Origin of the sequence: Pseudomonas sp. CNPSo 3701 (assembly GCF_028674975.1) — a bacterium.
GTDB lineage: Bacteria > Pseudomonadota > Gammaproteobacteria > Pseudomonadales > Pseudomonadaceae > Aquipseudomonas > Aquipseudomonas straminea.
Map to the genome: position 1 here is coordinate 1 of NZ_JAQZSI010000002.1, position 55,646 is coordinate 55,646.

Here is a 55,646-nt window from a genome sequence, read left to right on the forward strand (position 1 = left end):
CCTGGCCATCGCCAACGACACCGAGTTCGGCCTGGGCGCCGGCGTGTGGACGCGCGACATCAACCGCGCCTACCGCATGGGCCGCGGTATCAAGGCCGGCCGCGTCTGGACCAACTGCTACCACCTGTACCCGGCGCATGCTGCCTTTGGCGGCTATAAAAAGTCCGGGGTCGGACGCGAAACCCACAAGATGATGCTCGACCACTATCAGCAGACCAAGAACCTGCTGGTGAGCTACGACATCAACCCGCTGGGCTTCTTCTGATCGTTTAGTGGCTGCTCAACAAAAACGCGGCCTCGGCCGCGTTTTTGTTTTCTAGTTGCCGGCACCCCGTTGCAGGGCGCTCTGCAGTGGCAGGTCCCAAGGCGGCGTGGGGCCAAAGCGGTTTTTCAGAAACTCCAGCAGCAGACGGCTGCGCGAATCCGTATCGCGCTCCAGGCGCAGTGCGTAGATGCCGCTGGGCTCGGGCGCCGGCAGGCCGTTATCGCAGAACAGCGCCACCAGGTCGCCACGCACCAGGTACTCGCTGACCAGCCAGGTCGGAAGGTGCGCTACGCCCAAGCCGGCCAGTACGCTGAATACCAGCGTCTCGGCATTGTTGGCGGTCATGCGCAGGCGACGAGGGCGGTAGACCGCCAGCTTGCCTGCGTTCTCGAAGCGCCAGGCGTAAGCGGGTGCCAGGCCGTCCCAGTCAAGGCCATCGTGCTCTAGCAGCTCGGCAGGGGTTCGCGGCACGCCGCGGCGCTCCAGGTACGCCGGGCTGGCACAGACCACTCGCACCATCGGCGACAGCGGCGTTGCCACCAGGCGGGTATCGGCGAGCGGCCCGATGCGCAGCACCAGATCCACTTCGCCCAAGTGAGCACCGTGCAGATCAATAAAGCTGTCGATCAGCCGTAGCTGCACGTCCAGCCCCGGGTAGGCAGTGAGAAAGTCGGCAATTGCTGGCGCCAGGTGGCGACGACCGAACGGCGCCGGTGAGTCGATGCGTATTAGTCCCTCCGGCGCGCTGCTCAGCGATACCGCCTCGGCGCGGGCCAGATGCAGTTCGGCGAGAATCCGCCGCGCTCGTTCGGCGAACGCCAGGCCCGCCGGCGTGGCGCGCACCGCATGAGTGCTGCGGCTGAACAGGGCGCAGTCCAGCGAGCGCTCCAGGGCGTCGATACGCCGCGACACCGCCGACGGCGTGAGTGGATGCAGCCGGGCGGCGGCGGAAAAGCTGCCACTTTCCAGCACGTCGAGAAACAGGCTGAGTTGGTCAGTCAGGGCATCGGGATTCATGGCAGGCTCGCTATGCGCAAATCGCACAGCCATTATGCCGGGCTATGCGTTACCTATCTAGGCAGCCGCAGGTAGCATGCGCTCACCTTGTTTATTGAGATGAATGATGGATCTGCTAGCGTTTGCCCTCAATATTCTGCTTGGCCTGTCGCTCGGCACTCTCGGCGGGCTGTTCGGTATTGGCGGCGGCCTGATCGCGATTCCGGCATTGGGTGTACTGTTCGGTCTCGATCAGCAGCTTGCCCAAGGCACGGCGCTGGTCATGGTGGTGCCCAACGTGCTGTTAGCGCTGTGGCGCTATCACCAGCGCAACCGTATCGACCTGCGCCACGCCCTGGCCCTGGCGCTGACGAGCTTCGTGTTCGCGTTGTTCGGCGCCAGCTGGGCGGTCAATCTAGACCCCGAGTCAATGCGCCTGGCGTTCGTGGCGTTCCTGGTCGCATTGGCGTTCTACAACCTGCTGCGCATGGTTCTGCGCCCGCCGGCTGCGTCAGGCCAGTTGCGTCATCCGTGGCCTTGGTTGACCGTGTTGGGCAGCGGCTCGGGCCTTCTGGGCGGCTTGTTCGGCGTCGGTGGTGCGGTGATCGCTACGCCGATTCTGACCAGCGTATTCGGTACTTCCCAGGTTGTCGCCCAGGGGCTTGCCCTGGCGTTGGCTGCGCCCAGCACCGGAGTGACCTTGGCCACCTACGCGCTGCATGATCATGTGCAATGGGCGCTGGCCATTCCGCTGGCCATCGGCGGGTTGCTCAGCATCAGCTGGGGTGTACGCCTGGCCCACGCCTTGCCCGAGCGCATGCTGCGCGTGTTGTTTACCGCCTTCCTGCTGGTGTGCGCGCTGATGCTCGGACTGAAGACCTGACACCCGACGAGTCTCGTCCGGGCCGCCGCCCATCGCGGCGGCATTGCGCTACAATGCGCGCCGAATTTGGTCCGCTCGAGAATTGCCCATGTCCGTTTGTCAGACACCCATCATCGTCGCCCTGGATTTTCCGACCCGTGAGGCGGCACTTGCGCTGGCCGATCAGCTCGATCCGAAACTGTGCCGGGTCAAGGTGGGCAAGGAGCTGTTCACCAGCTGCGCATCGGACATCGTCACCACGCTACGTGAGCGCGGCTTCGAGGTGTTTCTCGACCTGAAATTCCACGATATCCCCAATACCACCGCCATGGCCGTGAAGGCCGCCGCGGAGATGGGCGTGTGGATGGTCAACGTGCATTGCTCCGGCGGCCTGCGCATGATGAGCGCCTGCCGTGAGGTGTTGAACGCCTTCAACGGCCCGGTACCGCTGCTGATCGGCGTGACCGTGCTGACCAGCATGGAGCGCGAGGACCTGGCCGGTATCGGTCTGGACATCGAGCCCCAGGAGCAGGTGCTGCGCCTGGCCGCGCTGGCGCAGAAAGCTGGCATGGACGGCCTGGTCTGTTCTGCCCTCGAAGCACCGGCTCTCAAGGCCGCTCAACCTGGTTTGCAGCTGGTGACGCCCGGCATTCGCCCAGCCGGCAGCGCTCAGGACGATCAGCGCCGTATCCTCACCCCGCGCCAGGCCTTGGACGCCGGCTCCGACTACCTGGTGATCGGCCGTCCGATCAGTCAGGCCGCGGATCCGGCCGCCGCCCTGGCCAAGCTGGTCGCCGAGCTGGGTTGATCAGCCCTTAATTTTCGTGCGGCGCTCGCTGCCGCACCCGTTGCATTGCAGGTAACGCCTCATGAATTCCGTGGAACATTCGCCGCTGGGCAAGAGCAGCGAGTATATCGCCACTTATTCGCCCGAACTGCTGTTTCCCATTCCTCGTGCGACCAAGTGGGCCGAACTGGGCCTGAGCGCCGATACGCTGCCGTATAGCGGCGTGGATTACTGGAACTGCTTCGAGCTGTCCTGGCTGCTGCCATCCGGCAAACCGGTCGTGGCCATCGGCGAGTTCGCGATTCCCGCCGATTCGCCGAACATCATCGAGTCCAAGTCCTTCAAGCTGTACCTGAACTCGCTGAACCAGTCGGTGTTCGCCAGCGTGGCCGAATTGGTCGCTGTGCTGGAGAAAGACCTGTCGGCTACTGCGGGCAAGCCGGTGAGTGTGCGTGTGCGCAGCCTGGAAGAAGCCGCGCGCGAAGGGCTGAGCGCCTTGCCGGGCCTGTGTATCGACGAGCTGGACGTAAGCATCAGCAACTACGCCGCGCCGCAGCCCGAGCTGCTGCGCTGCGATCCGGCGCGCGTCGTCGAACAGAGCCTGCACAGCCACCTACTCAAATCCAACTGCCCGGTCACCGGCCAGCCGGACTGGGGTAGTGTGGTGGTCGAGTATCGTGGGGCAAAATTGGATCCGGCCAGCCTTTTGGCTTACTTGGTGAGCTTTCGCCAGCATGCGGATTTCCACGAACAGTGCGTGGAGAGGATCTTTCTGGATCTGCACAAGCTGCTGCAGCCGGAGTACCTGACGGTGTATGCGCGTTATGTGCGCCGCGGTGGCCTGGATATCAATCCGTATCGCACGACGTTGACGGCGCTGTCGACGAATCGGCGTCTGGTCCGGCAATAGGCGTTATCTGCCTGAATGGAAAGGCAAAAAACCAGCCGTAGGGCTGGTTTTTTCGTTTCTGGCGTCGGGTTCAGATACCCATGTTGGCCAGGGTCTGCATGATGTTGCGCAGGCTGCCGGCGAGCGTTGGGTGGCTGACTTCGAAACGCTCCACCGCCAGGTTGACGCCATCGACCAGCGAGGCATCGGGGGTGGACACCGGTTGTGCGGCGAGCTGCAGTTCGATGTCGCGGGCGAGCAGTTCCAGCGATTCGCGGTCCTCCTCGCTTTCCGGCGGATGTTCGACTAGTTGCTTGCGCAGCTCTTCCAGTTGCTGCTGCAGATGGTTCGCAGGCATGGGGCTCTCCCTTTCTTGATAGGCAAGACAATTGACCGTACGGCGCGACGAAAGGTCAGTACTTCGTATCCAGCCTAGCTCGATCGAAAGGTGCCGGGTCAGGGCTTTTCGCCCTTGCTGCGGCGAATCTGCAGGTGCTCGAGGCAGGCTGGCAGGTCGGTAAGCTGGTCGATCACCGAGTGCGCGCCGATGCGGTAAAGGGCCAGCGTTGCCTCGGCGCGCAAGCGGTCGCGTTGCGTGCCGTCAAGCAGTTGCCAGTCTGCCAGGGTATGGCCGGCCAGTGAGCCGCAGGCGGCCAGGCCGACCGTCCACAAGCCGGCATTCAGCCCTGCTTGTACCAGACGCGGCTCGCCGCTGACGAGCACGCAGCCTTCCAGGCGCTCGATCTGCAGCGCTGCGAGGGCCTGCCAGCAGGCATCCGGTGCCGGCCAGGTGCGCTGGGTGCAAGTCGGGGAGGCCGCCAGCCAGTCGGGCAGGCGGACGGCCAGTTTCTCGGTCAGGCTTGACGGCAGCTCGTCCAGCCAGGCGCAGGGCACTTGCTGTTCATGCAGGCTGCGCAGGGTGCTGAGTGCACCTGGTGTCGGCTCGGCGCAGATATCCATCTCCAGGCTACCGATCGGCTGCCGCGCAGGGTTGCCACCTTCACGCACCAGTGCCAGGTGTCGTTGGGCATTTAGCGACGCGCTGCGGGCGCCGAAGTCCACCAGGCAGCCGGACAGGCCGAATAGGATGGCCGTGAAGGGAGAAGTGGCGGCGCAGAACGCGGGCTGAGGCATGGGTGTCATTCCCTGGCGGTAATCGTGCCCACCATGGCAAGCCAATGTGACGGTGGCATGACAAGCCATTCCCCAGACATGCGGTAGCGTGAAGCGCGTCCCAGGCGCCACGGCGCTCTGCCTATTGCCTGCAGACGGCTTTATACTACGACGCTGCCGCCTGACAGGCTGCGCCCATAGCCTAGGAGAAACATGATGCGTTTGATTGGACCCGATTGGATCGCGAGCCTTGGTCGGATGCTGGCCTGCGCCGGTCTGATGGCGCTGCCGTTGGCAGGCCAGGCGGCAACGGAAGACCCTTGGGAGTCAGTCAATCGTCCCATCTTCCGCTTCAATGATGCTGTCGACACCTACGCCCTCAAACCCTTGGCTCAGGGTTATCGCAAGGTGACGCCGCAATTCGTCGAAACCGGGGTGCACAATGTGTTCCGCAACCTGTGGGAGGTCGGCAACCTGGCCAACAACCTGCTGCAGGGCAAGGTGCACGATGCGGGCGTTGATACCAGCCGCTTCCTGTTCAACACAACCCTTGGCGGTCTGGGCTTTTTCGACGTGGCTACTCGCATGGGCCTGCAGCGCAGCGACGAAGACTTCGGCCAGACCCTGGGCGTATGGGGCGTGGAAAGCGGCCCGTATCTGGTGCTGCCGCTGCTCGGTCCTAGCTCGCTGCGCGATGCACCGGCCAAAATTCCGGATAGCTTCCTGACGGTGTATCCCTATATCGACCATGTGCCGACGCGCAATGTGGTGCGCGGCGTCAATGTAGTCGATACCCGCGCCAGCCTGCTGGATGCCGAGCGCATGGTCAGCGGCGACAAGTACATCTTCATCCGCAACGCCTACCTGCAGAACCGCGAATTCCGCGTGCGTGACGGCGAGGTGGAGGATGATTTCTAGAAAACAGCTAGGTCGCTGTTAGTAGGACGAGGGTCGAACGGCCCGAGAGAAGCGTGATGGAGGTGGGCTCCATCACGTTACTGAATGTTTCAGTTCATCGAGGTCACGGCCAGTCCCAGCACTTGCCGGCCATCTTCCAGATCGGTTACGCGCACGACTTCCGCTTCGGTTTCCAGCCCCTTGAGTGAATCGTGAGTGGACGGAACCAGCACGCTTACCTTGTCGCCCACCTTCGCCTTGCACTGCGCTTCGAGCTGCATGCCGGTGCTCGAGAGGTCCCGGCACAGTGCCGGAACCGACTGGCCGTCGTGAGTCAGCGTCACCTGGGTTTCCAGGCGCATGCGAATGTAATCGCGCTTTTCCGTGTAATCACGATCATTCTGGCTCATCAAGCTATCCTCATTGAAGGTCGGGCTTTTGTTGCAGTTCTTATAACCCTCGGCCATTTAAGGTGTAAAGCCGCTCAGGGGCAACAGCGCCTGTTGAATCGCGCTGAGGATGGGAGTACCGTCTGCGCCTTGACGCGAACCGTGTACCCGCGCAGGTTGTTGGCTGCGTTTACGCTAACCATCCCCGGCGCAGTTTGCCTGGACACCCCATGCACAAAACCAGTGCCACGTTGCTGCTGATCGATGACGACGAAGTCGTGCGCGCCAGCATTGCAGCCTACTTGGAAGACAGCGGCTTCAACATCCTGCTGGCCAGTAACGGCTTGCAAGGTCTCGAAGTGTTCGAACGCGAGCGGCCCGATCTGGTGGTTTGCGACCTACGCATGCCGCAGGTCGATGGTCTCGAACTGATCCGCCGTATCAGCGCGCTGGAGTATTCCGCGCCAATCATCGTGGTCTCCGGCGCCGGCGTGATGACCGATGTGGTCGAGGCCCTGCGCCTCGGTGCTGCCGACTACCTGATCAAGCCGCTGGAAGATCTGGCGGTGCTCGAGCACTCGGTGCGTCGTGCGCTGGATCGAGTGCACCTGCGCCAGGAGAACGAGCGCTACCGCGAAAAGCTGGAAACCGCCAACCGCGAGCTGCAGGCCAGCCTGCACTTGTTGCAGGAAGACCAGAACGCTGGCCGCCAGGTGCAGATGAACATGCTACCGGTCACGCCGTGGGAAGACGAGGGGCTGTCGTTCGCTCACCAGATCATCCCGTCGCTCTATCTCTCCGGTGACTTCGTCGACTACTTCCGGGTCGACGAGCGCCGCGTGGCTTTCTACCTGGCGGACGTATCCGGCCATGGCGCGTCGTCGGCCTTCGTCACCGTACTGCTCAAGTTCATGACCACGCGCCTGCTCTACGAGTCTCGGCGCAACGGCATGCTGCCCGAGTTCAAACCTTCGGACGTGCTCAGCCACATCAACCGTGGCCTGATCAACTGCAAGCTGGGCAAGCACGTGACCATGCTCGGCGGCGTTATCGATGAAGAATCCAACCGCTTGACCTACAGCATCGGTGGCCACTTGCCGCTGCCGGTGATGTACACCGGTGACAAGGCCTATTACCTGGAGGGTCGTGGCCTGCCGGTTGGCCTGTTCAAGGAGGCCGACTACAACGACCTTGAAATCGAGCTTCCCGAATCATTCAGTCTGACGTTGTTGTCCGACGGCATCCTCGACTTGCTCGACGGTGACAACCTTCAGGAAAAAGAAGCCCTGCTGCCCAAGCTGGTCAGCGAGGCAGGTGGAACCCTGGATGGGTTGCGTAGCGTGTTTGGACTGGCCAATCTGGCGGAGATGCCGGATGATATCGCCTTGCTGGTGTTAAGCAGGAACCTTGCATGAATCCTGGGATAAGCCCCGGTAGAATCCAGTTTGCCGAACAGGATGGCACCTTCGTCCTGAAGTTCATCGGCGAAGTGCGCCTGACCCTGTGTTCGGCCCTGGACGCCACAATCGAGAAGATCTTCACGGCGCTGAATTTCTCCGCCATCGTCATCGACCTGACGGAAACCCGCAGCATCGACAGCACCACCTTGGGGCTGCTGGCCAAACTCTCGATTCTGTCGCGCCAGAAGGTCGGTCTGTTGCCAACGGTGGTGACCACTCACGCCGACATCACCCGACTGCTGCAGTCCATGGGCTTCGATCAGGTGTTCAACATCATCGACCAGCCCTACGAGTGTCCGGATTGCCTGTCCGACCTGCCATCGCAGGATCAGTCGGAAGACGTAGTACGTGCTCATGTGCTGGAAGCGCATCGCATCCTGATGGGCCTGAACGAGTCGAACCGTGCGGCCTTTCATGACCTGGTCAGCGCACTAGAACAGCACCCCTGAAGCCCGGCCATAAAAAACGGGGCGCCGATAATATCGGCGCCCCGTTTTTCGTTGTGCAGGCTCAGCTGTTGGCAGTGAGCAGCTTTTCCAGTTTCTCCTGATCGCGAGCGAACCCGCGGATGCCCTCGGCGAGCTTTTCGGTGGCCATGGCGTCTTCGTTCATGTCCCAGCGGAACTGGCTCTCGCTGATCCGCGCTTCGCTCTGCCCGGATACTGCGGTATTGAGCTTGCGTTCCAGCGGGCCATTGTCGTCGGCCAGTTGCTGCAACAGCTCGGGGCTGATGGTCAGGCGGTCGCAGCCGGCCAGTTGTTCGATCTGACCGACGTTGCGGAAGCTCGCGCCCATTACCACGGTCTTGTGGCCCTGGGCCTTGAAGTAGTCGTAGATGCGCGTTACCGACTGTACGCCGGGGTCTTCGCTGCCTACGTAGTCACGGCCTTCGGCCTTCTTGTACCAGTCGTAGATGCGGCCCACGAACGGCGAGATCAAGAACGCGCCGGCATCGGCGCAGGCGCGCGCCTGGGCGAACGAGAACAGCAGGGTCAGGTTGGTCTGTACGCCGGACTTTTCCAGCTGCTCGGCGGCACGAATGCCTTCCCAGGTCGAGGCGATCTTGATCAGGATACGCTCGCGGCTTACGCCGGCTTCTTCGTATAGCTCAACCAAGCGTTTGGCGCGGCTCAGAGTGGCCTGGGTGTCAAAGGACAGACGGGCATCCACTTCGGTGGAAATACGGCCGGGAATCACCTGAAGGATTTCCCGACCCACGGTCACGCCAAAGCGGTCGCTGGCCAGGTCGACGTCGCCCTTGCTCGCCGCCACCGCCTGCTTGAGCAGCTCGGCGTAGCGGGGAAGTGCGGCGGCCTTGAGCAGTAGCGAGGGGTTGGTGGTGGCGTCCACCGGCTTGAGACGGGCGATGGCGTCGATGTCGCCGGTGTCGGCAACCACGGTGGTGAACTGCTTGAGTTGATCCAGCTTGGAGGTCATGGCACGGCCTTGTCGATTCGGGTGCCAAGACCTTACCTGAGCCTCAGTTGGCGCTCAACTGCTGGCAAGGCCGCCGAGCGGCCATAGATGCTCAACGGCCCTGCAGGATGTCGGCCGCCTGGTCGAAAATGGCCAGTGGCTGATCGCTCTTGTGGATGTCCGCCGACAGCAACTGACGGAAGCGCCGAGCGCCCGGGAAGCCTTGAGCCAGGCCGAGCATATGGCGTGTGACGTGGTGCATCAGGCCACCGGCGGCCATGTGCTGCTCGATATAGGAGCGCATCGCGAGCATCGCCGTATGGCGGCTGACCGGCACACGCTCGCTGCCGAATAGTTGCTGGTCGACCTCTGCCAGCAGGTAAGGGTTGTGGTACGCCTCACGGCCGAGCATCACGCCGTCAAAGGTCTGCAGGTGCTCCTGACAGGCGTCGAGGGTCTTGATGCCGCCGTTGAGGATCAGCTCCAGATTCGGGAAGTCCTGCTTGAGCTGGGCGGCGATGTCATAGCGCAGCGGCGGAATTTCACGGTTTTCCTTGGGAGACAGTCCCGACAGGATGGCGATGCGCGCATGCACGGTGAAGCTGCCACACCCGGCATCGCGGACCTGGCTGACGAAATCGCAAAGCTGCTCGTAGCTGTCGCGCCCATCGATGCCGATGCGGTGCTTGACGGTCACGGGAATGCTCACCGCATCACGCATGGCCTTGACGCAATCGGCCACCAGCGCCGGATGGCCCATCAGGCAGGCGCCGATCATGTTGTTCTGCACCCGGTCACTGGGGCAGCCAACGTTGAGGTTCACTTCGTCGTAACCGGCCTGCTCGGCAAGCCGCGCACAGGCGGCCAGCTCCGCCGGGTTGCTGCCGCCCAGTTGCAGCGCCACGGGGTGTTCGCTCCGGTCGTAATGTAGAAAACGTGCGGTGTCGCCATGCAGCAGCGCCCCGGTGGTGACCATTTCCGTGTACAGCAGCGCATGCTGCGACAGCTGGCGCAGGAAATAGCGGCAATGATGGTCAGTCCAGTCCATCATGGGCGCCACGGAGAAGCGACGGGAGAGGGCTGGGCGTGCGGCGGCGGAGGCGGTTTGCAAGGGCATCTCGGGAATAGGGGGTAATGATTCTGGCGGTCTGCTACATGGCCGGAAGTGAAATCGTCAAGTAAGGTAAACAGGTTGATGCACCTAGGCCGGGGCATAGGTGTCGGGCGCGCAGTTTATCAGGAAAGCGATGCGGAGCAGCGTTGAACGACCAGCAGCCTGGCCGGGTCGTAAGTAGCGAAATACCGGTGCCGCGATGACGACACTGGCTCAGGGCGGGACAGTCGGCAGGATATGGCGATGATCAATCAGGGGTTTTGGGGTATCGGTATAACCCAGTGGATCTATGTACTGGTGTTGGTGGCGTTGGGGGCGCGCATTCTCTACAAGTTCTTCACCTCCGCCAGTCGCAAGCCAAGTAAGAAAAATGACTCTGGCGACTCGGGCGGTTCCAGCAGCACCATGATTGATAACGACCACCGCGGCGGCAACTTTTGCGGAAATGATGGCGGTGTAAGCGATTGTGGGGGCGGTGATGGCGGTGGGGATGGAGGCGGCGGGGGCGACTGATCGGGGCCTGTCACTCGATGAGTCAACGTGGGTTTAAACGTGTTTCATAAGGCAGAGCCACCTCACGATGGTGCAGCGAACCCACCCCCACACGTTGTATTTTCCAAATCCTTGGCTAGACCCAAACCTTGAGTCTTCTGGCACAGCTTCTGCTTTGTCAGCTGGCCACGCCTTGCCGCAGCGCTCGCGCGTTGCACGTCAGCGTCTCGCACCTACCAAGGATCGACCATGAACAAGCTGCTGTTCGCCAGTCTCAGCCTCATCGCCTGCACCACCGTCCAAGCCAATGACAAACAGGTGCATTTCTACAACTGGTCCGACTACATGGGCCCGGACACCCTGAAGAACTTCGAGAAGGAAACCGGTATCGCCGTGGCCTACGATGTCTTCGAAACCAACGAGATGCTGGAAGCCAAGCTATTGTCCGGACACTCCGGATACGATCTTGTGGTGCCGTCCAGCCAGTTTCTGTCCAAGCAGATTCGCGCCCAGGTGTATCAGCCGCTGGAGCGCGGCAAGCTGCCCAACTGGTCGCATCTGGATCCGCGTCTGATGCAGCGCCTCGAGGCCGCCGACCCTGGAAACAAATACGCGGTGCCGTATATGTGGGGGACGGTCGGTATTGGCTACAACGCCGAGAAGGTCAGGGCGGTGCTGGGCGATGGCGCGCCGGTTGATTCCTGGGGACTGGTGTTCAACGCCGATAATCTGGCCAAGCTGAAAGGCTGTGGCGTGGCCTTTCTCGATGCGCCGGTGAAGATTATTCCTCAGGCGCTGCATTATCTGGGCCTCGACCCCAATAGCCATGAGCCCGACGATTACACCAAGGCCTCGGCGCTGCTTCAGAAACTGGCGCCGTCGGTGACCTACTTTCACTCTTCGCGCTATATCTCGGACTTGGCCAACGGTGATATCTGCGTGGCGGTCGGCTATTCGGGTGACGTGATGCAGGCCCAGAGTCGCGCCAAGGACGCCGGCAAGTCAGTCGACATTCGCTACGTGATTCCGAAGGAGGGCGCCAACCTGTGGTTCGACATGTTCGCCATTCCCCGCGATGCCCGTAACCCCGATGGCGCCCATGCGCTGATCAATTACCTGCTGCGCCCGGATGTCATCGCGCCAGTCAGTGATTACGTGGGCTACGCCAACCCGAACAAGGATGCCACCGCGCTGCTCGACCAAAGCGTGCGCGACAACCCAGGCATCTACCCGGCCGATGACGTGATCGCCAAGCTGTACGTGTCTGCCGACCTTCCGGCGCCGATCCAGCGGATCATCACCCGCGAATGGACGCGCATCAAAACCGGGCGCTGACAGGCCGCTATTGCCCCGATATTTGGCGGTTTGTCGACCGTGCCGGATCGCTGGTGGCAACACCGAAGTCGTCTGCGACGAGGCTTTGGGGCTGGTATCCGGGCGGATCATCTGTGTAGGATTGCGCCCGGGTGTTAACCGCATGGTGCGGCGATACAGGTTAAAATGCGCAGGTCGGGCCGCCGCGCGGAGCTCGTTCGCCGATGAAAACGCCCCCGTCGTTTCAGCAGATTCCCCGTGCCCAGCATTTGGCCCAGCAGGGGTTCGCCGCCTTTCGTGATCTTCTGCACCGTGAGTCTTTCAGCGGTGTGGTGCTGCTGCTGGCCACCGCTGTCGCCCTGATCTGGGCCAATTCCTCCTACGCCCACAGCTATCACGCCCTCTGGCATGCGCCTGTGTCGTTCGGCATTGGCAGCCTGGCCATTTCCCAACCCCTGCATTTCTGGATCAACGACGGCCTGATGACCTTGTTCTTCCTGGTCGTCGGCATGGAGATTCGCCGCGAGATGCACGAAGGCGCGTTGGTAGATCTGCGCCAGGCATCGCTGCCCATCGCCGCGGCGTGTGGCGGGGTGATCGTCCCGGCGCTGATCTACGCCTCGTTCAACCACGGTGGGCCAGGAGCTGGTGGCTGGGCGATTCCGGCGGCAACCGATATCGCCTTTGCGGTTGGCCTGCTGGCGTTGCTAGGCAAGGGCATCCCCTCGAGCGTGCGGATCTTTCTGCTGACGCTGGCGGTTATCGACGATGTGATCGCGGTGATCCTGATCGCCGTGTTCTATTCCGATGGCCTCAATTACAGCGGCTTTTTACTGGCGGGCGTTGGCGGCCTGGCGGTGCTCGGTCTGCAGCGCATCGGCGTCGGCTCGGCCTACGCCTATGTATTGCCAGGATTGCTGATATGGGGCGGACTGCTGCTGACCGGCGCGCATCCGACCCTGGCCGGTGTGATCCTGGGTCTGATGACGCCCGTGGCCGCGCTGCCCAGCCATGAGTTGCCGCGCGATGCGGTTGGCCGTATTGCCCGCGAGCTGGAGGGCGCGACGGCCGGTGCGGCGGCGCATTCCTTGCGTGAGCTGCGTATCGCCCAGCGTGAGCTGATGCCGCCGGTGGTGCGGGTCCAGCTGGCGCTGCATCCCTGGGTCACCTTTGGCCTGATGCCGCTGTTCGCCCTGGCCAACGCCGGTGTCAGTCTCGGCGCCACCGACCTATCCCAGGGGGCATCGTACTGGGTGTTCACGGGGCTGGCCGTGGCCCTGCTGGTGGGCAAGCCGGTTGGCATTCTGAGCTTCAGCTGGCTGGTGGTCAGGCTTGGCCTGTGCCGGCGGCCGGCGGATCTGTCCTGGTCGGCCATCGCGCTGGTCGGCCTGTTGGCCGGGATCGGCTTCACCATGTCGATCTTCATCGCCAACCTGGGGTTCGCCGATAGCGACCTGCTGGCCGCCGCGAAACTGGGCGTGCTGCTGGGGTCTTGCGCTTCGGCCTTGCTGGGACTGACCTGGGGCATGCTGTACCTGCGGCAGTTGCGCGGCACTCCGTTGACGGCTACCGCCTGACGCCCGGTGCTGGATCCAGGCGCCCGGTAATGCGATGTTGCCGGGCGCCAAGGCGGTTGCTTCTCACGCGGAAAAATGGTTTTTTCACGCTGCGCTTTTGGGTAGAGTGCGTGCCTCTTTGGGGAGTAGCCTGCTGCCGAGTTCGCCTGGCAGCGTTCGTATCAACATTCTCGGCAGCAGCCGTGGTACGAGCACCGTTTGGTTGGTGAGACCAATGACAGATACGTGCCTAAGGTCGGGGCGCGTGTATCCGTCATTGACTCATAGCCCGACCGAGACGTAACCGTGAGCTTCCTATCCCTCGTTCTCCTGGCTTTCGCCATGTCCACCGATGCCTTCGCCGCGGCTGTTGGCAAGGGTGCTTCGCTGCATAAACCCCGTTTTCTCGACGCGCTGCGTACCGGGCTGATCTTTGGCGTGATCGAAGCTATTACGCCGGTCATCGGCTGGTTCATCGGCCAGGCGGCCGCCAGTTTTGCCGAAGAATGGGACCACTGGATCGCCTTCACGCTCTTGCTGCTGCTCGGCGTGCATATGATCTACGCAGGCTTGCGACCCGAGGCTGATGAGGAAGAGGAAAAGCCCAAGTCCCATTCGTTCTGGCTGCTGGCCGCTACGGCGTTCGCTACCAGCATCGATGCGCTGGCGGTGGGCGTCGGCCTGGCCTTCGTCGACGTGAACATCTGGGTGGCGGCACTGGCTATCGGCCTGGCGACCATGACCATGGTCACCATCGGTGTGATGCTCGGCCGTCTGATTGGTACCGCCATCGGCCAAAAGGCCGAGATCCTCGGCGGCCTGGTGCTGATTGGTGTGGGCGCGGCGATTCTCTACGAGCACACCATGTGATGCTTCGCGCCCGCTGCTGCTGCAGTACGTTCTTCAGGTTTTTGCGGACGCAGGGATAGGGCGGGTGCGAGTAATCAGCGGAACGTCATCGTGAAAAACGATACATATAGATGAATTCAGCCATGTTTCTGAATATTTCGACAGCCGCTGCGCTTGTATAATTGCCGGTTAACCGCCCGCCGGGCTCTTCTAAAACGACTTCTTGGATTATTCGATGGCAAACGATAGATCGCCACCTTCGGCTGTCGCGCGACTTTGGCTCGCGGCGCTCGGCCTCGTCATTCTGGCAACCAGCCTGTTTTTCAGCGTTTACGGGTACCGCCTGGTCGCGCTTGGCGGCAGTGCCTACTTCCTGATCGCCGGTGTGGTGATGCTGGTCGCTGGCTTACAGATCGTGCGTGCTCGGGCTTCTGGCGGTGTGCTGTTCGCAGCGGTGTTCGTCGGTTCCCTGGCCTGGTCCCTGTGGGACGCCGGCCTGGATTTCTGGCCGCTGATCTCGCGGTTGATGGTGCTGACCGGCTTCATGATCTGCGTGGCGTTGTCCTATCCGCTGCTGCAGCGCGGTAGCGGCCGGACCGCCAGGCCTGCGCCGGCCTTCGTGGCGGCCGGTGTGTTGTTACTGGGTTTCGGCGCCGCGGTATGGGGCATGTTCCAGCCCCATCCGGTGGTGGCCGCCAGTGGCAATGCGCCGGTGGCGACGCCGGCGAGCGAGGCGCAGCAAAACTGGGAGCACTACGGCAACACGCCAGGCGGCTCGCGTTTCGTCGCGCTGGACCAGATCACCCCCGATAACGTCAAGAATCTGCAGGTCGCCTGGACCTATCGCACCGGTGACGTCCCGGAAAGCCCGACCGGCAATGGCGCCGAAGACCAGCAAACGCCGCTGCAGGTCGGTGACCGCGTATTCCTGTGCACCCCGCACAACAACGTGATCGCCCTAGAAGCGGCTACCGGCAAGGAAATCTGGAACCGGCAGATCAATGCCCAGCAGAAGAAGTGGATGCGCTGCCGCGGCCTCGCGTACTTCGATGCCACGCGGCCGATCGCCCAGCCCACGCAGCCGAATTCCACGCCCATCAAGGTGGCCAGCGTAGCGGCCGGCGCCGCCTGCCAGCAGCGCATTCTGATGAACAGCATCGAGTCCGAGCTGATCGCCCTGGACGCCAACACCGGCGAGTTCTGCTCCGACTTCGGCGTACAGGGTCGTGTCGACCTCAAGGCCGGTTTGGGCAAGGGTGCCGATGCGGGCCAGTATTCACTGACCTCGGCGCCGACCCTGGCCGGCACGACCGTGGTGGTTGGCGGCCGTGTAGCCGACAACGTCAGCACGGATATGCCGGGCGGCGTGATGCGCGGCTTCGACGTGATCACCGGTGAGATGCGCTGGGCCTTCGACCCGGGCAAGCCGGAAGATCGCGAAGGGCCAGCGGTGGGCGACACCTATACCCGTTCCACGCCAAATGTCTGGGCGCCGATGTCCTACGATCCGGATTCCAACACGGTGTTCATGCCGGTCGGCAGCGCCGCCATCGACCTGTGGAGCCTCAAGCACACCGCGCTGGACCGCAAGTACGGTGCCTCTATGCTGGCGCTGGACGCCACCACCGGTGACGAGAAGTGGGTCTATCAGGTCGTGCACAACGACCTCTGGGACTTCGACGTGCCGATGCAGCCGAGCTTCATCGACTTCACCCAGCCCGACGGCAGCAAGGTTCCGGCCCTGGTGTTCGGCACCAAGGCCGGCCAGCTGTTCGTGCTCGACCGCCTGACCGGCAAGCCGCTGACCGAAGTGCAGGAGCGTCCGGTGCAGCCGGGGCAGATCGAGGGTGAGCGTTATTCGCCGACCCAGCCGGTTTCCGTCGGTATGCCGCAGATCGGTGCGGATACTCTGACCGAGTCCGACATGTGGGGCGCCACGCCGTTCGACCAGCTGATGTGCCGCATCAAGTTCAAGTCGATGCGCTATGACGGTCTGTTCACGCCGCCGGGTACCGACCCGTCGCTGAATCTGCCAGGCTCGCTGGGCGGCATGAACTGGGGCGGCCTGTCGGTCGATCCGACGCGCAACTACCTGTTCGTCAACGACATGCGTGTCGGTCTCGAGGTGCAGCTGATTCCTCAGCCGGCCAAAGGCAGCGCGCCGAAGAATGACGGCGGCGAAGCGGCCAACATCGCCAACGCCGCGGTACCACTGGAAGGCACGCCGTACGCGATCAATGCCAAGCTGCGTTTCACCTCGCCGCTGGATATCCCGTGCCAGAAGCCGCCGTTCGGCACCCTGACCGCCGTTGACCTGAACACCCGGCAGATCGCCTGGCAAGTACCGGTCGGCACCGTGCAGGATACCGGCCCGCTGGGTATCAAGATGCACCTGCCGATTCCAGTCGGTATGCCGACCATCGGCGGCACGCTGTCCACCCAGAGCGGCCTGCTGTTCATCGCCGCCACTCAGGACTACTACCTGCGCGCCTACGACAGCGCCACCGGCCAGGAAGTCTGGAAAGGTCGTCTGCCTGTCGGCAGCCAGGGCACGCCGATCAGCTACAAGGATCCGGCCACCGGTAAGCAGTACATCGTGATCTCGGCGGGCGGCGGCCGTAACTCGCCGGACCGCGGCGATTACGTGATCGCCTACGCACTGCCGGACTGAGTCCGCAAGCCCCTGCAGCGAAGTCGCTACAGGGGCTTTTTCTATGGGGCGGCGATCGTCGTGCCGGTCTATCGCATTCATCGGCGCCTTTTTGCTCTGGACCTGCCTGTATTGATTCCCCGTCTAGCTGTTGGTTATCAGCCATGACCGAATCAGCTTGCTAAAATGTTATGTTGTAACAATAATGGCCGCGCTTTCGCGCAGGTCGTTGCGCTGCCCTGGCTGAACGAGCCGGCGCCGCAAAACACTGCAGGCGGACTAGTTATTGGTTAAGATGCCGCCGCCGGTTTCCGTGAGGAATTAATAGGGAATCCGTCGCCACCTCGGGTGGCCAAACGGAACTGCCCCCGCAACTGTAGGTACAGAGCAGCGCTGCAATCGTGTCACTGGAGTCATTTCCGGGAAGGCCGCATCGCTGTGCAGACGTACCAGTCAGGAGACCTGCCGGCATGGGGCTGACCTCGCTTTCGGGCGGGCAGGCGCCAGTCATCGAACCACCGGCGGGGTGTCCGGGAGGGGCATCCGTGATCACTTCCCGCAAGGGACAGGTGCGGCCATGGCCGCGCAGCGTGATGTGTTCTCCAGCCTACGCACTGCCGTCATGCGTATTTGTCGATTAGGAGATCACCCGCATGTTCGTGTCACGCCTTGCCGTCATTGGCGCCGCCCTGGCGCTGTCTTCCATCGCCCATGCCGCCGGCCCGACCCAGTACCCGCTCACTCTGGAAAACTGCGGCCAGTCGCTGACGTTCGCGAAAAGCCCCGGCAACGCCGTGACCATCGGCCAGGCAGGCACCGAAATCCTTTACTCCCTGGGCCTGGGCGAGCGCCTGGCCGGCACTTCGCTGTGGTTCAGCCACGTGCTGCCCGAATTCGAAGCGCAGAATGCCAAGGTGCCGCGTCTGGCCGACAACGATCCGAGCTTCGAGTCGGTGATCAACAAGCGCCCAGGCTTGGTTGCGGTGCAGTTCGAGTGGATGGTGGGCGAGCAGGGCGTGGTGGGTACGCGCAAGCAGTTTCACGACCTGAACATTCCCACCTACATCATGCCGACCGACTGCGAAGGCAAGGACAACCTGGTCGGCGCTGACGGCACCCGCCTGCAGCCGTTCCAGATCGACAGCCTTTACAAGAGCATCAGTCAGCTGGCGCAGATCTTCGACGTGCAGGACAAGGGCGACGCCCTGGTCGCCGACCTGCAGAAGCGCCTGGCCGCGGCGGTGGCCGGCGCGGAGCAGCACCAGGCCAAGGATATTTCCGCACTGTTCTGGTTCTCCAGCCCGGACATGGATCTGGACCCGTACGTGGCCGGCCAGAAGGGCGTGGCCGACTACATGATGAAGTCCTTGGGGCTGCGCAACGTGGTCGAGTCCAGCGAGGAGTGGCCGAGCGTCGGCTGGGAAACCCTGGCCAAGGCCAACCCCACGGTGCTGGTGCTGGCGCGCATGGACCGTCGACGCTTTCCTGCCGACGACGTGGAAAAGAAGCTCGAATTCCTGCGCAACGACCCGGTCGCCAAGCACATGGACGCCGTCAAGAACGGGCGCATCGTGATCATCGACGCCGATGGCATGCAGGCCTCGCTGCGCATGATCAGCGGCATCGAAACCCTCGCCAAGGCCGTTGACGAATTCCAATGATCGCACGTAGTTCCCGCCTGTTCCTGCTGACCATCGCCTGCCTGCTGCTCCTGGGGGTGGCGGTGATCGCCGGAGTCGCCCTGGGCGAAACCCGCATTGCGCCCTCGGTGGTGTTTCAGGTGCTGGCCAACAAACTGTTCGCGGCGGGCTTCGTGCTCGACCCGATTGATGAAGGCATCGTCTGGAATTACCGCCTGACCCGCGCCCTGGTCGCTGCCAGCTGCGGGGCCGGGCTGGCGGTGTCCGGGGTGGTGCTGCAAGCGCTGTTGCGCAACCCGCTGGCCGACCCCTATCTGCTGGGCATTTCTGCTGGCGCGTCCACCGGCGCGGTCTCCGTGGCCTTGCTCGGCTTGGGCGCCGGCATGCTGTCGTTGTCCATGGGCGCCTTTCTCGGCGCGATCGCCGCCTTCGCGTTGGTCGCGCTGCTGGCCCGGGCGGCGGGCGGCGGTGCGATCAGCGGCAGTGCGCAGATCATTCTTGCCGGCATCGCCGGCTCCCAACTGTTCAACGCGCTGACCTCGTTTCTGATCACCAAGTCGGCCAGCGCCGAGCAGGCTCGCGGCATCATGTTCTGGCTGCTCGGCAACCTGAGCGGGGTCGACTGGCAGGATGTGCTGCTGGCCGTGCCGATGGCCCTGGCCGGGGTTCTGCTGGTCGCCTGGCACACGCGGGCGCTGGATGCCTTTACCTTTGGCGCCGAGTCGGCGGCTTCGCTGGGCGTGCCGGTGCGTCGTGTGCAGGCTACGTTGATCGCCTGTACCGCACTGGTTACCGCGGTGATGGTGTCGATCGTCGGCTCCATCGGCTTCGTCGGCCTGGTGATTCCCCACGCAGCGCGGCTGCTGGTAGGGGCGCGGCATGGCCGGTTGGTGCCGGTTTCAGCGCTGATCGGCGCGGTGTTCCTGATCGCCGCCGATGTGCTGTCGCGCACGGCGATCAAGGGCCAGGTGCTGCCCATTGGGGTGGTCACCGCGCTGGTCGGTGCACCGGCATTCGCGGTGATTCTGGTGCGCGGGAGGCGGGTACGATGAGCACCGTGTTGCAATGCAGCGACCTTGGCTGGTCGGTGAAGGGCCGGGCGATCGTGGCCGGCGTCGATCTGCAGATTCGTCAGGGCGAAACCCTGGGGCTGATCGGGCCCAACGGTTCGGGCAAATCGACCCTGCTCAAGCTGCTTTCCGGCATTCGTGCGCCAGGCAGTGGCCAGGTTCGGCTCAATGGAAAACCGATGGCGAGCCTCAGCCGCCGCGACGTGGCCCGGCAACTGGCTTTCGTCGAGCAGCAGGCCGACACCAGTGACGCGGTGACGGTGCGCGATGCCGTCGAGCTTGGGCGCACGCCCTGGTTATCGGCGCTGCAGCCGTGGTCCGCCAGTGACGAGCGCATCGTCATGCAGGCTCTGGACGACGTGGACATGGCCCACATGCACGAGCATGCCTGGAGCACCCTGTCCGGCGGCGAGCGCCAGCGTGTGCATATCGCCCGGGCGCTGGCCCAGCAGCCGCAGATCCTGCTGCTCGACGAGCCGACCAACCATCTGGACATTCAGCACCAACTGTCGATTCTCAACCTGGTGCGGGCGCTGCCGGTCACCACGCTGATCGCCCTACATGACCTCAACCAGGCCCTGGAATGCGACCGCCTAGGGGTCATGGAACGTGGCCGACTGGTGGCACTGGGCGAACCCGATGAGGTGCTGACCACCGAACGCCTGCGCGACACTTTTGGCGTGCGCGCCCGCTACCTGACCGACCCGGACGACGGCGCTCGCATCCTGCGCTTCTATCCGGCCTGACAAGGACGACTGCCATGCCCATTCGCTACGCCGCCGTTTTGCTGGCCACCCTGTTCTGCACTGCGGCCCTGGCCGAGGTGCACGAAGTGAAAATGCTCAACCGTGGCGCCAGTAGGGCCATGGTCTACGAGCCGGATTATCTGGCCATCGCGCCGGGCGACACAGTGAAGTTCATTGCCACTCAGCCAAGCCACAATGCCGCCAGCGTGCTTGGTTTTCTGCCCGATGGCGCCGAGCCGTTCAAGGGCAGGATCAACGAAGAAATCGAGGTGAAGTTCGACGTGCCGGGCTTCTATGGCATCCAGTGCATTCCGCACCTGGCGATGGGCATGGTGATGCTGATTCAGGTCGGCGAGTTGCCGGTTGGCGATGTGCAGATTCCTACATCCTTGCCTGCGCGTGCCAGGCAGCGTTTCGAGCAGATCGTCGAGCGGGCGAGTTCGGCGTACTAATTATTTCAAGAGTGTCGTGTCCTGATGCGCCGTGTTCTGACCACCCTGAGCTCACTATCTCCTGCTGCTCGCGTACTAATCCTCAACGGGCTGACGTTCAATTTTGGCTTCTACATGCTGATCCCCTATCTGGCCGGGCACCTGAGCGAGAACCTCGGGCTGGCCGGCTGGGCCGTGGGCCTGGTGCTGGGCATTCGGGTGTTCAGCCAGCAGGGATTGTTTCTGCTCGGTGGCCTGCTGGGTGACCGGATTGGCTACCGGCGCGCCATTCTGATCGGCTGCGGTGTGCGTTGCGTCGGTTTCGCGGTATTCGGCTTCTCCGAAAGCCTCACGGTGTTGCTGCTGGCCGCCTGCCTGAGCGGTTTTGCCGGGGCGTTGTTCACGCCCTGTGCTCAGGCCTATCTGGCCGATGAGTGCCAGGATGCCCAGCTGCGCAAGCAGGCGTTCGCCCTGCACAACATGGCCAGTACCGCCGGCATGCTGCTGGGGCCGTTGGCAGGTCTGTTGTTCATCAGCGTCGATTTTTCGGTGACCGGCAGCATAGCGGCAGCGCTTTTTGCGGTGATGACCCTGGTGCAATGGCGCTTCCTGCCGCTCAAAGATCTGGTATCGGGCGAAGAGCCGGTGACCATGCTGCGCCAGTGTCTGGACATGCTCCAGCAGTGGCCCTTTCTGCGCTTCGCCTTGCTGGCGGCCGCCTATCCCTTGCTGTTTCACCCGTTGTACCTGGCTGTGCCGGCATACAGCCACGCCTATGGCGGCGGCCAGGAGTGGATCACCCAGGTGTTCGTGATCACCGCACTGGTCGGCGTGTTGCTGCAAATGCCGGTCAGCACCCTGCGCCAGCGTTGGCTGAGCGAAGGGCAGGGGATGGGCGCTGGACTGGCGCTGATGGCAGCCAGCTACGGCCTGTTGGCCGAGCCGCTGGTCAGCCTGCTAGGCGCGCAGTTGGCGGTGCAGGTGATGGCCGTGGTGTTCAGCCTTGGCAGCCTGCTGGTGTTGCCGCTGCTGTCGGCCCATGTGCCCCATTACGCCAAGCGTGGCCAACTGGCTGCTTATTACGGCTTCTTCGCTGGGGTAGGCGGTCTGGTCGCGCTGGTCAGCAACGTGCTGATCGGCCGCTTTCTGCCGGCCGACCAGGCGCCACCGCAGCTCTTGTGGTGGATGTTGCTGGGTATCGGCCTGGCCGCCGCATTCAGTCTCTTTTTGCATATGCGTTCAATCAAGGAGTAATCGTGAACAGATCATCTCTGGGGCTTCTGGCATTGACGGCATGCTGCGTGTCTCCACCAGCGTTCGCCGCCGACGAGCAAGCCAAGAGCAGCGGTTTCATCGGCGACGCCACCTGGAGCATGGTCAACCGTACCGTGTACGAGAATCGCGATTATCGAAATGGTGGACGCAGCAACGGTGCACGTAACGCTTACAAGCCGCGCGATGCGCGTAACGGTTACGCCGAGGAGTGGGGCTATGGCATGCAGGGCGAGGTGAAGTCCGGGTTTACCCAGGGCGTCGTCGGTTTCGGACTCGATGGTCACCTATATGTTGCGCAGAAGCTCGATGGTGGCGGTGGGCGTGCCGGAAAGATGCGCCATATGCCGGTGGACAATGAGGGTTACGACCAGAATGAGGTTGCTCGCGGCGGTGCTGCAGTCAAGGCGCGGTTGTCATCGACCTGGTTGCGCTACGGCGAGCAGCGGGTCAAGACGCCGATCTTTTCTTCGTCCGACAGCCGCCTGTTGCCGGAAACCCATACTGGCTGGTTCCTCGACAGCCGCGAGATCGATGATCTGGTGCTGACCGGTGGGCACTTCACCGGCTCGGCGGATCGCAATTCGCGCAGCAACAACAATCCTTTGATCATCAACTACGCAAATCCCAGCAAGCCATTGGGTAATTCGTTCAGTTTCGTGGGCGGCACCTACACAGGCGTGCCGGCGTTATCACTGAGCCTCTATGGCGGCGAATTGGAAGACAGTTGGCGTACGGGCTATCTGGGCGTCAACTACGTCCATGCGCTGGGTGACAAGCGAGCGCTGAGCGCCGATCTCAATCTATACCGCAGCAACGACATCGGCCAGGCACTGGCGGGGCGCGTCTCCAACACCACTGGCAGCTTGTTGCTCAGCTATAGCGAGGGTTTTCACAAGATCGCGCTGGGCTATCAGAAAGTCGATGGCGACAGCCCCTTCGATTACGTAACGCGCGGCGCCATCTGGTTGGGCAACGCCGTCCAGTTATCCGACTTCAACGCACCCAATGAACAATCCTGGCAACTGGCTTATACCTACGACATGGCCGGTATGGGCATTCCCGGGCTCAGCGCTGGAGCCGCCTATGTACGTGGCAGCGGCATTGATGGCAGCGATGTGGACCCGAACGGCAGCTACGCCTGGTTGGGTTATGGCGACGGCGGCAAGCACTGGGAGCGCGACCTCAATCTGCGCTACGTGGTGCAGTCCGGCACCTTCAAGGGCCTCAATGTGCAGCTTCGGCAGAGCGTGCACCGTGGCAATGCTGCCCAGGCCGAGGGGGATACGGATCAACTACGCCTGGCGGTCGAATACCCACTGACTGGCCGATTCTGAACGAGCCGCCAGGCTTTTCGCCTGCTATGCGAAGGAATAACTCCATGCCACGCCTGTTCGCCGCCGTATTATTATGCTGCCTGACCCTATCGGCACAGGCTGCCTTTACGCTGCCAGGTGACGCCATGCGCTGTACCCGCAGCGCAACGCTGCTCAACTGCTCGGATCGTTTCGGCAATCACTACGGCATGCGCCAGCAGGGCAGCGATACGCTGATGCGCGGCTTCGACGTGATCAGCGGGCTGAGCTGGGTGCAGACCAGCACCACCTATGGTCGCTTGCAGATCTTCACCGGGGTAAGTGCCGACGGCGAGGTGTGGTTCGGTTCCAGCCGGCGCATCGGCTGGAACGTGGTCAGTCGGTTGTCCAGCTCCCAGGGTGAGCGCGACCGGGTCAACTGCAACCGCCTGAACGGTTGCCGCTGACTCCAGGGCCATCAGCTGAAACGCGGCAGGCGCTGGTCCTGATCGTCTGCATCGTGCTCGGCCTGGTGCGGCACACCTGCAACTTTAAGCATCGGCATGCGCTCGCCGACCAGGCGCAAGTCGCGGCGTGGCAGTGCGAAGCGCACATCCAGCTCCCGTAGCGCGTCGAGCAGCTGCAGGTTGATCTCCTGCTGAATGTCCATGTACTGGTTGTAGTCCGAACTCTGCACGATATACACCACCTCGAAGGTCAGCTGACTCTCGTCGAAGCCCAGAAAATGCGCGCGGTCGAAGGTGGTTTTCGGCGTGGCGCGGATGATCTCGCCGACCCGTTCCGACACCTGGCGCACCTTGTCGCTCGGCGTGTCGTAGCTGATGCCGAACTTGAACACGATGCGCCGGGTGTCCATGCGCTTGTAGTTGTGCACGATCTGGCGCAGCAGGTCGGCGTTGGCGCAGACCACCTGCTCGCCGCTGAGGCTGCGGATGCGCGTGGTCTTCAGGCCGATATGCTCGATGCTGCCGGCCACCTCGCCGAACACCACGAAGTCGCCGATCTCGAATGGCTTGTCTACACCAATGGACAGCGAGGCGAATACATCACCCAGCACTGTCTGCACCGCCAGCGCCACGGCGATACCGCCGACGCCGAGACTGGCCACCAGCGCAGTGATGTCCACACCCAGATTGGCGAGAATCGACAGCAGCATCACCGACCACACGACGATCAGCACCATGATGCTGATGATGGTGGTCATCACCGGGTTATAGCCGCTGCCGCCATGTTTGCCGACCACCAGGCTGCGTGACCACAGGCGCACGCCGGTATCCACCCACAGAGCGATCTGCAGGGCCAGGGCGACGAACCAGGTGTGGCTCAGTGCAGCCTGCCAGCTACCGGGCAAATCCGGCAAACGCAGGGCGAGCAGCAGCGAGAAGGCCAGGAGCAGAACGCGACTGGTACGGCCGATCACCACCGCGACGAAGTGTTGCCAGTTGCCGTCCTGGCCTTTGGGCCAGGTGGTCAGGCGCTTGTGCAGGATGCCGACCACGGCGCGCAGGATGGTATAGATCACTGTGGTGGCGACCAATACGATGCCCACGCCGAGCCACAGATCGCGCTCGAGCCAGATGTTCCACTGTTCCATTGATGCGTCCCCCGAAAAAACCAATACAGTTTTCTGTAGGCCTCAGGACGCAGAAGTTCAGGTCAATGGCCTGATGGAAGGGGCAGGTTGGTCGCTTGCGTGCGGCAGCCTGTCGCACGCCGGCAAGTTATTGGCCGGCCGCTGAGCTAATGTATGCGGGTGATCTGAAGGCGCGCGCTGCCATGACGATGTGTGCGACCGGGCAGTGATCACAGGCCTCTGTCGCCGCAATCGATGCGGCGTGGGTAACCCTGATGCGGGCACCAAGCCTGTCCGCCTGGAGAATGACGTGACCTTCTATAGCCTTGATCTGCTGCTGATTCTGTTCGTGGTTACGCTGTTGTTCACTGCCTTGCCGATCATCCTTATGCGCAGCTTCTAGGCTTTGTACGAAAAGTACCTGCGCTCGGTGATGCTTCGTTAAAAATCGGCTGGAGTGCCAGCCCAGTCGGAAGCCGCTTGCGGCTAACGTGTTTTAGCGCGGCCCGAAGGGCGAGCAAAGCGAGTACTGCTGATTTACAGCTCGTAAACTCGAATGCGAGCCCAGTCCGTTTCTCACCGATTTTTGCCTCGCCTGACCTTCGCTCGGAGACCTTTCGTACGGACCCTAGCGCACCTGTCGCAGTCGCTCAGGCGGCGACAGCCTGGCCTAATAACTCACGAAAGCTTTCTGGCTGCACGTCGCGAATCAGCAGCAGAGCGCCGATGGTGCGCGCGGGCGTCTTGGGTAGCGCGTGGGAAGGGATGGCGATGGGCAGTTGCGCCTGCCAGGTGCGGATCAACTCGACGGGGTCGCCACCTTCCAGCAGCTCATCGAGATAGACCTCCACCCCCATCTGCGATGCCAGTTCGGCCGATTGGCGCAGCAGCACTTCGGCCATCTCGTGTTGCTCGATTTGAGACGCCGCTTCGAAGCGTGCCAGCCAGTCACTGATCTGCTTGCGACATTGTGCCGAAGGGCTGCGCAGATGCTGGAACACGAAGTAGATCGCGCCGACCATGGCAAGTGTTGTGGCAGTGAAGATCAGTTCCATCCTGGCTCCGGCACATCAAGGCGTTCAGCCTCGGCGGGCTGCATGGCGGCGAAACTAACCGAACAGTCAGGCGCGCTCAAGCAATTTAATGGCGAGTGGCCATCTTTGTGTGCTGGCAATTGAATGGCGGCGATAATTTGTCGCCAGAGGAGCGCAATGGGCGGCCCAAAGGCCGCCCGGTTAGCCTCAGACCTTGAGTACCAGCTTGCCGAAGTTCTCGCCCTTGAACAGCTTGAGCAGAGTTTCCGGGAAGGTTTCCAGGCCTTCGACGATATGCTCTTTGGACTTGATCTTGCCTTCGGCCAGCCAGCCGCCGATTTCCGCTGCTGCGCTGGCGAAGTTGGCGGCGTGATCCATGACCACGAAGCCCTCCATGCGTGCGCGGTTGACCAGCAGCGACAGGTAGTTGGCCGGACCCTTGACCGCATCCTTGTTGTTGTACTGGCTGATCGCGCCGCAAATGACGATGCGTGCCTTGGGCGCCAGGCGACCCAGCACCGCATCCAGGGTTTCACCGCCAACGTTGTCGAAGTACACGTCGACGCCCTTGGGGCATTCGCGTTTGAGCGCTTCGCAGAGGTCTTCGCTCTTGTAATCGATGGCCCCATCGAAGCCCAGTTCGTCAGTCAGGTAGGCGCATTTTTCCTTGCCGCCAGCGATGCCGATCACCCGGCAGCCCTTGAGCTTGGCGATCTGCCCGGCGATGCTGCCCACCGCGCCGGCCGCACCAGACAGCACCACGGTGTCGCCGGCTTTCGGCGCGCCGACATCGAGCAGTGCGAAATAGGCGGTCATGCCGGTCATGCCGAGGGCCGACAGATACACCGGCAGCGGCGCGCGCTTGGGATCGACCTTGTAGAAACCGCGTGGCTCACCGAGGAAAAAGTCCTGCACGCCAAGGGCGCCATTGACGTGATCGCCGACTTTGTAATCCGGATGGTTGGAGGCGACGACTTCACCCACGCCCAGGGCGCGCATTACTTCGCCCAGGCCCACCGGCGCGATATAGGACTTGCCTTCGTTCATCCAGCCGCGCATGGCCGGGTCCAGCGACAGGTAGAGGTTCTTGACCAGAATCTGTCCATTGGCCGGTTCGCCGACCGGTTTTTCCACGTAATCGAAGGTGTCGCGGCCGACCATGCCGCTGGGGCGTTTGGCGAGCAGGAACTGACGGTTGAGCTGAGTGGACATGGAGAGCCTCCGTTGAAATAAGCTGTGGTGATAATCCTCATGCCTGCGATGGACAAGCATGTCGCAGTGGCCGAATGTTTGCCGATCCATTGAACTGATGGGGTCATCGCCCGCCAGCAAGGCGTCGATAGCCCGCTACAGTGTGGATCACGATCACGGAAGTCTGACCACATCGAGGTAGCGATGACTGCAAGTCCTTTGCTGAGTGTGTTTCTCCCCCTGGCGCTGGGCATCATCATGCTTGGGTTGGGCCTGTCGCTGACCCTGGCGGACTTCACCCGCGTGGTGAAGTACCCCAAGCCGGTGCTGGTCGGCCTGTTCTGCCAGCTGTTGCTGTTGCCGGTGGCCTGCTTCTTCATGGTTCAGGCGTTCGGCCTAGCGCCGGCTCTGGCGGTGGGCATGATGCTGCTGGCAGCCTCGCCCGGCGGCACCTCGGCCAACCTCTACAGCCACCTGGCCCACGGCGACGTGGCGCTGAACATCACTCTCACGGCAGTGAATTCGGTGGTTGCGGTGCTGACCATGCCCTTTATCGTCAACCTGTCGCTGGCCTATTTCATGGAGGGCGATCAGGCCATTCCCTTGCAGTTCGCCAAGGTGGTGCAGGTGTTCGCCATCGTGCTGGGGCCGGTGGCCATCGGCATGTTTCTGCGCAGCCGCTTCCCCGGCTTCGCGATGCGCATGGAAAACCCGGTGAAGATCGTCTCGGCGCTGTTCCTGCTGCTGATCATCGTGCTGGCGCTGGTCAAGGACTGGCAGACGGTGCTCGACTACGCGCCGGTAGTCGGCGCAGCGGCCCTGGCCTTCAACCTGATGAGCTTGGCGGTCGGCTATTTAGTGCCGCGCCTGCTCAAGCTGAGCCTGCGCCAGGCCATCGCCATCGGTATGGAAATCGGCATCCACAACGGCACCCTGGCCATCGCCCTGGCGCTCAGCCCGGTGCTGCTCAACAACAGCACCATGGCGATTCCGGCGGCGCTTTACAGCATCATCATGTTCTTTACCGCCGCAGCCTTCGGCTGGTGGGTGAATGCGGCGCATGGCAAGCAGTTAAAGGCCGAGGGCGAGGATGTGACCCGTAGAGGCTGAAGCGAATGTCCTGCGACCTCGTGGGAGCGGCTTTAGCCGCGAGTTCTTTACGTCTAGCAGACACAATCGGGGTTAAAGCGGAACATCGCCCGATCCCGCTCACAAAATCGCGAATGGCCGAGATCGCCAAATATCAATTGCGTCAGGCCGTGCGCTTCCCCGCATTGAGCAGCACCAGCGTCAGCAACCCGGCGACGATGCCCCAGAACGCTGAGCCGACGCCGAACAGCGTCATGCCCGACGCGGTGACCAGAAAGGTGATCAGCGCCGCTTCGCGTTCCCTTGGCTCGCCCATGGCCTGGGTCAGGCCGCCGATGATCGAAGCGAACAGCGCGAGCGCCGCCACCGAAAGAATCAGCGCCTTCGGCAGGGCGGCGAACAGGGCGGCGAGGGTGGCGCCGAATAGCCCGGCGATCCCGTAGAAAATCCCACACCAAACCGCGGCGGTATAACGTTTGCGCGGATCTTCGTGGGCTTCCGGGCCGGCGCAGATCGCCGCGCTGATGGCCGCCATGTGGATGCCGTGGGAGCCGAAGGGCGCCATCAGGATCGATACCAGGCTGGTGGTGTTGAGCAGCGGCGAGGCCGGTACGTCGTAGCCGTTGGCGCGCAGTACGGCCATGCCCGGCAGGTTCTGCGAGGCCATGGCGACGATGAACAGCGGAATGCCAATGCTGATCGCCGCGGCGATGGAGAAGCTCGGCGTGGTCCACTCAGGGGTCGCCAGTTGCAGCTCGAACTGGGAAAAGTTCAGCAGCCCCAGCGCGCCGGCCAGCACGCAGCCGACCACCAGCGCACCGAGCACGGCGTAACGCGGCTGCAGGCGCTTGCCCAGCAGATAGGTGAACAGCATGGCGATCACCAGCAGCGGTTGTTGCTCGGCGGCCACGCAGATTTCCAGGGCGATCTTGAACAGCACGCCGGCCAGCAGCGCCGCAGCGATGGAACCAGGGATGCGGCGCATGATGCGGTCGAAACTGCCGGTCAGGCCGCAGACCAGAATCAGTGCCGAGCAAACGATGTAGGCGCCGATCGCTTCACTGTACGGCACGCCGGGCAGGCTGGTGATCAGCAGCGCCGCTCCAGGCGTCGACCAGGCGACCATCACCGGGGCGCGGTAGCGCAGTGACAGGCCGATGCAGGTCACCGCCATGCCGATCGACAGCGCCCAGATCCACGAGGAAATCTGCCCGCTGCTCAGCCCGGCTGCCTGGCCTGCCTGGAACATCAGCACCAGGGAGCTGGTATAGCCAGTGAGCATGCCGATGAAGCCGGCCACCACGGCAGCGGTGGAGGTATCGGCCAGCGGGCGCAGGCGCGGTTGGCTGCTCTCGAGCATTACAGCACTCCTTTGAGGTCGGCGAGAATCGGGTACAGCGAGATCACCAGCAGCACGGCCATGCCGACATTGAAGACGCGCAGCACCGTGGCATTGCGCAGCCAGTTGCGCAGCAGGCTGCCAGCCACCGTCCACAGGCCTACGCAGGGCCCGCCGACCACGGCGAAGAGGGCAGCGATCAGCAGCACGTTGACCAGGAAATTCTCTTGCGGGGTGTAGGTGGCGATGGCGCCGATGGCCATGACCCACGCCTTGGGGTTGACCCACTGGAACGCCGCAGCCTGCAGAAACGTGAAGGGTTTGCCGCGTTCGCCACCGGTGCTGTCCGGCGCGCCGGAGCGGGCGATTTTCCAGGCCAGGTAGAGCAGGTAGGCGGCGCCCAGGTAACGCAGCAAGGTGTACAGCACCGGAAGCTGCTCGAACAGCTGACCCAGGCCGAGCCCCACGCAGATGATCAGCACCATGAAGTCAAGGCTGATGCCCAGCATGTGCGGCAGGTTGCGGCGCAACCCGAAGTTCACCCCGGAGGCGAGCAGCATCATGTTGTTGGGGCCTGGCGTGATCGAGGTGACGAAAGCGAAGGCGACGAAGGCGAGTAGCAGTTCCGTTGTCATTACAGGTTCTCCTGATTGAGCGACGACGATAAGGGCATTGGCCCAGCTCGTCGCCGTACAGCCCTCGCGATAAATAACCGTACAGTTGCGCTCACATCACTCGGCAGCGTGACCTGTACCGCTGAGCGCCTTGTTCACTGCCAGCCACCCATCCACTGCGTGTTTGCCGCTTTCGTCGAAGGCGCGCTGCAGCAGCTTGACCTGCTCGCGGCGTAGCGCACGCTCCAGCTTGGCACCCTCGGCGGTCAGGCCGAGCAGGCGTTTGCGCTTGTCATCCTCGGCGGTGACGCTCTGGGTCAGGTGCATTTCCATCAGCTGGCGCAGCGGGATGCTCAGCGCCTGTTTGCTCACCCCCAGGTAACCGAGTAGCTCGCTGACACTCAGCCCCGGATGTCGGGCGATGAAGAACAGGATGCGCTGATGCACCCGCGACAGGCCGCGGCGGGCGAGCATTTCGTCGGCCTTGGCGGTGAACGCTTGGTAGCCGAAGAAGAAGGCTTCCATCGCGGTTTGCTGATCGGCTGAATTTTTAAGGTCAATCATGTTGACGTATATATCTCGGGCGTCGTACTTTCGGTCAAGCAGTTTGACCTAGTTTCCATGAATTATCATCTGGTGACCCCATGGCCTTCTCCGAACGCATCACCCGCCTGAAAAGCTCCCTGATTCGCGAAATCCTCGCGGCCGCCCAGCGCCCGGAAGTGATGTCGTTCGCCGGCGGCCTGCCGGCCGAGGAAATGCTGCCGGTGCTCGACTGGTCGCAGATGCCCACCAGCATGGGGCAATACGGCATGAGTGAAGGTGAGCCGGCACTGCGCGAAGCCATCGCTGCCGAGGCCCGCTTGCTGGGTGTGCCCTGCGAGGCCAGCCAGGTGCTGATCGTCAGTGGCTCGCAGCAAACCCTGGACCTGGCCAGCAAGCTGTTCATCGATCCGGGCACCAAGGTGCTGCTCGAAGCGCCAACCTATCTGGCGGCCCTGCAGGCGTTTCAGCTGTTCGGCGCCGACTGCGTGGCCGTACCCCAGGAGGCCGACGGCCCGCAGCTGCAAGCGCTCGAAGCGCAGCTGGAGCGCCAGCGCCCGGCGTTCGCCTACCTGATTCCAACCTTCCAGAATCCCAGTGCCGTGCGCTACAGCGAAGCCAAGCGCGACGCCGTGGCAGCTCTGCTGGATCGCTACCAGGTCACGCTGATCGAAGATGAGCCGTACCGTGAGCTGGTGTTCGATGCTGGCAGTGCCACGCCCATCGTCAGCCGCCTGCGCAAGGCCAGCTGGATCTACACCGGCACGGTTTCCAAGACGCTGCTGCCCGGGTTGCGTGTCGGTTACCTGATCGCGACGCCGGACCTGTTTCCCCATCTGCTGCGCCTCAAACAATCGGCGGACCTGCACACCAACCGCGTCGGCCAATGGCAGGCGCTGCAATGGCTGGGCACCGAGCAATACCGCGCGCACCTGGCCGAGTTGCGAGATTTTTATCGCCTGCGCCGTGATGCGATGCAGGCGGCGCTCGTCGAACACTTCAGTGAGCTGGCCGAGTGGCAGGTTCCTCAGGGTGGCCTGTTCTTCTGGTTGAAGCTCAAGCAGCCCCAGGACACGCGCCTGCTACTCGATGCAGCGCTGGCGCAGAACGTGGCGTTCATGCCGGGTGAGCCGTTCTTCATCGACCCGGATCGCGAGCCCGGCTACCTGCGGTTGAACTTCAGCCATGTGGCACCGGAACGCCTGGGTGAAGGGCTACGCCGTATGGCTGGCGTGGTGCGTCAGGGATTGGCCGCGGACGCGGCGTGATTATCGGCAAAGGGGGATGAACATGTACAAGGTGTATGGCGATTACCGTTCTGGCAACTGCTACAAGGTCAAGCTGATGCTCAGCCTACTGGGCAAGCCGTTCGAGTGGGTGCCTATCGATATTCTCAATGGCGATACCCAGCGGCCCGAGTTTCTGGCCAAGAACCCCAACGGCAAGATCCCGGTGCTCGAACTGGAAGACGGCACCTGTCTGTGGGAGTCCAACGCCATCCTCAACTTCCTCGCCGATGGCAGCGAATTCCTCGAGACCGAGCCACGCCTGCGTACCCAGGTGCTGCAGTGGCAGTTCTTCGAGCAGTACAGCCATGAGCCCTATGTGGCGGTGGCGCGGTTCATTCAGTTGTATCAGGGCATGCCCGCCGAGCGCCAAGAGGAATACAAGGTCTGCCAGGTTCGCGGCCACAAGGCGCTGCGGGTGATGGAGCGACAGCTGCAGCAGACGCCGTATCTGGTTGGCGATCGCTACACCATCGCCGACATCGCCCTGTACGCCTACACCCATGTGGCTCACGAGGGCGGCTTCGATCTCAGCGCTTATCCGGCCATCAATGCCTGGCTGGATCGCATCGCCAGCCACCCGAAACACGTGACCATGCTGGGCTGATTGGCTTTGCGGAGGATGGGGGGCAACCCATTGCCCATCCTGCGTTTTGAGCGGCCTCGCAGCGGACACTATCCTGTGGAAGCGGGCGGGGACGCCCAGTCCATGCCCGCGAATCGGGCGCATGGCGCCCTCCCACAATGGAAACGTGGATTAGGTAAGGGGGCTGCTACTTTCGCAGCAGCCGCAATCCGTTGAACACCACCAGCAGGCTCACGCCGACATCGGCGAACACCGCCATCCACATGGTGGCGTGGCCGGTGACGGTCATGGCCAGGAAGACCGCTTTGATGCCCAGGGCCAGCAGGATGTTCTGCTTGAGGATCGCCGCGGTCTGCTGAGAAAGACGGATGAACGCCGGGATCTTGCGCAGGTCATCGTCCATGATCGCCACGTCGGCGGTTTCGATGGCCGTGTCGGTGCCGATCGCGGCCATGGCGAAACCGACATCGGCGCGGGCCAGGGCCGGGGCATCGTTGATGCCGTCACCGACCATGGCCACCACGCCTTTCTGTGCGAGCAGGGCCTCCACGGTTGCCAGTTTGTCGGTGGGTAGCAGGTCGCCGCGGGCCTCGTCGATGCCGACCTGGGCGGCGATGGCCTGGGCGGTGTGCTGGTTGTCGCCGGTGAGCATGACGGTCTTGACGCCCATGGCGTGGAGGCTGGCGATGGCCTCGCGGCTGCTGTCCTTCAAGGTGTCGGCGACGGCGAACAGGGCCAGGGGGCGGGCTTCGTCGCTGAGCACGATCACCGTCTTGCCCTGACGCTCAAGTTCGTCGAGCCGGGTTTCGAGCGCCGCCGAACACAGGCCCAGCTCCTCGAGCAGGCGATGGTTGCCCAACTGGTAGCGCTGGCCATCGATCATGCCCCGTACGCCGCGCCCGGCCAGGGCTTCGAATGCCTGTACCTCGAGCAGTTCGATACCCTGTTGCCGAGCCGCATTGGCCACCGCCAGGGAAACTGGGTGGTCGGAGCGCGCAGCCAGGCTGGCGGCGAGCGTGTGGTAACCGGCCGCATCCTCACCCAGCGCCTGATAGTCGGTCTGCACCGGCTTGCCATGGGTGAGGGTGCCGGTCTTGTCCAGCGCCAAGTGCGTGATGTGCCGTCCGTTTTCCAGATACACGCCGCCCTTGACCAGAATGCCCTTGCGCGCCGCTGCTGCGAGGCCGCTGACGATGCTGACCGGCGTGGAAATTACCAGCGCACAGGGGCAGGCGACGACCAATAGAACCAGGGCGCGATATACCCAATCGAACCAGCTGCCACCCAGCAACAATGGCGGCACCACGGCCACCGCCAGGGAGAGCAGGAACACCAGCGGCGTGTAGATGCGCGCGAAACGGTCGACGAAGCGCTGCGTCGGTGCGCGTGCGCCCTGGGCCTCCTCGACGGCCTTGATGATGCGTGACAGGGCGCTGTTGCTGGCCGCCGCGCTGACCTGGTATTCCAGTGCACCGCCCTGGTTGATGGTGCCGGCGAACAGGGTATCGCCCACGGTTTTCTCGATGGGCAGGCTTTCCCCGGTGATTGGCGACTGGTCCACCGTCGAATGCCCGTCGAGCACCTGGCCGTCCAGGCCGATGCGCTCACCGGGGCGCACCCGTATCACGCTGCCTATGGCCACCTGGGCGACGTCGAGCGCCTGCCAGCTGCCGTCGGCCTGGCGCACCGTCGCCTGTTCCGGGGTCAGGGCCATCAGGCCGCGAATCGCGTTGCGCGCGCGATCCAGGGATTTCGCCTCGATCCGCTCGGCGATGGCGAACAGCACCATGACCATGGCCGCCTCGGGCCACTGCCCGATCAGCACGGCGCCGGTCACGGCGATGCTCATCAGCGCATTGATGTTCAGGTTGAAATTCTTCAGGGCGATCCAGCCCTTCTTGTAGACGTCGAGCCCAGCTGTGAGGATGGCGCCCAGGGCGATCAGTGCGACCACCCACTCCGGCGCGCTGTCGGTGAAGTGCACCAGTTCGGCGATGAAGGCGGCCACGCCGGCACCTATCAGCCGCCACGGCAAGCCGCTGGCCACAGGCTCGGCGGGCGCGGCCTGACCTTCGCCTTCGAGTTGCGGGGTGAAGCCGAGCTCGCGGATCGCCAGCAGGGCGGGCTCCAGGGCGTCCGGGCGGTGGCGAATGGTCAGCACCCGCTGCATGAGGTTGAACTGCAGCGCCTCGATGCCGGGCTGGCGGGCCAGCTTGTCGCTGATCAGGCGTTCCTCGGTCGGGCAGTCCATCTGCTCGATACGCACGCGGGTCTCGGCGGCCAGGGGGAGCACCTGCATGCCCAGGCTGGCGATCGCCGCGATCACCTGCGGCGCGGCGCCGGCCTGATGTCCGACGACAAGGCTGCGGTTGAGCAGATTGAACTGCAGGCCGTGCACCTCGGACATGGGCTGCAGCTTGCCGCGAATCAGGCTCTCCTCGGTCGGGCAGCACATCTGTTCGATACGCAGTGCACTGCTTTCAGGGGCGGGATCCGCCTGGCTGCCGGCTGGCTTGCTGATTCCCGCGACCAACGGGCTGCCTGGCGTGCAGCAGGACGGCGTCGTATCGCTCGCGCAGCAGGTCGCCTGAGGGTGTGCAGGTTTCGGGGCATGGTCATGATCACAACAATTCGACATGGGGGCTCTTCCAGCTATCCTGTTGCAGAGTGAACACCCTGTAGCCACTATAGGGTCAAGCACTGGGAGAAGGTGATCATGAAAATTGGTGAATTGGCGACGGTGACTGGCTGCCAGGTGGAAACCATCCGCTATTACGAGCGTGAAGGATTGCTGCCCGCACCCCTGCGTAGCGAAGGCAATTACCGCCTTTACCTGCCGGAGCACGTCGAGCGGCTGACCTTCATCCGCAATTGCCGCACCCTGGACATGACGCTCGACGAGATTCGTGAGCTGCTCAGCCTGCGCGGCCGTCCGGCAGAAAACTGCGAAGCCATCAACACGCTGATCGACGAGCATATCGAGCATGTCAACGCGCGAATCGCCAGCCTGCAGTCGCTGCAGGAGCAACTGGTCGAGCTGCGCAACAGTTGCCTGGCGGATCAGCAATCATCGCCGTGCGAGATCATCCGGCAACTCAGTACCAGCGATACGCTGCACGCCGAGAAAGATGTTTCTCATGTCGGCCGGGCGCATCGGCATTGATGCAAATAGGCAGGCTTGTCAGTGCGCTGTTGTCGCGGCGAAAACCAACGCATAATCGGCTCATTCCACTTGCCATGGACTTACCTGTGATGGCGTACCGCCCGCTGCGCTTGTTGCTGCTCTGCATGCTGATGCTGGCGTTGCCCATGCAGGGTATCGCCGCGCTCGGCATGCAGGCGGTCATGGCGACGCAGGCAGGTGGGCACGGTTACGCTTCGCACACAATGGCCGACTGCGCCGACGCGTGCAGTCACTCGGACCACGCCCACAGCGGCAAGCTAGCCGGCCACCTCAACTGCAGCCTCTGCGCGTTCTGCGTCGGTGTGCTCGCGTTGCCGCCGGCTGTCCTTGCCCCGGCTGCGTTACCGCTCGACCAACCGCTTGCCATGGCTTTTCCTCGCTTCAGCGGCCATATCGCCGACACACCGGATCGTCCTCCTCGTCAGCTCGTCGGCTAGCCCAACGAGAAAACAGGCGCCGCGCGCGCCCCTATCTATTGACGAGGTAAATACGATGCAGATGACAACCCTGCTGAGCGCCCTGGCGCTCGCGATCACCATTTCACTGTCGGCCAACGCCGCTGAACAGGATCATGCTGCCGGCCATGCCCATGGCGCCGAGCATGGCAGCGCCAGCGCGGAGCAGAAGCCCTGGGGCATGCCGGGCGATCCCGCCAAGGCCACACGCACGGTGCATATCCGCATGAACGACCAGATGCGTTTCGTGCCGGATCGGCTGGAGGTCAAGGCTGGTGAGACGGTGCGGCTGGTGCTGCACAACGATGGGCAACTGCTGCACGAGTTCGTGCTGGGCGACAAGGCGCAACTGGACGAGCACGCTGCCATGATCTTGCAGCAGCCGAAAATGGCGCATACCGGCATGGACATGCTGCACGTGCAGCCGGGTGAGGAGGGCGAGGTGATCTGGACGTTCGACCGCGCCGGCACCTTCGACTTCGGCTGCCTGATTGCCGGGCATTACCAGGCCGGCATGGTCGGTAAGGTCGCTGTCACGCAGTGAAAACATGGCGCAGCCGGAGCGCTTCCGGCTGCGCCTTTGTCTTTCCGATCAATTTTGCCGCGACGCTTGCGGGTCTTCCCCGGGTTTCGCTTCGCTCTACGCCGGGCTACAGGGTCACGCTGCGAAGCGCTGTTCCAGATAGGCTGCAATGGCCTTGGATTCGTACAGCCAGGTGCTCTGGCCGTTTTCTTCGATGCGCAAGCAAGGTACCTGGATCTTGCCACCCTGGCTTTCCAGCTCGCTACGGGCTGCGGCATCGTTCTTGGCATCGCGCAGCGCTACGGGCACGTTGAGGGCATGCAGTTTGCGGCGAATCTTCACGCAGAACGGGCAGGCCTTGAACTGATACAGCGCCAGGTTGCCGGCAGCTTGTTCGACTGCTGCCTGCGCTTCGGGCGCGCGTTTCTTCTTGGCCGGTCGGGTGGCGAGGTCGCCGAGGACGATCAGTTGGCCGAGGCCCAGGCGCAGTGCCTTGATAATCATGATGAGTACCTGCAGATGTGAACGGCGCGCAGCTTACCCGAGTTGAGCCAGCGGCCCAACCGGGAAGCGCTTGCGGCATAATGTTGCGCCCAGTTGATCCTCACGGCCGATGTGATGAAACCCGAAGACCTGAAATTGTTGGTGAGCCGCGAGATGCCCTTCGGCAAGTACAAGGGGCGGCTGATTGCCGACCTGCCGGGCCACTACCTCAACTGGTTCGCCCGGGAAGGCTTTCCGAAAGGCGAGATCGGCCAGTTGTTGGCCTTGATGCAGGAGATCGACCACAACGGCCTATCGGCGCTGCTCGACCCTCTGCGCAGCAAACCACGCCAGCCGCCGCGGGGCTGATCAGCTTTCGCCGAGGCGCTGTTCGAGGTGCTCGACGATGCTGTCGGGCTTGAGCACCAGCACGTCACTTTCCAGCGTGTCGAGAATCACCTCGGCGGTGTTGCCGATCAGCGCGCCGCTGAAGCCGGTGCGCGCTACCGTGCCGATCACCGTCACGGCCGCGTGCAGCTCGTGGGCGAGCTGTGGGATCAGCACATCGGCTGGGCCCTCGGCGATATGCAGGTGCTGATCATCGATATCGTAGGTGTTCTGAAACACCTGGCATTCCTGGCGATAGCGCTCCTCCACGGTATCGCGCAACTGAAAGGTCGGGTCCGCGGCGGTCAGCATGGGCGATGGGTGGGCGCTGAGCACGTGCAGCTCGGCCTTGGCCAGCTTGGCGATGTCGTAGCCGTGCTCGATGATCAGGGTGTGCAGCGCGCGGTGCTCGCCGTCGATGTTGCCAACGTCGACTGCCGCCAGCACAGTGCCGCCGCTCCAGGGCGTCAGGGTTTTCACCAGTAGCACCGGGCAGGGGCAATAGCGCAGCAGCTTCCAGTCATCGGGCGTCAGCAGCGCTTTCTTGAGGGGATTGTCAGGGCGATGCTGCTTGATCACCAGGCCACAACCTTCGGTCTGCTGGACATGGGCGATGGTGTCGTGCAGGCTGCCGCGCCAGGCCTGCTGGGCGCTGACACTGTAACCATCCTGCTGCAGCGCGTTGCCTAGCTGACGCAGATGCCCGCTGTGATCCACCGACTCGTCGCAGATCAGCAGATGCAAGTGGGATTGCGTGACCCCGGCGATCAGTTTGGCGCGCTTGAGCGCCAGGGTGTCGGCATGTTCCGGCTCGATGACCACGAGAATGCTGCGGATGGCTTGCATGGCGTGTTCCTCTGCGTGCGGCGGTGGTTATCAATATAGAGGGTGCTTTCGCAGCAAGTTCTTGATCGGTATCAAACCCGGCGGCTGGTGGTTGCCGTCGGCGGCCTTATAATGGCCGGCTTGATGTCTGGCGCTGCCTGTGCCGCCTCCTGGTGGGCAGGCGTTTCGGGCTTTTCTCCTTTCGTTGCTCATGGGCCATGCACGTGTCATCTCCCGTCACAGTTTCAGATCAGTCACCCGCTACCGGCCGCCGTAGTGCCACGCCGAGCCTGCCGGAAATCCATGAGTTCCTCGGCTGCCGCACGCCCCAGGCCTGGGTCGAAGCCGCGCTGGCCAATCAGGACATCATGCTGATCGACCACAAGAACTGCGAATTCAAGGCGGCCAGTACGGCGCTGAGCCTGATGGCCAAGTACAGCTGCCATGTCGATCTGATCAACATGATGTCGCGCCTGGCCCGTGAGGAACTGGTGCACCACGAACAGGTGCTGCGCATCATGAAACGCCGCAAGATCGGCCTGCGCCCGGTCTCCGCCGCGCGCTACGCCTCGGGCCTGCGCAAGGTGACGCGTAATCATGAGCCGCAGAAACTGGTCGATACCCTGGTGGTCGGTGCCTTCATCGAGGCGCGCAGTTGCGAGCGCTTCGAGGCGATCGTCCCGCACCTGGACGAAGAGCTGGGCAAGTTCTACTACGGCCTGCTGAAAAGCGAGGCCCGGCATTTTCAGGGCTACCTGAAACTGGCTTACCAGTACGGCGATGCCGCCGACGTCGAACAGGTGATCGAGCGGGTGAGGGCGGTGGAACAGGAACTGATCGAGTCGCCCGACAGCGAGTTTCGCTTCCACAGCGGCGTGCCGCAGGCGTAGGCGAGGTTCGTCGCGGGGGCGTTACCGGCGCCGGGCGGCCCGGTGTTCAGTCCAGAGCGAAAGGGCGCTGATTGAAGCCGTTCTCGTCGATCTGCAGCGCCCAGCCCTGCTTGTCCCAGTCGCCGAGCACGATGCGCCTGGCCGGCTGACCATCGACCTGTAGCTCATGCACGGCAGGGCGGTGGGTATGGCCGTGGATCAGCGTCTGCACACCGTATTGCGCCATCACCCGCTGCACTTCCTCGGGCGTGACGTCGACGATGTCGCTGGCCTTCATGCGTGTCTGCGAGCGGCTTTCCGAACGCAGTTTGCGCGCCAGCTTGTGGCGGGTGGTGAGCGGCAGATTGCGCAGGATGAACAGGCTCAGCGGGTTGCGTAGCAGGCGGCGCATCTTCTGGTAGCCCACATCCAGGGTGCACAGGCTGTCGCCATGCATCAGCAGGACCTTTTCGCCATCCAGGGTCACCATGTGGGGATCGCCGAGCAGGGTGCAGCCCGCCTCGCGGCAGAACGCCTTGCCGAGCAGAAAATCGCGATTACCGTGCATCAGGTAGACGCGCGTGCCGCTGTCGCTCAGGCGCCGCAGAGCCTCGGCGATTCCTCGCTGGAACGGCGTCATGGCATCGTCGCCAATCCACACTTCGAAAAAATCACCGAGGATGTACAGCGCCTCGGCTTGGCGCGCCCGGGTGTCGAGAAAATGCAAGAACGCCCGGGTGATGTCCGGGCGCTCCTCTTCAAGATGCAGGTCGGAGATCAGCAGGATCACTCGACGATCTCGGCCTTCTCGATGATCACGTCTTCGGCTGGTACGTCCTGGTGGCCGGACTTCATGGTGGTGGAGACGCCCTTGATGGCTTCGACCACGTCCAGGCCTTCGACCACTTCACCGAACACTGCGTAACCCCAGCCCTGCACGGTCTGCGCGCTGTGGTCGAGGAAGGTGTTGTCGGCAACGTTGATGAAGAACTGCGCGGAGGCGGAGTGCGGCTCCATGGTGCGGGCCATGGCCACGGTGCCGGTCTTGTTGGAGAGGCCATTGTTGGCTTCGTTCTTGATCGGCGCGCGGGTCGGCTTCTGCTTCATGCCTGGCTCGAAACCGCCGCCCTGGATCATGAAGTTGCCGATCACGCGGTGGAACACGGTGCCGTCGTAATGGCCGCTCTTCACGTATTCCTTGAAGTTGGCGACGGTTTCCGGCGCCTTGTCGTCGAACAGCTTGAGGGTGATGACGCCGTGATTGGTGTGCAGCTTGATCATGTGCTTAATCGCTCTGTCGAGAAAATCCCGGGCTACTCCCGGTTCGGTACTGACAGTTAATGTCGGCCGAAAGTCAGGAGCAGGCACCTAGGCCTGTCAGGGGGTTGACAGCTTGGGCTATGATAAGCGCTTTGTTTTAGTCGGCCTACCCTGTGCCGCAATCCGCACGCGCTAAGGACACCATGAGCAAGCCCACCGTCGAAAAAGCTGCCAACTTCCTGCTGCCCATCGTTCAGGCCGACCTGGACGCTGGCAAGCACGCCAAGATCATCACCCGTTTCCCGCCGGAGCCCAACGGCTACCTGCACATCGGTCACGCCAAGTCGATCTGCCTGAACTTCGGCCTGGCTCAGGAATTCGGTGGCGAGTGCAACCTGCGTTTCGACGACACCAACCCGGCCAAGGAAGATCAGGAATACATCGATGCCATCAAGGCCGATGTCCAGTGGCTGGGCTTCAAGTGGGCCGGCGAGGAGCGCTACGCGTCCAACTACTTCCACCAGTTGCACGACTGGGCCGTCGAGCTGATCAAGGCCGGCAAGGCCTATGTCGACGACCTGACCCCGGACGAAGCGCGCGAATACCGCGGCACCCTGAATACCCCCGGCAAGAACAGCCCGTACCGCGAGCGCAGTGCCGAGGAGAACCTCGACCTGTTCGCGCGCATGAGGGCTGGCGAATTCCCGGACGGCGCCCGCTCGCTGCGTGCCAAGATCGACATGGCCTCGCGCAACATGAACCTGCGCGACCCGATCCTCTACCGCATCCGCCACGCCCATCACCACCAGACCGGCGACAAGTGGTGCATCTACCCAAGCTACGACTTCACCCATGGCCAGTCCGATGCCATCGAAGGCGTGACTCACTCGATCTGCACCCTGGAATTCGAAGATCACCGCCCGCTGTACGAATGGTTCCTGGCCAATCTGCCGGTGCCGGCGCAGCCACGTCAGTACGAATTCGCCCGCCTCAATTTGAACTACACCATCACCAGCAAGCGCAAGCTCAAGCAGCTGGTCGACGAGAAGCACGTCAACGGCTGGGATGACCCGCGCATGTCGACGCTCTCGGGCTACCGCCGCCGTGGTTACACGCCAGCCTCGATTCGCACCTTCTGCGACATGATCGGCGTCAATCGCGCCGGTGGCCTGGTGGATATCGGCATGCTGGAATTCGCCATTCGCGAAGACCTGGACGCCAACGCCTCGCGCGCCATGTGCGTGCTAAAACCGCTCAAGGTGGTGATCACCAATTACCCCGAAGGCCAGGTCGAGAACCTGGAGCTCGCGCGCCATCCCAAGCAGGACATCGGCACCCGCGTGCTGCCGTTCTCGCGTGAGATCTATATCGACGCCGGCGATTTCGAAGAAACGCCGCCGGACGGCTTCAAGCGCCTGATCCCCGGTGGTGAAGCGCGCCTGCGCGGCAGCTACGTGATTCGCGCCGACGAAGCCATCAAGGACGCCGCCGGCAATATCATCGAGCTGCGCTGCTCCTATGACGAGAACACCCTGGGCAAGAACCCCGAAGGCCGCAAGGTCAAGGGCGTGATCCACTGGGTGCCCGCGGCCGAGAGCGTCGAGTGCGAAGTGCGCCTGTACGATCGCCTGTTCCGCTCGGCCAACCCGGAGAAGGCCGAAGAGGGTGGCAGCTTCCTCGACAACATCAACCCCGAATCCCTGGTGGTGCTCACCGGCTGCCGTGCCGAGCCGTCGCTGGCCCAGGCCGGCGCCGACGACCGCTTCCAGTTCGAGCGCGAAGGCTACTTCTGCCTCGACAAGGACTCCAAACCGGACGCATTGGTGTTCAACCGCACCGTCACCCTGCGTGACTCCTGGGGTCAATAATGGCGCTTTCCATCTACAACACCCTGAGCAAGGTCAAGGAACCGCTCAAGCCGCTGATCGGTAACCAGGTGCGCATGTACGTGTGCGGCATGACCGTGTACGACTTCTGCCACATCGGCCATGCCCGGGTGATGGTGGCCTTCGACGTGGTCACCCGCTGGCTGCGTCATCGCGGCTATGACGTGACCTACGTGCGCAATATCACCGACATCGACGACAAGATCATCAAGCGCGCCAATGAAAACGGTGAGCCGTTCGAGGCGCTGGTCGAACGCATGATCGCCGCGATGCATGAAGACGAAGCGCGGCTGAGCGTGCTGCGCCCGGATCTCGAGCCGCGTGCCACAGGCCATATCGCCGGTATGCACCAGATGATCCAGACCCTGATCGACAAGGGCTATGCCTACGCCCCCGGCAATGGCGACGTGTACTACCGCGTCGGCAAGTTCGTCGGCTACGGCAAGCTGTCGCGCAAGAAGATCGAAGACCTGAAGATCGGTGCACGCATCGAGGTCGACGAGATCAAGCAGGACCCGCTGGACTTCGTGCTGTGGAAGGGCGCCAAGCCAGGTGAACCAAGCTGGGAGTCACCCTGGGGCAAAGGCCGCCCGGGCTGGCATATCGAGTGTTCGGTGATGTCCACCTGCTGCCTGGGCGAGACCTTCGACATCCACGGCGGTGGCCCGGACCTGGTGTTCCCGCATCACGAGAACGAAATCGCCCAGAGCGAGGCGGCCACCGGCAAGCAGTACGCCAACGCATGGATGCATGCCGGCGCGGTGCGCGTGGACGGCGAGAAGATGTCCAAGAGCCTGGGCAACTTCTTCACCATCCGCGAGGTGCTGGAGAAGTATCACCCCGAAGTGGTGCGCTACCTGCTGGTGTCCAGCCATTACCGCAGCCCGATCAACTACTCGGAAGAGAGCCTGCGGGAAGCCAAGGGCGCTCTGGAGCGCTTCTACAACGGTTTGAAGGGGTTGCCGAGTGCCGAAGCTGCCGGTGGCGAGGCGTTCGTCGAGCGTTTTGCCGCGGCAATGGACGACGACTTCAACTCGCCCGAAGCCTGCGCCGTGCTGTTCGAGATGATTCGCGAGACCAATCGCCTGCGCGAGTCGGATGTGCAGGCGGCTGCCGGTTTGGCGGCTCAGCTCAAGCAGTTGGCCGGTGTGCTCGGCGTGCTGCAACTCGAGCCGGAAGCCTTCCTTCAGGCGGGTGCTGCCGGCAAGGTCGATGCCGCCGAGGTCGAGGCGCTGATCGCCGCGCGCCTGCAGGCCCGTGCCGACAAGAACTGGGCGGAAAGTGACCGCATCCGTGACAAGATCGCTGCGCTCGGCGTGGTACTCGAAGATGGCAAGGGCGGCACCACCTGGCGCCTCGCCGAGTAATTGCCCGCTGCACCCAAAAGGCCGCTAACGCGGCCTTTTCATTTCCAGACATTCATCCCGGAAACCCCATGCTGACCCGCTACAAACTGTTGCTCTCCAGTGCCCTGACTCGCTACTTCCCGCGTACCGCCGCCTACCTCGAAGCCGAGAAGCAGGCTGCTGCCGAGCGCGCAAAGGTCGCGGCGAAGAAACCGCTGGCGCAGAAGAAGAGCGCAGCAACAAAGCGCGGTGCCAAGCGGGTGAGCGCTGACAAAGCCAAGGGAGAACCGGCAACAAAAAAGCCGGTAGGGCGCGCTAGCGCCGGCATCTACTCGTCAGCGGCGATCAAGGTAACCGCAGCCCAGGAGCAGGCGATGCGCGAGACCGTGGCGCGGGCCGTGGCGGCTGGCGTTATCGGCGCGCCTTCCGACGAGCAGTGGGCGATGATTCTCTGTCGCCAGCCGCTAACGCGCATCTTCGCAGGGGCGGGCTCAGGTAAGTCGACTACTCTGGTGCTGCGCGTGGTGTTCATGCTCTGTCACCTGAACGTCGAGCCTGAGCGATTGACGGTGATTTCCTTTACCAACGCCTCCTGCGCCGAGCTGCGTGAACGACTGGCGAGCGTGCTTGGTTTCTGGCAGTTCTCGGCGGATGTCGGCCCGTGCGTCCGTACCTTTCACTCCGCGATGGGCGTGCTGGCGCGCCAGGTTCTGGGCAATCCTGCCTGGTTCGAGCAGTTGGGTGATAAACGCGCGTCGGCGAGCGAGCCGGACAACCCATTGGGGGGAGGGCGTCTGGGGTCTGCACAAACACGCCTGCTCAAGGATGCTTATCAGGCCTGCTATGCCGATGACCCGGCTTTCCGCGGCTGGGTTCACGAGCTGCTCGGCTCCCCACTGCCCGATCCGCAAAAGGCCTTGCCGAAGGCGCCCATGGAGACGTTCCGGCTGGCGGGTGAGCTGCATGCCGCGCCGCTGTTCGAGGTGTTCTACGCCCAGGCCGGTTTCATCGAGAGCATCGGCATTCCCATCGAGCGGATGACGGAAGCCGCGCTGGCCTGCTCGCCAGCCGAGCGAACCTTTCTCCTGGCGTTGCAGGCATTCTGGAAGGCCTTTGGTGGGCAACTGAGCCAGCAGGGGCTGATGACCTTCAATGGCGCCTTCCAGCAGCTGACGCACATGCTCGATGAGGCTGATGGGCGTTTGAGTGCGGATGCGCTGCAGGGCTTCTCCCATCTGCTGATCGATGAGTTCCAGGACATCTCGCCGCAGATTGTGCAATGGCTGCAGGCACTGCACCGGCGCCTGGCTGGCACGGCCAAGGCTGTCAGCCTGATGGCCATCGGTGATGACTGGCAGTCGATCTATGGTTGGCGGGGCAGTTCCCCGGAGCTGTTCATGGCCTTCGATCGGCACTTTCCGAGCAAAGGCAAGGGCAAGAGCGCGGTGCTGATGCTGCAAGCCAACTATCGCTCCATCGAGCCGGTGATTCGCGATGCCGAGTCCATACTCGACGCCGTGGCCTTCAAGCAGCACAAGGTGACCATGCCGATCCGCCACGCACCTGCGGGCGGCCATGGGGTGAAGTTGATGACGCCGTTCGACCTGGGCCGCGACATGGGTGAGCTGCAGCGGGCCATTGCAGCGCAATGCGACTATGCGCGCGATATCGGCTCCAAGGAGCGCACCGCGGTGCTGCTGCTGGGGCGCCGCAACGACACCCTGAAAGACGTTCAGGCCGGGCTCGACCGCAAGCTACCCGTCAATGCCTACACCATCCACCGCGCCAAGGGCTTGCAGGCCGAGGTGGCAATTATCGTCGACGACTGCCTGCCGCCGACACCGCATCCACTGCGTAATGCGCTGTACGCCCATTGTGGTTTCTTCGCCAACAGCTATGACCAGGCGATGGCCGACGAGAGTCTGCGCCTGGGTTATGTGGCCGTTAGCCGTGGCGTCAGTCGGGTGTTGTGGTTCGTACGTAAACCCCAGGGCGCCACGCGCACGCTGAGCTGAAACGAAAACGGCGCCAATTGGGCGCCGTTCTTGCAGTTGGTGGAGCGTCAGGCGTGCAGGTGCTCTGCGGCGTGCAGGGTGTTTTCCAGCAGGCAGGCGCGGGTCATCGGGCCAACGCCGCCGGGTACCGGGGTGATCCAGCCGGCGCGGGGCAGGGCGGTTTCATAGACCACGTCGCCGATCAGCTTGCCATCGGCCTGGCGGTTGATGCCGACGTCGATGACGATGGCGCCTTCCTTGACCCATTCGCCCTTGACCAGCCCCGGCTTGCCCGCCGCGACTACGACGATATCGGCCTGAGCCACGTGGCCGGCCAGGTCCTTGGTGAACCGATGGGTGATGGTCACGGTGCAGCCGCCGAGCAGCAGCTCCAGCGCCATCGGCCGGCCAACGATATTCGAGGCGCCCACCACCACGGCGTGCATGCCATAGAGATCCTGGCCGGTGCTGGCCAGCAGGGTCATGATGCCCTTGGGTGTGCAGGGGCGCAGCAGTGGCATGCGCTGGGCCAGGCGGCCGATGTTGTATGGATGGAAGCCGTCCACGTCCTTGTCCGGGCGAATACGCTCGAGCAGAAGCGAAGCGTCCAGGTGGGCCGGCAGTGGCAATTGAAGCAGGATGCCGTCGATGCTGGCGTCTTCGTTGAGTGAGTCGATCAGGTCGCGCAATTCGTCCTGGCTGGTTTCGGCGCTCAGATCATAAGCGCGGGAGATGAAGCCGACTTCCTCGCAATCCTTGCGCTTGTGCGCGACATAAACCTGAGAGGCGGGGTCGCTGCCGACCAGGATCACTGCCAGGCCGGGTGCGCGCAGCCCCTGCTCGCGTCGTTCGGCGACGCGCTGGGCGATCTGCTGGCGGATATTGGCGGCAATCGCTTTGCCATCTATCAGTTGTGCGGTCATTGCGCTTGGTTAACCATCGAAAGGGAGAAAAAAGGACGCGCATTCTCGCATGGCATTAAGGAAGGGCAAAGGCAGCAGAACGCAGATTTGGTGTAACTCCTTTATCTAACTGAATTTTTTTCGATTTGGGTGTTGACGCCTCCAGGGTGCCTCTATAAGATGCGCACCACTTGGCGAGCACAGCACCTCACAGGGTGAGGCGGCAAGAGCAGCGACGAAAGTGGTTGCGCTGGTCGAAGCTTGAAGTCTGCTCTGGTGGATGGATAAGTGCCCGTAGCTCAGCTGGATAGAGCATCCGCCTTCTAAGCGGATGGTCGCAGGTTCGAGTCCTGCCGGGTGCGCCACTAGGTGTGTCGGCACAAGTAAGCAGTAAAGCAATATGGTGGGCGTAGCTCAGTTGGTAGAGCACAGGATTGTGGCTCCTGGTGTCGAGGGTTCGATCCCCTTCGTCCACCCCATATTCTGAAAGCGCCAGGCCCTAAAAAGCCTGGCGTTTTTGTTTGGAAAATGTATTACCACGCGGACGTGGTGGAATTGGTAGACACACTGGATTTAGGTTCCAGCGCCGCAAGGCGTGAGAGTTCGAGTCTCTCCGTCCGCACCATCTTTTAGCCCCTCCCGTTTGCCACCTGCATCTAGGGTGACTTCTGCAACACCTCCCTCTAGAATGCATGCCCTTGAATGGGGCCGGTAAGCGGCCGGCATACGTCTGTGCAACGAGGAATATCCATGCAAGTTTCTGTTGAAAGCACTTCCGCTCTCGAGCGCCGCATGAGCATCACTGTGCCGGCCGAGCGCATCGAAACCCAGGTCAACAAGCGTCTGCAGCAGACTGCCCAGAAAGCCAAGATCCCTGGCTTCCGTCCTGGCAAGGTGCCGATGAGCGTGATCCGTCAGCGTTTCGAGGCCGATGCGCGCCAGGAAGCGGTGGGCGACGTCATCCAGTCTTCCTTCTATGAAGCGGTTGCCGAACAGAAACTCGCACCTGCTGGTCAGCCTTCGGTCGAGCCGAAAGTGCTGGAGAAGGGCAAGGACCTGGAGTTCGTTGCGACTTTCGAAGTGTTCCCGGAAATCAAGGTCAGCGGCCTGGAAGGCATCGCCATCGAGCGTCAGCAGGCTGAAGTGGCCGATTCCGACGTCGACAACATGCTGGACATCCTGCGCAAGCAGAACACCCGTTTCGAAGCCGTAGAGCGTGCTGCCGAGAAAGACGATCAACTGAACATCGACTTCGTCGGCAAGATCGACGGTGAAGCTTTCGCTGGCGGCTCCGCCACTGGCACTCAACTGGTACTGGGCTCCGGCCGCATGATTCCGGGTTTCGAAGATGCCCTGATCGGTGCCAAGGCCGGTGAAGAGCGCGTGATCAACCCGACCTTCCCCGAGGACTACCAGAACCTCGACCTGGCTGGCAAAACCGCCGAGTTCACCGTTAAGGTCAACAGTGTTTCCGCTCCGCAACTGCCGGAGCTGAACGACGAGTTCTTCGCCCTGTTCGGTATCAAGGAAGGTGGTCTGGAAGGTTTCCGCGCCGAAGTTCGCAAGAACATGGAGCGCGAACTGCGTCAGGCCATCAAATCCAAGATCAAGAACCAGGTGATGGAAGGTCTGCTGGCCGCCAACCCGGTCGAAGTGCCCAAGGCGCTGATCGCCAATGAAGTGAACAACCTGCGCGTGCAGGCGGTTCAGCAGTTCGGTGGCAACATCAAGCCGGATCAACTGCCGGCCGAGCTGTTCGAAGAGCAGGCCAAGCGCCGCGTATCCCTCGGCCTGATCGTCGCCGAAGTGGTCAAGCAGTTCGAACTCAAGCCTGATGACGCTCGCGTGCGTGAGCTGATCCAGGAAATGGCCTCGGCTTACCAAGAGCCTGAGCAGGTAGTAGCGTGGTACTACAAGAACGACCAGCAACTGAACGAAGTCCGTTCGGTTGTACTGGAAGAGCAAGTTGTAGATACTGTTTTGCAGAAGGCCAATGTGACTGACAAATCGGTCTCTTACGAAGAAGCAGTCAAGCCGGCAGAAGCTCCACAAGCCGCCTGATTTCTTCGCCTCGTTCGAGAACACCATAAGCCAGCCTCAGCGCTGGCTTATGTGTATTCGAGACATGACTTTTATTAGGGAGCGAATGCTGGAAATGTCGCACAATCCTTTCATGCAGCAAATGTCCGATATCCAGGCCGCTGGCGGTCTGGTTCCTATGGTCGTCGAGCAGTCCGCTCGTGGCGAGCGCGCCTACGACATTTATTCGCGTCTGCTCAAAGAGCGCGTGATCTTCCTGATCGGCCCTGTCGAAGACTACATGGCCAACCTGGTGGCCGCGCAGTTGCTGTTCCTTGAGGCCGAGAACCCGGACAAGGACATCCACCTGTACATCAACTCGCCGGGTGGTTCGGTAACCGCCGGCATGTCGATCTACGACACCATGCAGTTCATCAAGCCGGACGTCTCGACCACCTGTATCGGTCAGGCGTGCAGCATGGGTGCGTTGCTGCTGGCTGGCGGCGCCGCGGGCAAGCGTTACTGCCTGCCGCATTCGCGCATGATGATCCACCAGCCGCTGGGCGGCTTCCAGGGCCAGGCCTCGGACATTGAGATCCACGCCAAGGAAATCCTGTTCATCCGCGAGCGTCTGAACCAGGTGCTGGCCCACCACACCGGCCAGCCGATTGAAGTGATCGCCCGTGACACCGACCGTGACCGCTTCATGAGCGGTGAAGAGGCGGTCAACTACGGCCTGATCGACAAGGTACACAGCCGCCGCGAGCAAATCGGCTGAAGCGTGACGCCGCAGGCCGACAATAGTCGGCCTGCGGTGCATCGGGCTTGAAAATGCCCCGGTTTGGCTCCATCTTGTGTTTTAAGCCTACGGTATTGGATTGATCGAATGACTGACACCCGCAACGGCGAGGACAACGGCAAGCTGCTCTATTGCTCCTTCTGCGGCAAAAGCCAGCACGAAGTACGCAAATTGATTGCTGGCCCCTCGGTATTTATCTGCGACGAGTGCGTCGACCTGTGCAACGACATCATCCGCGAGGAGGTGCAGGAAGCCCAGGCCGAGAGCAGCGCGCACAAGCTGCCGGCTCCCCGGGAAATCAGCGCGATCCTTGATCAGTACGTGATCGGGCAGGAACGCGCCAAGAAGATCCTGGCGGTCGCGGTCTACAACCACTATAAGCGCCTCAATCAGCGCGAGAAGAAGGATGACGTCGAGCTCGGCAAGAGCAACATCCTGCTGCTCGGCCCGACTGGTTCGGGCAAGACGCTGCTGGCTGAAACCCTGGCGCGCCTGCTCAACGTCCCGTTCACCATCGCCGATGCGACCACCCTTACCGAGGCTGGCTACGTAGGTGAAGACGTCGAGAACATCATCCAGAAGCTGTTGCAGAAATGCGATTACGATGTCGAGAAGGCCCAGATGGGCATCGTCTACATCGACGAGATCGACAAGATTTCCCGCAAGTCCGACAACCCGTCGATCACCCGTGATGTGTCGGGCGAGGGCGTGCAGCAGGCTCTGCTGAAACTGATCGAAGGCACCGTTGCCTCGGTTCCGCCTCAGGGCGGCCGTAAGCATCCGCAGCAGGAATTCCTGCAGGTCGATACCCGCAATATCCTGTTCATCTGCGGTGGGGCCTTTGCCGGCATCGAGAAGGTGATTCAGGGCCGTTCGACCAAGGGCGGTATCGGTTTCAATGCAGAAGTGCGCACCAAGGACGTCGAGAAGAAGATTGGCGAGTCGCTGCGTGAAATCGAGCCGGACGATCTGGTCAAGTTCGGTCTGATTCCAGAGTTCGTGGGGCGCCTGCCGGTTATCGCGACCCTGGAAGAGCTCGACGAGGCAGCGCTGGTGCAGATCCTCACCGAGCCGAAGAACGCGCTGACCAAGCAGTACGGCAAGTTGTTCGAGATGGAAGGTGTGGATCTGGAGTTCCGCCCTGACGCACTCAAGGCCGTGGCCCAGAAAGCGCTGGAGCGCAAGACCGGTGCGCGCGGCCTGCGTTCGATTCTCGAGGGCGTGCTGCTTGACACTATGTACGACATTCCGTCGCAATCGGACGTCAGCAAGGTGGTCATCGATGAAAGCGTGATCGACGGCAGTTCCAAGCCGCTGCTGATCTACGAAAACAGCGAGCCGCCTGCCAAGGCCGCGCCAGACGCGTAACGCGTTCGTCATATGTTGTAAGCAAGGGGCCTGCGGGCCCCTTTGCTTTTAGCGACGTCAACGCTTGTTTTTTCGTGGGGCTACCCCCATCTTAGGGCCAAGGGTAATCCCACCGTTTACGGCCGCAAGGCCGCCGTAGAGCTCAAAATCATGAAGACAACCATCGAATTGCCTCTCCTGCCTTTGCGCGATGTCGTGGTCTATCCGCACATGGTCATCCCGCTTTTCGTAGGTCGCGAGAAATCCATCGAAGCGCTCGAAGCGGCGATGAATGGCGAAAAGCAGATTCTGTTGCTCGCCCAGAAAGATCCTGCTGACGATGAACCGAGTGAAGAAGGGCTCTACCGCGTCGGTACAGTTGCCACGGTGCTGCAGCTGCTCAAGTTGCCCGATGGCACCGTCAAGGTGCTGGTCGAGGGCGAGCAGCGTGGCGAGATCGAGCAGTTCATCGAAGCTGATGGCTATAGCGCCGCCGAAGTACAACTGCTCGACGAAGTCGAGGCGCCGGAGCGCGAGAGCGAAGTATTCACCCGCAGCCTGCTCAGCCAGTTCGAGCAGTACGTTCAGTTGGGCAAGAAGGTGCCGGCGGAGGTGCTGTCTTCGCTGAACAGCATCGATGAGCCCAGCCGCCTGGTCGACACCATGGCTGCCCATATGGTGCTGAAGATCGAGCAGAAGCAGGAAATTCTTGAGATCGTCGACCTGCCGGCTCGTGTCGAGCACGTACTGGCGTTGCTGGACGCCGAGATCGACCTGCTGCAGGTCGAGAAGCGCATCCGTGGTCGCGTGAAGAAGCAGATGGAGCGCAGCCAGCGCGAGTACTACCTGAATGAGCAGATGAAGGCCATTCAGAAGGAGCTGGGCGACAGCGAGGAAGGCCACAACGAGCTCGACGAGCTCAAGCGCCGCATCGAAAACGCCGGGCTGACCAAAGAAGCCTACGGCAAGGCCCAGGCCGAGCTGAACAAGCTCAAGCAGATGTCGCCGATGTCCGCCGAGGCCACCGTGGTGCGCTCCTACATCGACTGGCTGGTGAACGTGCCGTGGAAGGCGCAGAGCAAGGTACGCCTGGACCTGGCACGCGCCGAGAACATCCTCGATGCCGATCACTACGGCCTCGAAGAGGTCAAGGAACGCATTCTCGAGTATCTCGCCGTGCAGAAGCGCGTGAAGAAGCTCAAGGGCCCGGTACTCTGCTTGGTCGGCCCGCCTGGCGTGGGCAAGACCTCGCTGGCTGAGTCCATCGCCAGCGCGACCAATCGCAAGTTCGTGCGCATGGCGCTCGGCGGCGTGCGTGACGAAGCGGAAATCCGCGGTCACCGTCGTACCTACATCGGTTCCATGCCAGGCCGCCTGATTCAGAAGATGACCAAGGTCGGCGTGCGCAACCCGCTGTTCCTGCTCGATGAAATCGACAAGATGGGTCAGGACATGCGCGGTGATCCGGCCTCGGCGCTGCTCGAGGTGCTCGACCCGGAGCAGAACCACAACTTCAACGACCATTATCTGGAAGTCGATTACGATCTGTCCGACGTAATGTTCCTGTGCACCGCCAACTCCATGAACATTCCAGCCGCGCTGCTGGACCGTATGGAAGTGATTCGCCTGCCAGGCTACACCGAGGACGAGAAGGTCAATATCGCCACCAAATATCTCGCGCCCAAGCAGATTCAGGCTAACGGTTTGAAGAAAACCGAGCTGGAATTCGAGGAAGCGGCGATCCGTGACATCATTCGTTACTACACGCGTGAAGCCGGCGTGCGCAGCCTCGAGCGGCAAATCGCCAAGGTGTGCCGGCGTGCGGTGAAGAAGCATGCCAAGGAGAAACGCTTCCATGTCGTCGTTACCGCCGACTCGCTCGAGGATTTCCTGGGCGTGCGCAAGCACCGTTACGGGCTTGCCGAGCAACAGGACCAGATCGGTCAGGTGACCGGTCTGGCCTGGACTCAAGTGGGCGGCGAACTGCTGACCATCGAGGCCGCTGTGGTGCCGGGCAAGGGCAATCTGATCAAGACCGGCTCGCTGGGTGATGTCATGGTCGAATCGATCACGGCCGCGCAAACCGTAGTCCGCAGCCGTGCTCAGAGCCTTGGCGTGGCGCCGGATTTCTACGAGAAGCGCGACATCCACATCCACATGCCGGAAGGCGCTACGCCCAAGGATGGCCCGAGCGCGGGCGTGGGCATGTGCACTGCACTGGTGTCGGCGCTGACGCAGATTCCGGTGCGCGCGGATGTCGCCATGACCGGGGAAATCACCTTGCGTGGTCAGGTGCTGGCGATTGGTGGCTTGAAGGAAAAACTGCTGGCGGCGCATCGCGGTGGAATCAAAACCGTGATCATTCCCCAGGAGAATGTTCGCGATCTCAAGGAAATTCCCGAGAACATCAAGCAGGACCTGCAGATTAAACCGGTTAAATGGATTGACGAGGTCCTGCAAATTGCGCTGCAATACGCGCCGGAGCCCTTGCCAGACGCGGCTCCGGAGTTGGTTGCAAAGGATGAAAAACGCGAGTCTGATTCCAAGGAGCGAATCAGCACGCATTAGCCGGATGCCTTCCTTGACACTTTTTTGGAGCCCTTGATATAAAGCGGCTCTTACCGTGTCGGCAGGCCATCCAGCACCCGATTCGCTTCCATTAAAATCAAGAAACAACCTAAACCGAAATTAAGGGGACTTAGAGTGAACAAGTCGGAACTGATCGATGCCATCGCCGCATCTGCTGATATCCCGAAAGCTGTTGCTGGCCGTGCGCTGGACGCAGTGATTGAATCCGTAACTGGCGCTCTGAAGGCTGGTGATTCCGTTGTACTGGTTGGTTTCGGTACTTTCGCTGTCAAAGAGCGCGCTGCTCGCACTGGCCGCAACCCGCAGACTGGCAAGCCGATCAGCATCGCTGCTGCCAAGATCCCAGGTTTCAAAGCTGGTAAAGCACTGAAAGACGCCGTCAACTAAGCGTCTTCGGGCCTTTGCCCGCCGGGTCGGCTAACCCCGGCTCGGTTGCGGGGCGGCAATAAGACCACAAGGTCTGTCACGCCGGGGATTGTTTGAGTTGTGATCCCGATCCGCTTCGCACGTTACGAGAAGGCGCATCCCAGGATGCGCCTTTCTTCTATCCGGATTTTTTACCCACGCTGCGCGGCCACTTTTAGTTCGTGACCGTTCTGGGGGATGCATGCTGCAAAATATCAGGGACAATTCACAGGGTTGGATTGCCAAAACCATCATCGGCCTGATCGTCGTTCTTATGGCGCTGACGGGTGTTGACGCGATCATCACCGGCACGGGCAACAGCCAGAACGCCGCCGCGGTGAATGGCGAGAAGATCAGCCTGAACGAGCTCAACCAGGCTGTGGAGATGCAGCGCCGTCAGCTGCTGCAGCAACTGGGCAAGGATTTTGACCCGGCCATGCTGGACGAAAGGATGCTGCGCGATGCATCCCTGAAAGGGCTGATCGAGCGCTCACTGCTGTTGCAGGGCGCCAAGGACTCCAAGTTCGCCTTTTCCCAGGCCGCTCTCGATCAGGTGATCGTGCAGACGCCTGAGTTCCAGGTAGAAGGTCGCTTCAATGCCGATCGTTTCGATCAGGTGATCCGTCAGCTCGGCTATACCCGTATGCAGTTCCGCCAGATGCTCGAGCAGGAAATGCTTATCGGCCAGCTGCGCGCGGGCCTGTCTGGCAGCGGTTTCGTCACCGACGAAGAAGTGGCCGCTTTCGCACGCCTGGAAAAGCAGACCCGTGATTTCGCCACCCGCACCATCAAGGCCGATGCCGGCGCGGTGAAGGTCAGCGATGACGACGTCAAAGCCTACTATGACGCGCAACAGGCTCAGTTCATGAGCCCGGAGCAGGTGGTCATCGAGTATGTCGAGCTGAAGAAGGATGCATTCTTCTCCCAGGTCTCGGTTACCGATGAAGAGATGAAGGCCGCCTACCAGTCCGAGATCGCCAACCTGGCCGAGCAGCGCGACGCCGCGCACATCCTCATCGAAGTGGGCGGCGACGTCAGCGACGAGCAGGCCAAGGCCAAGATCGAGGATATCCAGAAGCGTCTGCAGAAGGGCGAAGACTTTGCCGCACTGGCCAAGGAGTTCTCCCAGGATCCGGGCTCGGCCAGTGATGGCGGTGACCTCGGTTACGCCGGCAAGGGCGTTTACGACCCGGCCTTCGAAGATGCGCTCTATGCCTTGAAGAAGGATGAGGTTTCCGCTCCGGTGCGCACCGAGTTCGGCTGGCACCTGATCAAGCTGCTGGGCGTGCAGGCGCCTGAAGTGCCGACCTTCGCCAGCATGAAGGCCAAGCTTGAGACCGACCTCAAGGCGCAACGCGTCGAACAGCGTTTCGTCGAAGCCACCAAGCAGCTCGAAGATGCTGCCTTTGAATCCTCCGACCTGGCACAGCCTGCTCAGGAGCTGGGCCTGAAGGTGCAGACTAGCGAGCCGTTCGGTCGTCAGGGCGGTCAGGGTATCGCCTCGAATCGTCAGGTGCTGCAGGCTGCTTTCAGCCAGGAAGTGATGGAAGACGGCAGCAACAGCAGTGCCATTGAACTCGACCCAAATACCCTG

54 protein-coding genes, 3 tRNA genes and 1 riboswitch (1 of these 58 running past the window's edge) are annotated in these 55,646 nt (G+C 62.4%); of the genes, 39 read left to right on the top strand and 18 right to left on the bottom strand.

The annotated features are described in order from the left end of the window. Window positions 1–265, top strand: a 265-nt coding sequence (locus tag PVA39_RS06800) for an aldehyde dehydrogenase family protein (RefSeq protein ID WP_274123445.1), incomplete at its 5' end; no start/stop codon positions are given. A 51-nt stretch (window positions 266–316) separates the two neighbouring features. Here the strand turns inward: PVA39_RS06800 and PVA39_RS06805 are convergent. Then, on the bottom strand, window positions 317–1,282 hold the full coding sequence (locus tag PVA39_RS06805) for a LysR family transcriptional regulator (protein ID WP_093505077.1): 966 nt from the start codon (window positions 1,280–1,282) through the stop codon (window positions 317–319). A gap of 106 nt (window positions 1,283–1,388) precedes the next feature. On the opposite strand from PVA39_RS06805, the gene PVA39_RS06810 reads away from it, so the two are divergent. From PVA39_RS06810 to queF, 3 genes are all read left to right on the top strand, one after another. After that, complete coding sequence (locus tag PVA39_RS06810) at window positions 1,389–2,144, top strand: sulfite exporter TauE/SafE family protein (RefSeq protein ID WP_274123446.1); 756 nt, start codon at window positions 1,389–1,391, stop codon at window positions 2,142–2,144. Window positions 2,145–2,232: 88 nt separating this feature from the next. Further along, window positions 2,233–2,931: an orotidine-5'-phosphate decarboxylase gene (pyrF, locus tag PVA39_RS06815; protein ID WP_093505073.1), complete on the top strand. Its 699-nt coding sequence runs from the start codon at window positions 2,233–2,235 to the stop codon at window positions 2,929–2,931. A gap of 61 nt (window positions 2,932–2,992) precedes the next feature. Next, a complete protein-coding gene (gene queF, locus PVA39_RS06820; protein WP_274123447.1) occupies window positions 2,993–3,820 on the top strand; it encodes an NADPH-dependent 7-cyano-7-deazaguanine reductase QueF in 828 nt (275 codons plus the stop codon). Window positions 3,821–3,890: 70 nt separating this feature from the next. Here queF and PVA39_RS06825 read toward each other — a convergent pair whose 3' ends face one another. Then, complete coding sequence (locus PVA39_RS06825) at window positions 3,891–4,157, bottom strand: DUF4404 family protein (RefSeq protein WP_093505069.1); 267 nt, start codon at window positions 4,155–4,157, stop codon at window positions 3,891–3,893. A 98-nt stretch (window positions 4,158–4,255) separates the two neighbouring features. Further along, window positions 4,256–4,933, bottom strand: a complete 678-nt coding sequence (locus PVA39_RS06830) for an HAD family phosphatase (RefSeq protein WP_274123448.1) — start codon at window positions 4,931–4,933, stop codon at window positions 4,256–4,258. 237 nt (window positions 4,934–5,170) lie between these two features. Here PVA39_RS06830 and PVA39_RS06835 point away from each other — a divergent pair, with 237 nt between their 5' ends. After that, window positions 5,171–5,830: an MlaA family lipoprotein gene (locus PVA39_RS06835; RefSeq protein WP_372239558.1), complete on the top strand. Its 660-nt coding sequence runs from the start codon at window positions 5,171–5,173 to the stop codon at window positions 5,828–5,830. Window positions 5,831–5,919: 89 nt separating this feature from the next. Here the strand turns inward: PVA39_RS06835 and PVA39_RS06840 are convergent, their stop codons facing one another. Continuing rightward, entirely contained in the window at window positions 5,920–6,219 is a 300-nt protein-coding gene (locus tag PVA39_RS06840; RefSeq protein WP_093505123.1) for a PilZ domain-containing protein, read from the bottom strand. Window positions 6,220–6,428: 209 nt separating this feature from the next. Between PVA39_RS06840 and rssB the strand changes: the two genes are divergently transcribed. Both rssB and rssC read left to right on the top strand, forming a co-directional pair. Then, window positions 6,429–7,613 carry a two-component system response regulator RssB gene (gene rssB / locus PVA39_RS06845; RefSeq protein ID WP_093505063.1) on the top strand — a complete coding sequence of 395 codons (1,185 nt, stop codon included), beginning with the start codon at window positions 6,429–6,431 and terminating at the stop codon, window positions 7,611–7,613. Between the two features lie 8 nt (window positions 7,614–7,621). Further along, window positions 7,622–8,107 (top strand): anti-sigma factor antagonist RssC, encoded by a 486-nt coding sequence (rssC, locus tag PVA39_RS06850; RefSeq protein WP_147176110.1) that lies wholly within the window; start codon window positions 7,622–7,624, stop codon window positions 8,105–8,107. 61 nt (window positions 8,108–8,168) lie between these two features. Here the strand turns inward: rssC and tal are convergent, their stop codons facing one another. Together tal and dusA are read right to left on the bottom strand one after the other, a co-directional pair. After that, the gene (gene tal / locus PVA39_RS06855) at window positions 8,169–9,095 is read right to left on the bottom strand and encodes a transaldolase (RefSeq protein WP_274123449.1); all 927 of its coding nucleotides are present in this window, start codon (window positions 9,093–9,095) and stop codon (window positions 8,169–8,171) included. Window positions 9,096–9,186: 91 nt separating this feature from the next. Continuing rightward, complete coding sequence (gene dusA / locus PVA39_RS06860; RefSeq protein WP_443200945.1) at window positions 9,187–10,185, bottom strand: tRNA dihydrouridine(20/20a) synthase DusA; 999 nt, start codon at window positions 10,183–10,185, stop codon at window positions 9,187–9,189. A 246-nt stretch (window positions 10,186–10,431) separates the two neighbouring features. Here dusA and PVA39_RS06865 point away from each other — a divergent pair, with 246 nt between their 5' ends. The 12 genes from PVA39_RS06865 to PVA39_RS06920 all read left to right on the top strand — a co-directional run bounded on the left by PVA39_RS06865 (window position 10,432) and on the right by PVA39_RS06920 (window position 23,970). Continuing rightward, window positions 10,432–10,701: a hypothetical protein gene (locus tag PVA39_RS06865; protein WP_274123451.1), complete on the top strand. Its 270-nt coding sequence runs from the start codon at window positions 10,432–10,434 to the stop codon at window positions 10,699–10,701. 228 nt (window positions 10,702–10,929) lie between these two features. Further along, complete coding sequence (locus PVA39_RS06870; RefSeq protein ID WP_274123452.1) at window positions 10,930–12,015, top strand: polyamine ABC transporter substrate-binding protein; 1,086 nt, start codon at window positions 10,930–10,932, stop codon at window positions 12,013–12,015. Between the two features lie 203 nt (window positions 12,016–12,218). Next, the gene (gene nhaA, locus PVA39_RS06875) at window positions 12,219–13,571 is read left to right on the top strand and encodes a Na+/H+ antiporter NhaA (protein WP_274123453.1); all 1,353 of its coding nucleotides are present in this window, start codon (window positions 12,219–12,221) and stop codon (window positions 13,569–13,571) included. A 285-nt stretch (window positions 13,572–13,856) separates the two neighbouring features. After that, window positions 13,857–14,420: a manganese efflux pump MntP gene (gene mntP / locus PVA39_RS06880; RefSeq protein WP_274123454.1), complete on the top strand. Its 564-nt coding sequence runs from the start codon at window positions 13,857–13,859 to the stop codon at window positions 14,418–14,420. Window positions 14,421–14,634: 214 nt separating this feature from the next. Continuing rightward, on the top strand, window positions 14,635–17,070 hold the full coding sequence (locus tag PVA39_RS06885; protein ID WP_274123455.1) for a membrane-bound PQQ-dependent dehydrogenase, glucose/quinate/shikimate family: 2,436 nt from the start codon (window positions 14,635–14,637) through the stop codon (window positions 17,068–17,070). A 267-nt stretch (window positions 17,071–17,337) separates the two neighbouring features. Then, window positions 17,338–17,533, top strand: a riboswitch (cobalamin riboswitch). Window positions 17,534–17,702: 169 nt separating this feature from the next. Then, window positions 17,703–18,710, top strand: a complete 1,008-nt coding sequence (locus PVA39_RS06890) for an ABC transporter substrate-binding protein (protein WP_274123457.1) — start codon at window positions 17,703–17,705, stop codon at window positions 18,708–18,710. Next, entirely contained in the window at window positions 18,707–19,741 is a 1,035-nt protein-coding gene (locus tag PVA39_RS06895; RefSeq protein ID WP_274123458.1) for a FecCD family ABC transporter permease, read from the top strand. The genes PVA39_RS06890 and PVA39_RS06895 overlap by 4 nt, the downstream gene beginning before the upstream one ends. Continuing rightward, window positions 19,738–20,505, top strand: coding sequence for an ABC transporter ATP-binding protein (locus tag PVA39_RS06900; protein WP_274123459.1), 768 nt, complete (start codon window positions 19,738–19,740; stop codon window positions 20,503–20,505). The genes PVA39_RS06895 and PVA39_RS06900 overlap by 4 nt, the downstream gene beginning before the upstream one ends. A 14-nt stretch (window positions 20,506–20,519) precedes the next feature. Then, a complete protein-coding gene (locus tag PVA39_RS06905; RefSeq protein ID WP_274123461.1) occupies window positions 20,520–20,957 on the top strand; it encodes a pseudoazurin in 438 nt (145 codons plus the stop codon). A gap of 24 nt (window positions 20,958–20,981) precedes the next feature. Continuing rightward, complete coding sequence (locus PVA39_RS06910) at window positions 20,982–22,190, top strand: MFS transporter (RefSeq protein ID WP_274123463.1); 1,209 nt, start codon at window positions 20,982–20,984, stop codon at window positions 22,188–22,190. Between the two features lie 2 nt (window positions 22,191–22,192). After that, complete coding sequence (locus tag PVA39_RS06915; protein ID WP_274123466.1) at window positions 22,193–23,545, top strand: OprD family porin; 1,353 nt, start codon at window positions 22,193–22,195, stop codon at window positions 23,543–23,545. Between the two features lie 44 nt (window positions 23,546–23,589). Continuing rightward, the gene (locus PVA39_RS06920) at window positions 23,590–23,970 is read left to right on the top strand and encodes a hypothetical protein (protein WP_274123467.1); all 381 of its coding nucleotides are present in this window, start codon (window positions 23,590–23,592) and stop codon (window positions 23,968–23,970) included. 11 nt (window positions 23,971–23,981) lie between these two features. Here the strand turns inward: PVA39_RS06920 and PVA39_RS06925 are convergent, their stop codons facing one another. The 3 genes from PVA39_RS06925 to PVA39_RS06935 form a co-directional block, all read right to left on the bottom strand. Then, on the bottom strand, window positions 23,982–25,118 hold the full coding sequence (locus PVA39_RS06925) for a mechanosensitive ion channel family protein (RefSeq protein WP_274123468.1): 1,137 nt from the start codon (window positions 25,116–25,118) through the stop codon (window positions 23,982–23,984). A 629-nt stretch (window positions 25,119–25,747) separates the two neighbouring features. Further along, window positions 25,748–26,152, bottom strand: coding sequence for a hypothetical protein (locus PVA39_RS06930; protein WP_274123469.1), 405 nt, complete (start codon window positions 26,150–26,152; stop codon window positions 25,748–25,750). A 186-nt stretch (window positions 26,153–26,338) separates the two neighbouring features. After that, the gene (locus PVA39_RS06935; RefSeq protein ID WP_274123470.1) at window positions 26,339–27,343 is read right to left on the bottom strand and encodes an NADP-dependent oxidoreductase; all 1,005 of its coding nucleotides are present in this window, start codon (window positions 27,341–27,343) and stop codon (window positions 26,339–26,341) included. Between the two features lie 183 nt (window positions 27,344–27,526). Between PVA39_RS06935 and PVA39_RS06940 the strand changes: the two genes are divergently transcribed. Continuing rightward, on the top strand, window positions 27,527–28,432 hold the full coding sequence (locus tag PVA39_RS06940) for a bile acid:sodium symporter family protein (protein ID WP_274123471.1): 906 nt from the start codon (window positions 27,527–27,529) through the stop codon (window positions 28,430–28,432). Window positions 28,433–28,574: 142 nt separating this feature from the next. On the opposite strand, the gene PVA39_RS06945 is transcribed toward PVA39_RS06940, so the two are convergent. The 3 genes from PVA39_RS06945 to PVA39_RS06955 form a co-directional block, all read right to left on the bottom strand. Beyond that, window positions 28,575–29,771 (bottom strand): benzoate/H(+) symporter BenE family transporter, encoded by a 1,197-nt coding sequence (locus PVA39_RS06945; protein WP_274123472.1) that lies wholly within the window; start codon window positions 29,769–29,771, stop codon window positions 28,575–28,577. After that, complete coding sequence (locus tag PVA39_RS06950) at window positions 29,771–30,385, bottom strand: LysE family translocator (protein ID WP_274123473.1); 615 nt, start codon at window positions 30,383–30,385, stop codon at window positions 29,771–29,773. The genes PVA39_RS06945 and PVA39_RS06950 overlap by 1 nt, the downstream gene beginning before the upstream one ends. Window positions 30,386–30,481: 96 nt before the next feature. Further along, entirely contained in the window at window positions 30,482–30,928 is a 447-nt protein-coding gene (locus PVA39_RS06955) for a MarR family winged helix-turn-helix transcriptional regulator (protein ID WP_093505004.1), read from the bottom strand. Between the two features lie 80 nt (window positions 30,929–31,008). On the opposite strand from PVA39_RS06955, the gene PVA39_RS06960 reads away from it, so the two are divergent. Together PVA39_RS06960 and PVA39_RS06965 are read left to right on the top strand one after the other, a co-directional pair. Continuing rightward, a complete protein-coding gene (locus PVA39_RS06960) occupies window positions 31,009–32,175 on the top strand; it encodes an aminotransferase-like domain-containing protein (protein WP_274123474.1) in 1,167 nt (388 codons plus the stop codon). A 22-nt stretch (window positions 32,176–32,197) separates the two neighbouring features. Next, on the top strand, window positions 32,198–32,800 hold the full coding sequence (locus tag PVA39_RS06965; RefSeq protein WP_274123475.1) for a glutathione S-transferase family protein: 603 nt from the start codon (window positions 32,198–32,200) through the stop codon (window positions 32,798–32,800). Window positions 32,801–32,966: 166 nt separating this feature from the next. Here the strand turns inward: PVA39_RS06965 and PVA39_RS06970 are convergent, their stop codons facing one another. Then, complete coding sequence (locus tag PVA39_RS06970) at window positions 32,967–35,078, bottom strand: heavy metal translocating P-type ATPase (protein WP_274123802.1); 2,112 nt, start codon at window positions 35,076–35,078, stop codon at window positions 32,967–32,969. 417 nt (window positions 35,079–35,495) lie between these two features. On the opposite strand from PVA39_RS06970, the gene cadR reads away from it, so the two are divergent. The 3 genes from cadR to PVA39_RS06985 all read left to right on the top strand — a co-directional run bounded on the left by cadR (window position 35,496) and on the right by PVA39_RS06985 (window position 36,962). After that, the gene (cadR, locus tag PVA39_RS06975) at window positions 35,496–35,942 is read left to right on the top strand and encodes a Cd(II)/Pb(II)-responsive transcriptional regulator (protein WP_274123476.1); all 447 of its coding nucleotides are present in this window, start codon (window positions 35,496–35,498) and stop codon (window positions 35,940–35,942) included. Window positions 35,943–36,031: 89 nt separating this feature from the next. Continuing rightward, a complete protein-coding gene (locus PVA39_RS06980) occupies window positions 36,032–36,400 on the top strand; it encodes a hypothetical protein (RefSeq protein WP_274123477.1) in 369 nt (122 codons plus the stop codon). Between the two features lie 55 nt (window positions 36,401–36,455). Beyond that, entirely contained in the window at window positions 36,456–36,962 is a 507-nt protein-coding gene (locus PVA39_RS06985) for a cupredoxin domain-containing protein (protein WP_274123478.1), read from the top strand. A gap of 114 nt (window positions 36,963–37,076) precedes the next feature. On the opposite strand, the gene PVA39_RS06990 is transcribed toward PVA39_RS06985, so the two are convergent. Further along, window positions 37,077–37,445, bottom strand: coding sequence for a glutaredoxin family protein (locus tag PVA39_RS06990; protein ID WP_147175882.1), 369 nt, complete (start codon window positions 37,443–37,445; stop codon window positions 37,077–37,079). 114 nt (window positions 37,446–37,559) lie between these two features. Between PVA39_RS06990 and PVA39_RS06995 the strand changes: the two genes are divergently transcribed. Continuing rightward, a complete protein-coding gene (locus PVA39_RS06995; protein WP_013791334.1) occupies window positions 37,560–37,793 on the top strand; it encodes a DUF3820 family protein in 234 nt (77 codons plus the stop codon). Here PVA39_RS06995 and PVA39_RS07000 read toward each other — a convergent pair whose 3' ends face one another. After that, window positions 37,794–38,657 carry a universal stress protein gene (locus PVA39_RS07000; RefSeq protein ID WP_274123479.1) on the bottom strand — a complete coding sequence of 288 codons (864 nt, stop codon included), beginning with the start codon at window positions 38,655–38,657 and terminating at the stop codon, window positions 37,794–37,796. Window positions 38,658–38,854: 197 nt separating this feature from the next. On the opposite strand from PVA39_RS07000, the gene PVA39_RS07005 reads away from it, so the two are divergent. Then, the gene (locus tag PVA39_RS07005; protein ID WP_013791336.1) at window positions 38,855–39,526 is read left to right on the top strand and encodes a tRNA-(ms[2]io[6]A)-hydroxylase; all 672 of its coding nucleotides are present in this window, start codon (window positions 38,855–38,857) and stop codon (window positions 39,524–39,526) included. 46 nt (window positions 39,527–39,572) lie between these two features. On the opposite strand, the gene lpxH is transcribed toward PVA39_RS07005, so the two are convergent. After that, a complete protein-coding gene (gene lpxH / locus PVA39_RS07010) occupies window positions 39,573–40,295 on the bottom strand; it encodes a UDP-2,3-diacylglucosamine diphosphatase (protein WP_274123480.1) in 723 nt (240 codons plus the stop codon). Next, window positions 40,292–40,786, bottom strand: coding sequence for a peptidylprolyl isomerase (locus tag PVA39_RS07015; protein ID WP_274123481.1), 495 nt, complete (start codon window positions 40,784–40,786; stop codon window positions 40,292–40,294). Before PVA39_RS07015 ends, lpxH begins: the two co-directional genes overlap by 4 nt. Window positions 40,787–40,968: 182 nt before the next feature. Between PVA39_RS07015 and PVA39_RS07020 the strand changes: the two genes are divergently transcribed. The 3 genes from PVA39_RS07020 to PVA39_RS07030 all read left to right on the top strand — a co-directional run bounded on the left by PVA39_RS07020 (window position 40,969) and on the right by PVA39_RS07030 (window position 46,012). Beyond that, window positions 40,969–42,633 carry a glutamine--tRNA ligase/YqeY domain fusion protein gene (locus PVA39_RS07020; RefSeq protein ID WP_274123482.1) on the top strand — a complete coding sequence of 555 codons (1,665 nt, stop codon included), beginning with the start codon at window positions 40,969–40,971 and terminating at the stop codon, window positions 42,631–42,633. After that, window positions 42,633–44,018 (top strand): cysteine--tRNA ligase, encoded by a 1,386-nt coding sequence (cysS, locus tag PVA39_RS07025; RefSeq protein WP_274123483.1) that lies wholly within the window; start codon window positions 42,633–42,635, stop codon window positions 44,016–44,018. The genes PVA39_RS07020 and cysS overlap by 1 nt, the downstream gene beginning before the upstream one ends. 68 nt (window positions 44,019–44,086) lie before the next feature. After that, entirely contained in the window at window positions 44,087–46,012 is a 1,926-nt protein-coding gene (locus PVA39_RS07030) for a UvrD-helicase domain-containing protein (protein ID WP_274123485.1), read from the top strand. Window positions 46,013–46,059: 47 nt separating this feature from the next. Here the strand turns inward: PVA39_RS07030 and folD are convergent, their stop codons facing one another. Then, window positions 46,060–46,914, bottom strand: a complete 855-nt coding sequence (gene folD / locus PVA39_RS07035; RefSeq protein WP_274123486.1) for a bifunctional methylenetetrahydrofolate dehydrogenase/methenyltetrahydrofolate cyclohydrolase FolD — start codon at window positions 46,912–46,914, stop codon at window positions 46,060–46,062. Window positions 46,915–47,181: 267 nt separating this feature from the next. On the opposite strand from folD, the gene PVA39_RS07040 reads away from it, so the two are divergent. The 9 genes from PVA39_RS07040 to PVA39_RS07080 form a co-directional block, all read left to right on the top strand. After that, window positions 47,182–47,258: transfer RNA gene (locus PVA39_RS07040), tRNA-Arg, on the top strand. A 38-nt stretch (window positions 47,259–47,296) separates the two neighbouring features. Beyond that, window positions 47,297–47,372, top strand: a tRNA-His gene (locus tag PVA39_RS07045). Window positions 47,373–47,433: 61 nt separating this feature from the next. Beyond that, a tRNA-Leu gene (locus PVA39_RS07050) sits at window positions 47,434–47,518 on the top strand. Window positions 47,519–47,643: 125 nt separating this feature from the next. Next, entirely contained in the window at window positions 47,644–48,954 is a 1,311-nt protein-coding gene (gene tig, locus PVA39_RS07055) for a trigger factor (protein WP_274123487.1), read from the top strand. Between the two features lie 94 nt (window positions 48,955–49,048). Further along, the gene (gene clpP, locus PVA39_RS07060; RefSeq protein ID WP_027905321.1) at window positions 49,049–49,690 is read left to right on the top strand and encodes an ATP-dependent Clp endopeptidase proteolytic subunit ClpP; all 642 of its coding nucleotides are present in this window, start codon (window positions 49,049–49,051) and stop codon (window positions 49,688–49,690) included. A gap of 108 nt (window positions 49,691–49,798) precedes the next feature. Next, on the top strand, window positions 49,799–51,079 hold the full coding sequence (clpX, locus tag PVA39_RS07065; protein WP_013791345.1) for an ATP-dependent Clp protease ATP-binding subunit ClpX: 1,281 nt from the start codon (window positions 49,799–49,801) through the stop codon (window positions 51,077–51,079). Between the two features lie 150 nt (window positions 51,080–51,229). Next, window positions 51,230–53,626, top strand: a complete 2,397-nt coding sequence (gene lon, locus PVA39_RS07070) for an endopeptidase La (protein WP_013791346.1) — start codon at window positions 51,230–51,232, stop codon at window positions 53,624–53,626. Window positions 53,627–53,761: 135 nt separating this feature from the next. After that, the gene (hupB, locus tag PVA39_RS07075; protein ID WP_003239952.1) at window positions 53,762–54,034 is read left to right on the top strand and encodes a nucleoid-associated protein HU-beta; all 273 of its coding nucleotides are present in this window, start codon (window positions 53,762–53,764) and stop codon (window positions 54,032–54,034) included. 220 nt (window positions 54,035–54,254) lie between these two features. Beyond that, window positions 54,255–55,646 carry the 5' portion of a SurA N-terminal domain-containing protein gene (locus tag PVA39_RS07080; RefSeq protein WP_274123489.1) on the top strand. The gene runs 468 nt beyond the window's last position, so only the first 1,392 of its 1,860 coding nucleotides appear in the window; its start codon is at window positions 54,255–54,257; the stop codon falls past the right edge of the window.

What these genes read in the sequence shown, in the direction of transcription:
- PVA39_RS06950 (WP_274123473.1), bottom strand. Translation starts at nt 30,385, where the DNA reads ATGACAACGGAACTGCTACTCGCCTTCGTCGCCTTCGCTTTCGTCACC.
- cadR (WP_274123476.1), top strand. Translation starts at nt 35,496, where the DNA reads ATGAAAATTGGTGAATTGGCGACGGTGACTGGCTGCCAGGTGGAAACC.
- PVA39_RS06870 (WP_274123452.1), top strand. Translation starts at nt 10,930, where the DNA reads ATGAACAAGCTGCTGTTCGCCAGTCTCAGCCTCATCGCCTGCACCACC.
- tig (WP_274123487.1), top strand. Translation starts at nt 47,644, where the DNA reads ATGCAAGTTTCTGTTGAAAGCACTTCCGCTCTCGAGCGCCGCATGAGC.
- PVA39_RS06840 (WP_093505123.1), bottom strand. Translation starts at nt 6,219, where the DNA reads ATGAGCCAGAATGATCGTGATTACACGGAAAAGCGCGATTACATTCGC.
- queF (WP_274123447.1), top strand. Translation starts at nt 2,993, where the DNA reads ATGAATTCCGTGGAACATTCGCCGCTGGGCAAGAGCAGCGAGTATATC.
- PVA39_RS06885 (WP_274123455.1), top strand. Translation starts at nt 14,635, where the DNA reads ATGGCAAACGATAGATCGCCACCTTCGGCTGTCGCGCGACTTTGGCTC.
- PVA39_RS06945 (WP_274123472.1), bottom strand. Translation starts at nt 29,771, where the DNA reads ATGCTCGAGAGCAGCCAACCGCGCCTGCGCCCGCTGGCCGATACCTCC.
- PVA39_RS06905 (WP_274123461.1), top strand. Translation starts at nt 20,520, where the DNA reads ATGCCCATTCGCTACGCCGCCGTTTTGCTGGCCACCCTGTTCTGCACT.
- rssB (WP_093505063.1), top strand. Translation starts at nt 6,429, where the DNA reads ATGCACAAAACCAGTGCCACGTTGCTGCTGATCGATGACGACGAAGTC.
- PVA39_RS06980 (WP_274123477.1), top strand. Translation starts at nt 36,032, where the DNA reads ATGGCGTACCGCCCGCTGCGCTTGTTGCTGCTCTGCATGCTGATGCTG.
- PVA39_RS06895 (WP_274123458.1), top strand. Translation starts at nt 18,707, where the DNA reads ATGATCGCACGTAGTTCCCGCCTGTTCCTGCTGACCATCGCCTGCCTG.
- PVA39_RS06935 (WP_274123470.1), bottom strand. Translation starts at nt 27,343, where the DNA reads ATGTCCACTCAGCTCAACCGTCAGTTCCTGCTCGCCAAACGCCCCAGC.
- PVA39_RS07015 (WP_274123481.1), bottom strand. Translation starts at nt 40,786, where the DNA reads ATGATCAAGCTGCACACCAATCACGGCGTCATCACCCTCAAGCTGTTC.
- PVA39_RS06805 (WP_093505077.1), bottom strand. Translation starts at nt 1,282, where the DNA reads ATGAATCCCGATGCCCTGACTGACCAACTCAGCCTGTTTCTCGACGTG.
- clpP (WP_027905321.1), top strand. Translation starts at nt 49,049, where the DNA reads ATGTCGCACAATCCTTTCATGCAGCAAATGTCCGATATCCAGGCCGCT.
- PVA39_RS07020 (WP_274123482.1), top strand. Translation starts at nt 40,969, where the DNA reads ATGAGCAAGCCCACCGTCGAAAAAGCTGCCAACTTCCTGCTGCCCATC.
- PVA39_RS06900 (WP_274123459.1), top strand. Translation starts at nt 19,738, where the DNA reads ATGAGCACCGTGTTGCAATGCAGCGACCTTGGCTGGTCGGTGAAGGGC.
- folD (WP_274123486.1), bottom strand. Translation starts at nt 46,914, where the DNA reads ATGACCGCACAACTGATAGATGGCAAAGCGATTGCCGCCAATATCCGC.
- PVA39_RS06960 (WP_274123474.1), top strand. Translation starts at nt 31,009, where the DNA reads ATGGCCTTCTCCGAACGCATCACCCGCCTGAAAAGCTCCCTGATTCGC.
- tal (WP_274123449.1), bottom strand. Translation starts at nt 9,095, where the DNA reads ATGACCTCCAAGCTGGATCAACTCAAGCAGTTCACCACCGTGGTTGCC.
- PVA39_RS06930 (WP_274123469.1), bottom strand. Translation starts at nt 26,152, where the DNA reads ATGGAACTGATCTTCACTGCCACAACACTTGCCATGGTCGGCGCGATC.
- PVA39_RS06865 (WP_274123451.1), top strand. Translation starts at nt 10,432, where the DNA reads ATGATCAATCAGGGGTTTTGGGGTATCGGTATAACCCAGTGGATCTAT.
- PVA39_RS06890 (WP_274123457.1), top strand. Translation starts at nt 17,703, where the DNA reads ATGTTCGTGTCACGCCTTGCCGTCATTGGCGCCGCCCTGGCGCTGTCT.
- PVA39_RS06995 (WP_013791334.1), top strand. Translation starts at nt 37,560, where the DNA reads ATGAAACCCGAAGACCTGAAATTGTTGGTGAGCCGCGAGATGCCCTTC.
- PVA39_RS06990 (WP_147175882.1), bottom strand. Translation starts at nt 37,445, where the DNA reads ATGATTATCAAGGCACTGCGCCTGGGCCTCGGCCAACTGATCGTCCTC.
- pyrF (WP_093505073.1), top strand. Translation starts at nt 2,233, where the DNA reads ATGTCCGTTTGTCAGACACCCATCATCGTCGCCCTGGATTTTCCGACC.
- lon (WP_013791346.1), top strand. Translation starts at nt 51,230, where the DNA reads ATGAAGACAACCATCGAATTGCCTCTCCTGCCTTTGCGCGATGTCGTG.
- PVA39_RS07005 (WP_013791336.1), top strand. Translation starts at nt 38,855, where the DNA reads ATGCACGTGTCATCTCCCGTCACAGTTTCAGATCAGTCACCCGCTACC.
- clpX (WP_013791345.1), top strand. Translation starts at nt 49,799, where the DNA reads ATGACTGACACCCGCAACGGCGAGGACAACGGCAAGCTGCTCTATTGC.
- PVA39_RS06910 (WP_274123463.1), top strand. Translation starts at nt 20,982, where the DNA reads ATGCGCCGTGTTCTGACCACCCTGAGCTCACTATCTCCTGCTGCTCGC.
- PVA39_RS06985 (WP_274123478.1), top strand. Translation starts at nt 36,456, where the DNA reads ATGCAGATGACAACCCTGCTGAGCGCCCTGGCGCTCGCGATCACCATT.
- PVA39_RS06810 (WP_274123446.1), top strand. Translation starts at nt 1,389, where the DNA reads ATGGATCTGCTAGCGTTTGCCCTCAATATTCTGCTTGGCCTGTCGCTC.
- cysS (WP_274123483.1), top strand. Translation starts at nt 42,633, where the DNA reads ATGGCGCTTTCCATCTACAACACCCTGAGCAAGGTCAAGGAACCGCTC.
- PVA39_RS06920 (WP_274123467.1), top strand. Translation starts at nt 23,590, where the DNA reads ATGCCACGCCTGTTCGCCGCCGTATTATTATGCTGCCTGACCCTATCG.
- PVA39_RS06940 (WP_274123471.1), top strand. Translation starts at nt 27,527, where the DNA reads ATGACTGCAAGTCCTTTGCTGAGTGTGTTTCTCCCCCTGGCGCTGGGC.
- PVA39_RS06835 (WP_372239558.1), top strand. Translation starts at nt 5,171, where the DNA reads ATGCTGGCCTGCGCCGGTCTGATGGCGCTGCCGTTGGCAGGCCAGGCG.
- PVA39_RS06925 (WP_274123468.1), bottom strand. Translation starts at nt 25,118, where the DNA reads ATGGAACAGTGGAACATCTGGCTCGAGCGCGATCTGTGGCTCGGCGTG.
- PVA39_RS06965 (WP_274123475.1), top strand. Translation starts at nt 32,198, where the DNA reads ATGTACAAGGTGTATGGCGATTACCGTTCTGGCAACTGCTACAAGGTC.
- nhaA (WP_274123453.1), top strand. Translation starts at nt 12,219, where the DNA reads ATGAAAACGCCCCCGTCGTTTCAGCAGATTCCCCGTGCCCAGCATTTG.
- PVA39_RS06955 (WP_093505004.1), bottom strand. Translation starts at nt 30,928, where the DNA reads ATGATTGACCTTAAAAATTCAGCCGATCAGCAAACCGCGATGGAAGCC.
- PVA39_RS07000 (WP_274123479.1), bottom strand. Translation starts at nt 38,657, where the DNA reads ATGCAAGCCATCCGCAGCATTCTCGTGGTCATCGAGCCGGAACATGCC.
- PVA39_RS06825 (WP_093505069.1), bottom strand. Translation starts at nt 4,157, where the DNA reads ATGCCTGCGAACCATCTGCAGCAGCAACTGGAAGAGCTGCGCAAGCAA.
- PVA39_RS06830 (WP_274123448.1), bottom strand. Translation starts at nt 4,933, where the DNA reads ATGCCTCAGCCCGCGTTCTGCGCCGCCACTTCTCCCTTCACGGCCATC.
- PVA39_RS07030 (WP_274123485.1), top strand. Translation starts at nt 44,087, where the DNA reads ATGCTGACCCGCTACAAACTGTTGCTCTCCAGTGCCCTGACTCGCTAC.
- PVA39_RS06970 (WP_274123802.1), bottom strand. Translation starts at nt 35,078, where the DNA reads ATGCAGGTGCTCCCCCTGGCCGCCGAGACCCGCGTGCGTATCGAGCAG.